52 protein-coding genes and 1 other annotated feature (1 of these 53 running past the window's edge) are annotated in these 57,671 nt (G+C 45.1%); of the genes, 30 read left to right on the top strand and 22 right to left on the bottom strand.

Annotation, left to right across the window (positions count from 1 at the left end):
• Positions 1 to 172: 172 nt before the first annotated feature.
• Positions 173 to 1,273 carry a hypothetical protein gene (locus tag RTR76_RS07810; protein ID WP_312518838.1) on the bottom strand — a complete coding sequence of 367 codons (1,101 nt, stop codon included), beginning with the start codon at positions 1,271 to 1,273 and terminating at the stop codon, positions 173 to 175.
• 74 nt (positions 1,274 to 1,347) lie between these two features.
• Here RTR76_RS07810 and RTR76_RS07815 point away from each other — a divergent pair, with 74 nt between their 5' ends.
• On the top strand, positions 1,348 to 2,478 hold the full coding sequence (locus tag RTR76_RS07815) for a hypothetical protein (RefSeq protein ID WP_312518841.1): 1,131 nt from the start codon (positions 1,348 to 1,350) through the stop codon (positions 2,476 to 2,478).
• Positions 2,479 to 2,654: 176 nt separating this feature from the next.
• Here the strand turns inward: RTR76_RS07815 and RTR76_RS07820 are convergent, their stop codons facing one another.
• Complete coding sequence (locus tag RTR76_RS07820) at positions 2,655 to 3,872, bottom strand: glycosyltransferase family 2 protein (protein ID WP_312518843.1); 1,218 nt, start codon at positions 3,870 to 3,872, stop codon at positions 2,655 to 2,657.
• The gene (locus RTR76_RS07825) at positions 3,869 to 4,681 is read right to left on the bottom strand and encodes a hypothetical protein (RefSeq protein WP_312518846.1); all 813 of its coding nucleotides are present in this window, start codon (positions 4,679 to 4,681) and stop codon (positions 3,869 to 3,871) included. The genes RTR76_RS07820 and RTR76_RS07825 overlap by 4 nt, the downstream gene beginning before the upstream one ends.
• Positions 4,682 to 4,880: 199 nt before the next feature.
• Positions 4,881 to 5,131: a binding site (T-box leader), on the top strand.
• A gap of 43 nt (positions 5,132 to 5,174) precedes the next feature.
• On the opposite strand from RTR76_RS07825, the gene RTR76_RS07830 reads away from it, so the two are divergent.
• Together RTR76_RS07830 and RTR76_RS07835 are read left to right on the top strand one after the other, a co-directional pair.
• Positions 5,175 to 5,735 carry a shikimate kinase gene (locus RTR76_RS07830; RefSeq protein WP_312518848.1) on the top strand — a complete coding sequence of 187 codons (561 nt, stop codon included), beginning with the start codon at positions 5,175 to 5,177 and terminating at the stop codon, positions 5,733 to 5,735.
• A gap of 79 nt (positions 5,736 to 5,814) precedes the next feature.
• A complete protein-coding gene (locus tag RTR76_RS07835; protein WP_312518851.1) occupies positions 5,815 to 6,198 on the top strand; it encodes a hypothetical protein in 384 nt (127 codons plus the stop codon).
• Between the two features lie 80 nt (positions 6,199 to 6,278).
• Here RTR76_RS07835 and RTR76_RS07840 read toward each other — a convergent pair whose 3' ends face one another.
• On the bottom strand, positions 6,279 to 6,683 hold the full coding sequence (locus RTR76_RS07840) for a hypothetical protein (RefSeq protein ID WP_312518853.1): 405 nt from the start codon (positions 6,681 to 6,683) through the stop codon (positions 6,279 to 6,281).
• A 612-nt stretch (positions 6,684 to 7,295) separates the two neighbouring features.
• On the opposite strand from RTR76_RS07840, the gene RTR76_RS07845 reads away from it, so the two are divergent.
• From RTR76_RS07845 to RTR76_RS07870, 6 genes are all read left to right on the top strand, one after another.
• The gene (locus tag RTR76_RS07845) at positions 7,296 to 7,841 is read left to right on the top strand and encodes a cob(I)yrinic acid a,c-diamide adenosyltransferase (protein WP_312518855.1); all 546 of its coding nucleotides are present in this window, start codon (positions 7,296 to 7,298) and stop codon (positions 7,839 to 7,841) included.
• Between the two features lie 108 nt (positions 7,842 to 7,949).
• Positions 7,950 to 8,744 (top strand): PhzF family phenazine biosynthesis isomerase, encoded by a 795-nt coding sequence (locus RTR76_RS07850; RefSeq protein WP_312518857.1) that lies wholly within the window; start codon positions 7,950 to 7,952, stop codon positions 8,742 to 8,744.
• A gap of 70 nt (positions 8,745 to 8,814) precedes the next feature.
• Positions 8,815 to 11,475, top strand: a complete 2,661-nt coding sequence (locus tag RTR76_RS07855) for a calcium-translocating P-type ATPase, PMCA-type (RefSeq protein ID WP_312518860.1) — start codon at positions 8,815 to 8,817, stop codon at positions 11,473 to 11,475.
• Positions 11,476 to 11,632: 157 nt separating this feature from the next.
• Entirely contained in the window at positions 11,633 to 13,849 is a 2,217-nt protein-coding gene (locus RTR76_RS07860; protein WP_312518862.1) for a glycosyltransferase, read from the top strand.
• Between the two features lie 54 nt (positions 13,850 to 13,903).
• Positions 13,904 to 15,958 carry a glycosyltransferase gene (locus tag RTR76_RS07865; RefSeq protein ID WP_312518864.1) on the top strand — a complete coding sequence of 685 codons (2,055 nt, stop codon included), beginning with the start codon at positions 13,904 to 13,906 and terminating at the stop codon, positions 15,956 to 15,958.
• Between the two features lie 146 nt (positions 15,959 to 16,104).
• Positions 16,105 to 17,010 carry a DMT family transporter gene (locus RTR76_RS07870; RefSeq protein WP_312518866.1) on the top strand — a complete coding sequence of 302 codons (906 nt, stop codon included), beginning with the start codon at positions 16,105 to 16,107 and terminating at the stop codon, positions 17,008 to 17,010.
• Positions 17,011 to 17,020: 10 nt separating this feature from the next.
• Here the strand turns inward: RTR76_RS07870 and RTR76_RS07875 are convergent, their stop codons facing one another.
• Positions 17,021 to 17,926, bottom strand: a complete 906-nt coding sequence (locus RTR76_RS07875) for a sensor domain-containing diguanylate cyclase (RefSeq protein WP_312518869.1) — start codon at positions 17,924 to 17,926, stop codon at positions 17,021 to 17,023.
• A gap of 177 nt (positions 17,927 to 18,103) precedes the next feature.
• On the bottom strand, positions 18,104 to 18,940 hold the full coding sequence (locus tag RTR76_RS07880; protein WP_312518872.1) for a MerR family DNA-binding transcriptional regulator: 837 nt from the start codon (positions 18,938 to 18,940) through the stop codon (positions 18,104 to 18,106).
• A 137-nt stretch (positions 18,941 to 19,077) separates the two neighbouring features.
• Between RTR76_RS07880 and RTR76_RS07885 the strand changes: the two genes are divergently transcribed.
• Genes RTR76_RS07885 through RTR76_RS07895 form a run of 3 tightly spaced genes read left to right on the top strand, consistent with a single transcriptional unit; the run spans position 19,078 to position 23,794 of the window.
• Entirely contained in the window at positions 19,078 to 20,241 is a 1,164-nt protein-coding gene (locus RTR76_RS07885) for an efflux RND transporter periplasmic adaptor subunit (protein ID WP_312518875.1), read from the top strand.
• 13 nt (positions 20,242 to 20,254) lie between these two features.
• Positions 20,255 to 23,407, top strand: a complete 3,153-nt coding sequence (locus RTR76_RS07890; protein WP_312518878.1) for a multidrug efflux RND transporter permease subunit — start codon at positions 20,255 to 20,257, stop codon at positions 23,405 to 23,407.
• Positions 23,408 to 23,467: 60 nt separating this feature from the next.
• Positions 23,468 to 23,794 (top strand): multidrug efflux SMR transporter, encoded by a 327-nt coding sequence (locus RTR76_RS07895; protein WP_312518881.1) that lies wholly within the window; start codon positions 23,468 to 23,470, stop codon positions 23,792 to 23,794.
• 303 nt (positions 23,795 to 24,097) lie between these two features.
• Here RTR76_RS07895 and hcp read toward each other — a convergent pair whose 3' ends face one another.
• Both hcp and RTR76_RS07905 read right to left on the bottom strand, forming a co-directional pair.
• Positions 24,098 to 25,669 (bottom strand): hydroxylamine reductase, encoded by a 1,572-nt coding sequence (gene hcp, locus RTR76_RS07900; protein ID WP_312518884.1) that lies wholly within the window; start codon positions 25,667 to 25,669, stop codon positions 24,098 to 24,100.
• Between the two features lie 47 nt (positions 25,670 to 25,716).
• The gene (locus tag RTR76_RS07905; RefSeq protein WP_312518886.1) at positions 25,717 to 26,436 is read right to left on the bottom strand and encodes a 4Fe-4S binding protein; all 720 of its coding nucleotides are present in this window, start codon (positions 26,434 to 26,436) and stop codon (positions 25,717 to 25,719) included.
• A 191-nt stretch (positions 26,437 to 26,627) separates the two neighbouring features.
• Here RTR76_RS07905 and RTR76_RS07910 point away from each other — a divergent pair, with 191 nt between their 5' ends.
• Complete coding sequence (locus tag RTR76_RS07910) at positions 26,628 to 27,317, top strand: Crp/Fnr family transcriptional regulator (RefSeq protein WP_312518889.1); 690 nt, start codon at positions 26,628 to 26,630, stop codon at positions 27,315 to 27,317.
• Between the two features lie 44 nt (positions 27,318 to 27,361).
• Here RTR76_RS07910 and RTR76_RS07915 read toward each other — a convergent pair whose 3' ends face one another.
• The 3 genes from RTR76_RS07915 to RTR76_RS07925 form a co-directional block, all read right to left on the bottom strand.
• A complete protein-coding gene (locus RTR76_RS07915; RefSeq protein ID WP_312518890.1) occupies positions 27,362 to 28,663 on the bottom strand; it encodes a sensor histidine kinase in 1,302 nt (433 codons plus the stop codon).
• Positions 28,664 to 28,796: 133 nt separating this feature from the next.
• Positions 28,797 to 30,023 (bottom strand): sodium/glutamate symporter, encoded by a 1,227-nt coding sequence (gene gltS, locus RTR76_RS07920; protein ID WP_312518892.1) that lies wholly within the window; start codon positions 30,021 to 30,023, stop codon positions 28,797 to 28,799.
• A gap of 252 nt (positions 30,024 to 30,275) precedes the next feature.
• Complete coding sequence (locus RTR76_RS07925) at positions 30,276 to 31,148, bottom strand: response regulator (RefSeq protein WP_312518894.1); 873 nt, start codon at positions 31,146 to 31,148, stop codon at positions 30,276 to 30,278.
• Between the two features lie 170 nt (positions 31,149 to 31,318).
• Between RTR76_RS07925 and RTR76_RS07930 the strand changes: the two genes are divergently transcribed.
• The 3 genes from RTR76_RS07930 to RTR76_RS07940 all read left to right on the top strand — a co-directional run bounded on the left by RTR76_RS07930 (position 31,319) and on the right by RTR76_RS07940 (position 33,514).
• On the top strand, positions 31,319 to 31,765 hold the full coding sequence (locus RTR76_RS07930; RefSeq protein ID WP_312518899.1) for a MarR family transcriptional regulator: 447 nt from the start codon (positions 31,319 to 31,321) through the stop codon (positions 31,763 to 31,765).
• A 64-nt stretch (positions 31,766 to 31,829) separates the two neighbouring features.
• Positions 31,830 to 32,405 carry a hypothetical protein gene (locus RTR76_RS07935; protein ID WP_312518902.1) on the top strand — a complete coding sequence of 192 codons (576 nt, stop codon included), beginning with the start codon at positions 31,830 to 31,832 and terminating at the stop codon, positions 32,403 to 32,405.
• The gene (locus tag RTR76_RS07940) at positions 32,405 to 33,514 is read left to right on the top strand and encodes an Acg family FMN-binding oxidoreductase (RefSeq protein WP_312519228.1); all 1,110 of its coding nucleotides are present in this window, start codon (positions 32,405 to 32,407) and stop codon (positions 33,512 to 33,514) included. Before RTR76_RS07935 ends, RTR76_RS07940 begins: the two co-directional genes overlap by 1 nt.
• Positions 33,515 to 33,537: 23 nt before the next feature.
• On the opposite strand, the gene RTR76_RS07945 is transcribed toward RTR76_RS07940, so the two are convergent.
• The gene (locus tag RTR76_RS07945; RefSeq protein ID WP_312518905.1) at positions 33,538 to 34,506 is read right to left on the bottom strand and encodes a LysR family transcriptional regulator; all 969 of its coding nucleotides are present in this window, start codon (positions 34,504 to 34,506) and stop codon (positions 33,538 to 33,540) included.
• Positions 34,507 to 34,692: 186 nt separating this feature from the next.
• Between RTR76_RS07945 and RTR76_RS07950 the strand changes: the two genes are divergently transcribed.
• Together RTR76_RS07950 and RTR76_RS07955 are read left to right on the top strand one after the other, a co-directional pair.
• Positions 34,693 to 36,981: a hydratase gene (locus tag RTR76_RS07950; RefSeq protein WP_312518908.1), complete on the top strand. Its 2,289-nt coding sequence runs from the start codon at positions 34,693 to 34,695 to the stop codon at positions 36,979 to 36,981.
• A 19-nt stretch (positions 36,982 to 37,000) separates the two neighbouring features.
• Entirely contained in the window at positions 37,001 to 38,320 is a 1,320-nt protein-coding gene (locus tag RTR76_RS07955; protein ID WP_312518911.1) for a citrate:proton symporter, read from the top strand.
• A gap of 59 nt (positions 38,321 to 38,379) precedes the next feature.
• Here RTR76_RS07955 and RTR76_RS07960 read toward each other — a convergent pair whose 3' ends face one another.
• The 5 genes from RTR76_RS07960 to RTR76_RS07980 form a co-directional block, all read right to left on the bottom strand.
• Positions 38,380 to 38,949: a carbonic anhydrase gene (locus tag RTR76_RS07960; protein ID WP_312518913.1), complete on the bottom strand. Its 570-nt coding sequence runs from the start codon at positions 38,947 to 38,949 to the stop codon at positions 38,380 to 38,382.
• A 177-nt stretch (positions 38,950 to 39,126) separates the two neighbouring features.
• Positions 39,127 to 42,225, bottom strand: coding sequence for an efflux RND transporter permease subunit (locus tag RTR76_RS07965; RefSeq protein ID WP_312518916.1), 3,099 nt, complete (start codon positions 42,223 to 42,225; stop codon positions 39,127 to 39,129).
• A complete protein-coding gene (locus RTR76_RS07970) occupies positions 42,222 to 43,343 on the bottom strand; it encodes an efflux RND transporter periplasmic adaptor subunit (RefSeq protein ID WP_312518919.1) in 1,122 nt (373 codons plus the stop codon). The genes RTR76_RS07965 and RTR76_RS07970 overlap by 4 nt, the downstream gene beginning before the upstream one ends.
• Positions 43,344 to 43,374: 31 nt before the next feature.
• Entirely contained in the window at positions 43,375 to 43,581 is a 207-nt protein-coding gene (locus tag RTR76_RS07975; RefSeq protein ID WP_312518922.1) for a hypothetical protein, read from the bottom strand.
• Between the two features lie 116 nt (positions 43,582 to 43,697).
• Entirely contained in the window at positions 43,698 to 44,315 is a 618-nt protein-coding gene (locus tag RTR76_RS07980; RefSeq protein ID WP_312518924.1) for a TetR/AcrR family transcriptional regulator, read from the bottom strand.
• A gap of 158 nt (positions 44,316 to 44,473) precedes the next feature.
• Here RTR76_RS07980 and RTR76_RS07985 point away from each other — a divergent pair, with 158 nt between their 5' ends.
• Both RTR76_RS07985 and RTR76_RS07990 read left to right on the top strand, forming a co-directional pair.
• Positions 44,474 to 45,097, top strand: coding sequence for a hypothetical protein (locus RTR76_RS07985; protein WP_312518926.1), 624 nt, complete (start codon positions 44,474 to 44,476; stop codon positions 45,095 to 45,097).
• Between the two features lie 30 nt (positions 45,098 to 45,127).
• On the top strand, positions 45,128 to 45,745 hold the full coding sequence (locus RTR76_RS07990) for a GyrI-like domain-containing protein (protein ID WP_312518929.1): 618 nt from the start codon (positions 45,128 to 45,130) through the stop codon (positions 45,743 to 45,745).
• Between the two features lie 25 nt (positions 45,746 to 45,770).
• Here the strand turns inward: RTR76_RS07990 and RTR76_RS07995 are convergent, their stop codons facing one another.
• Positions 45,771 to 46,409 carry an NAD(P)H-binding protein gene (locus RTR76_RS07995; protein ID WP_312518932.1) on the bottom strand — a complete coding sequence of 213 codons (639 nt, stop codon included), beginning with the start codon at positions 46,407 to 46,409 and terminating at the stop codon, positions 45,771 to 45,773.
• Between the two features lie 155 nt (positions 46,410 to 46,564).
• Here RTR76_RS07995 and RTR76_RS08000 point away from each other — a divergent pair, with 155 nt between their 5' ends.
• Positions 46,565 to 46,822: a hypothetical protein gene (locus RTR76_RS08000; protein ID WP_312423210.1), complete on the top strand. Its 258-nt coding sequence runs from the start codon at positions 46,565 to 46,567 to the stop codon at positions 46,820 to 46,822.
• A gap of 67 nt (positions 46,823 to 46,889) precedes the next feature.
• Here RTR76_RS08000 and RTR76_RS08005 read toward each other — a convergent pair whose 3' ends face one another.
• On the bottom strand, positions 46,890 to 47,558 hold the full coding sequence (locus tag RTR76_RS08005) for a flavodoxin family protein (RefSeq protein WP_312518935.1): 669 nt from the start codon (positions 47,556 to 47,558) through the stop codon (positions 46,890 to 46,892).
• A gap of 127 nt (positions 47,559 to 47,685) precedes the next feature.
• Between RTR76_RS08005 and RTR76_RS08010 the strand changes: the two genes are divergently transcribed.
• A complete protein-coding gene (locus RTR76_RS08010) occupies positions 47,686 to 48,018 on the top strand; it encodes a helix-turn-helix domain-containing protein (protein WP_312518938.1) in 333 nt (110 codons plus the stop codon).
• Between the two features lie 79 nt (positions 48,019 to 48,097).
• On the opposite strand, the gene RTR76_RS08015 is transcribed toward RTR76_RS08010, so the two are convergent.
• On the bottom strand, positions 48,098 to 48,253 hold the full coding sequence (locus RTR76_RS08015; protein WP_312518941.1) for a small acid-soluble spore protein P: 156 nt from the start codon (positions 48,251 to 48,253) through the stop codon (positions 48,098 to 48,100).
• Positions 48,254 to 48,460: 207 nt separating this feature from the next.
• Here RTR76_RS08015 and RTR76_RS08020 point away from each other — a divergent pair, with 207 nt between their 5' ends.
• The 3 genes from RTR76_RS08020 to RTR76_RS08030 are packed head-to-tail and all read left to right on the top strand — an operon-like array spanning position 48,461 to position 49,581.
• Positions 48,461 to 48,739, top strand: coding sequence for a hypothetical protein (locus RTR76_RS08020; RefSeq protein ID WP_312518944.1), 279 nt, complete (start codon positions 48,461 to 48,463; stop codon positions 48,737 to 48,739).
• Entirely contained in the window at positions 48,732 to 48,893 is a 162-nt protein-coding gene (locus RTR76_RS08025) for a hypothetical protein (protein ID WP_312518947.1), read from the top strand. Before RTR76_RS08020 ends, RTR76_RS08025 begins: the two co-directional genes overlap by 8 nt.
• A gap of 19 nt (positions 48,894 to 48,912) precedes the next feature.
• Complete coding sequence (locus RTR76_RS08030) at positions 48,913 to 49,581, top strand: flavodoxin family protein (RefSeq protein ID WP_312518949.1); 669 nt, start codon at positions 48,913 to 48,915, stop codon at positions 49,579 to 49,581.
• Between the two features lie 52 nt (positions 49,582 to 49,633).
• Here RTR76_RS08030 and RTR76_RS08035 read toward each other — a convergent pair whose 3' ends face one another.
• Positions 49,634 to 50,272: a M23 family metallopeptidase gene (locus RTR76_RS08035; RefSeq protein WP_312518952.1), complete on the bottom strand. Its 639-nt coding sequence runs from the start codon at positions 50,270 to 50,272 to the stop codon at positions 49,634 to 49,636.
• A gap of 170 nt (positions 50,273 to 50,442) precedes the next feature.
• Here RTR76_RS08035 and RTR76_RS08040 point away from each other — a divergent pair, with 170 nt between their 5' ends.
• From RTR76_RS08040 to RTR76_RS08055, 4 genes are all read left to right on the top strand, one after another.
• Positions 50,443 to 51,534 carry an efflux RND transporter periplasmic adaptor subunit gene (locus RTR76_RS08040; RefSeq protein ID WP_312518955.1) on the top strand — a complete coding sequence of 364 codons (1,092 nt, stop codon included), beginning with the start codon at positions 50,443 to 50,445 and terminating at the stop codon, positions 51,532 to 51,534.
• Between the two features lie 58 nt (positions 51,535 to 51,592).
• Positions 51,593 to 52,297, top strand: coding sequence for a YjjG family noncanonical pyrimidine nucleotidase (locus RTR76_RS08045; RefSeq protein WP_312518958.1), 705 nt, complete (start codon positions 51,593 to 51,595; stop codon positions 52,295 to 52,297).
• A 160-nt stretch (positions 52,298 to 52,457) separates the two neighbouring features.
• Positions 52,458 to 54,152, top strand: coding sequence for a LytS/YhcK type 5TM receptor domain-containing protein (locus RTR76_RS08050; protein ID WP_312518960.1), 1,695 nt, complete (start codon positions 52,458 to 52,460; stop codon positions 54,150 to 54,152).
• Positions 54,142 to 54,870: a LytTR family DNA-binding domain-containing protein gene (locus RTR76_RS08055; protein WP_312518963.1), complete on the top strand. Its 729-nt coding sequence runs from the start codon at positions 54,142 to 54,144 to the stop codon at positions 54,868 to 54,870. The genes RTR76_RS08050 and RTR76_RS08055 overlap by 11 nt, the downstream gene beginning before the upstream one ends.
• 46 nt (positions 54,871 to 54,916) lie before the next feature.
• Here the strand turns inward: RTR76_RS08055 and RTR76_RS08060 are convergent, their stop codons facing one another.
• Positions 54,917 to 56,404 (bottom strand): DASS family sodium-coupled anion symporter, encoded by a 1,488-nt coding sequence (locus tag RTR76_RS08060; protein WP_312518966.1) that lies wholly within the window; start codon positions 56,402 to 56,404, stop codon positions 54,917 to 54,919.
• 463 nt (positions 56,405 to 56,867) lie between these two features.
• On the opposite strand from RTR76_RS08060, the gene phnD reads away from it, so the two are divergent.
• Positions 56,868 to 57,671, top strand: the 5' portion of a protein-coding gene (gene phnD / locus RTR76_RS08065; protein WP_312518968.1) for a phosphate/phosphite/phosphonate ABC transporter substrate-binding protein. The gene runs 141 nt beyond the window's last position; only the first 804 of its 945 coding nucleotides appear in the window; it begins with the start codon at positions 56,868 to 56,870; its stop codon lies beyond the right edge, outside the window.

The following is a 57,671-nucleotide window of genomic DNA, read 5'->3' on the forward strand; positions in this document are numbered from 1 at the left end:
CAGGACGATGTAAGTAAATTCCGGATATAAGATCGCCACGCTACGCTCGCGATGACACCCGACTTTACTGTCATTGCGAGGAGTAAAACGACGCGGCAATCTCTTTTTAGGTATATGTCTATACACAGAGTGAGCACTGTTTTGTCTAAGGACAAAACAGTGCTCATTGTATTTATTTTATGAAGTTTTTTTGTTGCAAAACGGTTTCGGCAATAAGTGGCAGCAGATTATCGAAAATATGGGTATTGTCTCCGGCCATATAGCCACCCCGGTTTTCGCCGTCAGAGACTCGGAAGCAAATCATTCGCCGGTAAATATCCAGGGCAAAAGCAGGATCACCTTGCTGAGCTGCATAGAGAATAATCACAGCATACAAGGCAGGCGATTCATAAGGGGACACGGCGGCATGGCTGACTCTGTCGTAATCGGTCATAAGTTTGCCATTGCGATAAAACTCCGTTTTAATAAATTGTATGAGTTCGGGAGATTCGATACTCAGACTCTGTCTGTTAAGGGCAATCAGCATTTGATCAAGCATGTTTACTTTATCGGTGAATGTGAATATCCCAGTAGTAACATCATATGTTTTGGGATAAAACGCAGTAGCGGTAGGCAGCGTTCGGAGCAGCTCAAGACTGCGATTGGCAACAACCGGATAGAAATAAGTTAAGGCGGCTGCCTTTTGTATAGGTGGAGGATACAGATAAGTCAGTGTCAGCGTCCCGGAAGCAGTTTGCGAGCGGTGGTCATAAAAATCTACCAGCTGGCCTTGCCGCATAAGATGTTCATCTACGGCAAGACTGATTTCTTTGGCTGTATCCTGCCACTTTGGATTAGGCCAGAGTTCATTTGCCTGAAATAAAGTATCGAGGATGCGAAGATCATCGACCAAAGCATTGGCAGCAACGTTTTTTTGTCCCTCAGCTGTTACCTGCCAGGCAACAAGATTGCCAGGCAGCAGGTAGTAATGAATAAGTGACTGGTAACATTGCTCAAACAGAACAGCATCGTTTTTAAGAATCGCATATTGCATCCAAAACCCAAGTGATTCAGATAGAGAATCGCGGCCCGCAACAATATCCGGGTTAGGATTCGCTGTACCAGCAGGCAATAAATAAGTGGCTAAGATGCCATTTGGATTAATAAGTTTGGTTTTAATGAAAGCTTCCGTGTCGGAAGCGGTATTTTTGGCCGGCATTGCAAATAATAAGCTAGTAGGAAATATAATAGCACAAAGCAGGATGCAGATCATAAGGTTATGCCTGGATGTCATAGAGTGCCCCCGTGAATATGTTGATTTGTAATGCTATAGTACCATAAAATGTGTCAGGAGAGAGCTGTTAAATTATGAGAGTAACGAGTAAATCGGTTTTTAAAATTGTATTGCTGTTATGTGTAGCGGCAGGAATCGGTACATATCTGTTTTTTTATTATCAGCCGCGCTACACACAAACAGAGCGCTTTATTAAAAAGCATATGCTTAATCCAAATGGAACATTGGCGACCTATCTTGTGGAAACTCCGGTAATTTCCCCTGATCTTGCTCATGGACGGGAAGCTTTATCAGAGTCGCTGGGGTTATGGCTGGAATATGCGGTAGAAAATAAGGATAAAGCATTGTTTCAGCAAAACTATGCAATATTACGGCAGTATTTTTTTGCTCCTGAGGGATTTGTATACTGGAAGATATCACCGGAAGGTCAGTCTGGTGTGACTACCAACGCTCTGGTCGATGATCTGCGGCTGGTCGGTGCCTTATTGGCGGCGTATCAGCTCTGGGGGCAGGCGGAATGGGCCGATACCGCCGGTTCTATTGGCAAAGCAGTCTCACTGTATTTGGCTAAAGATAATACCTTTGTTGATTTTTATGATCGTAAATACAATAAGTCAGCTGATGTACTTACTCTTTCCTACCTGGACCCGCGCCCATTGAAACGCCTGGGACAATTGAATGCTGCTGAGCAGCCTCTTTATGAAAGAGGGGTAGCCGTTATTCAAGCGATACCGAATGACGGGACCTTTTTTCCGAAATCCTATCACTTGCCCTCCAGACAATATGCTTATGACCCGGTAGTTAATCTGATTGACCAGCTGCTAATCGCTTTACATCGAGCGTCTCAAGGGATTCCGTCTCCGGAGCTGACAGCTTTTTTGAAAAATGAATTTCAAATGCAGGGGCTGATCTATGGGGGCTATGACAGAATGACGCACGAAGCGCCTGTAAAGTTTGAATCTCCGTCGGTTTACGCATTGGCCATTTTATATTCGTTGGAACAAAATGATACGGAATGGGCACTTGCTCTTTATAAGAGGATGCTGCAACTGCAGCACCGGAGCGGTGAGTATCAGGGCGGTTATGTGTCGGATAATCAGACTCACATCTTTGATAATGTATTTCCTCTGCTCGCGGAAGTAAGGCTGTATAAGACGAAGATGCTGCCGGTGATGTATATCTGGATGACAGAAGAAAAAAGATAAAGGCCGTTGATAAAGCCCCATCTGCGTTGTCAGGCCTGCGGGAGCTCGCTTGCCGTACCGCCGCTGTACTGTCTTCGCTCGCTTCCTCGGCCTTTCTAGCATCTGGGACTTTCTGAACGGCCTGGGAACGAGGATTCTTAACAAACTAATAAATGGGATTTATCAACGGTATGCACTTAGAAACGGTCCGTCTTATCCCACACCGGGCCGGAACTAGAACCGTGCTGCCTTAGAAAATAGCTGTACGTGCCGCGAATGAGCAGCACAAGGAACAGCTGGGCATAGGTGCAGTACATGATAATTGCAACGAACATATTGGCTGGTGACAAGCGGTTGTCGACAGTCTGGGCACTAATGAGCTGCAGCAGATAAACTGCATAGGAGTAGAACCAGAGCAGCAGCAGGGGAGCGGTGTATTGCTCGTGAATGGCACCGGTCAGTCCCATGATAAGCCACACATCGGAGGCTATCAGCAGTCCGGCAAAGCCCACATAAACAATGAATTGCTGCAGAATATGGACAAGTACCCGACCCCGCAGCCAGCTGCTCTCGTGGAGTGATTTGGCCAATATGTAGATATTGCCCTGACTCCAGCGGGTTCGCTGCCGGAGCCAGACGGCAAATGTCTCCGGCTCCTGTTCCCAGGTAACTGCTTCGGGAACAATTGGCAGCAGACCACCTGCAGCGGTAAGGGTCAGTGTCAGATCGGCGTCCTCTGCCAGAGCATGGGGATCATAGCCACCGACTGCTTCAATCGCTGATCGTGATACAAGCATGTTGGTGCCCGTAAGCGACCCCGTTTTAAATAACTTCCAGCGTCCGGCCTGCATGAGCAGCTGAAATACCTGAAATTCCAGTGAGATCATGCGAGTCAGAATATTACGCTCTTCATTGATTGTTTTTACATATCCGACGGCACCTACTGCATGAGGAGTGGTCATGGCTGTTTCAACAAGCAGTCTGAGCGCGGCAGGCTCGGGCTGATTATCGGCGTCATAAACGGCAAAATAGTCAGACTGAGAAATGGACAGACCATGATTTAGCACACGCGATTTTCCCTTTGGTGTCCCTGGGGGAACGAGAATATGACGGATTTTCGGAAATAAGTCGGCGTAAAACTGGGCAATTTCTGCAGAGTTATCCTGGGAGTTATCATTTAAGACATAAACTGTCAATTCACCCGGATATTCAAGCTTAATCATGGCATCCAGAGTCGAAGCCAGCACAATCCCTTCATTATAAGCAGGAATGAAAATGCTGACACTGGGATAAGAGGGCAGTGTGGGACTGGATCGTTTTTCCACCCGGTACAGAATTCCGGCCACTGTTAAGATTGAATAGTAGCCTAGCAGCAGCCAAAAAAAGAGGCACACAATGAGAAAAAATGTGCTCATAAGCGAATTCCTCGGCTTTTTTGTTGAATAGGCAGCAAGGGAGCGCCAATGATTGTGAATTTTGCATACTCCCAGCTCATAGGAAGTGATTCTATTTGTACCTCGTAGAGTTCAACTGGTACAGGAGCGGCTGCGTGAAGTTTTTCTTTAAAGCGGGATAAAACGAGCGAGCATCCCTCGCGGTTTGTATTCTGCAATAGCAGAAGAAGCTCTGTGGGGGAGCGTTTGCCAACAAGATCATATTGCTCGCGGACTGCCTGCAGGGCTGCGCGGCTAAAATATTCATGGAGGGTTTTTAAAGCAAATTCTTTGCCTTTGGGGCAGATGGTAATTGTAATTAGAAATCCTTCTTCGTGGCGTCGTTTCATAGCCATATGGATATCTTCGGCGCGATATAAGAATTCATTTAACGTTAATAAACCGGCGTCATCTTCGTATTTTTTATACTGGTGCAGTGCTTTTTCTGCTCTTTTTAGATCGAGGGAGAAATTTTTAAAGAAAAGAACGGTCAACCAGAATAGTCCGGTAGTGAGCATGAATAAAAACAGTTTACCAATTACGGCTGTTTGCAGGGGCTTATCCCACTGGTCATAAAAAGCCATGCCCGTATAACCAAATCCAATAGCAAGAAACTCGGCGACCATGACGGCAAAACCGGCGATAGGCCGCAGCCACAATAGCAGCAAATAAGTTATCACTTGCAGTAACCCCGCAACAGTCAGCTCTTGGAACGGTAGCATCAGCGCCTGCGCGATATTGGCTACGGCAAATAAATAGAAAACAGCAAAAAAAGAGGAGTCACGATTCAACTGCAGCACACCTCACCTATCGGACTATCTTTGACAGTGTTGCGATTGTTTACACAATTGTATTCTTGGCTTATTTATAGAGTTTCATTCAGATAGGGAGAGTTTAATACATTTCGAGATTTAGAGTGAGTTGTTAATCTTTTGCCTCAAATATTGACATACTTCCTTGACTGTGTGATAATTTGTGTAACAACATACACTAAAAACGATAAAAAGGATAAGTAACTGTAAATATCGTACAGAGAGCCGGTGGTTGGTGTAAACCGGACGAATGTTTGCTGTGAAATTCACCTTGGAGTTGCAAGTTGAAACTGTAGATTGCTCTGCAGCAAGTAGACTGTGCCGGCAGCCACCGTTACCAGGATAGGATATCGGAAATTTAGTTTCTCGTATCTGAAGCGGTAGTGATACAAGTCGGGTGGTAACGCGAGAGATAATCTCGTCCCTATAGAGGGACGGGATTTTTATTTTATAAAATAAAGGAGCTGATCCTATGGCAGGCAAGCTTGAGACAAGAAATAACATCGTGTTGATTGGTTTTATGGGAACAGGTAAAACAACGGCAGGGCGCCTGTTAGCAGAGCGGACTGGCAGAACATTTGTTGATCTCGATGAAGAGATTGAACGCTTACTGGGTATGCCGGTTAGCGCGATATTTGCTCAATATGGTGAAAGCTTTTTTCGTGAGCAGGAGCAGCAAATCATCAGACAGATAATCTGTAGAAGCAATATTGTCTTTGCAACTGGCGGCGGTGCTGTGCTCTTGGAGGAAAACATCCGTAATCTGCAGCAGTGCGGCCTGATCATTACCTTGAAATGTCAGCCTGAAGTCATCATAAAACGCATTGTAGGCGACACTGCCGTACGCCCTTTACTAAATCGCGAAAACCGGCTGCAGGTGATTACCGAGCTTTTACAGGAACGCTGCAGCCGGTATGATACAGCTAACTTTTGCATCGATACAAGCCTGATCAGTACCGATGAAGTTGTAAAGAAAATGGAAGACCTGATTACAATATGGAAAGACTCTATACTGCTTGCTAAGTCGATTTGACATTAATTTGTCAAAGTACTATCATAATTCCAGTAGATTTATTTGGTTATGTGGTACTATAACAAAGAGGTGACTGCAAGTGAAATATAATGGAGAAAAATCGTTTGTTGGTAAAAGCGGCGTATTTAAAATTCTGCAAGAGAAGTATGGCGAAGCTGAAATTAAGATATTTCTCAAATCAACACCAAGTTATGACGATGAGGTAGATGAGGAAAACCAGGATGTGGAACTGCTTGACCGGACCAACGCTGACATTGTCATTGGAATTGCTTATGATGACATTGATGAAGTTTGGGAAACAAGCAATCTGAAAGTGGAAACATTGGGCTTGGCAGGCGTTAATGAATTTGTATTAGCGTTGTTCGAGCAGCAGGATCAACTCAGCACAGCGGAAGATGTCGTTGAAGTGCTGAAGGAACTGTTAGGGCAAAGTGAAGTTGTCTGGGGCGTCGATTATCTCTAAAAAGTAGGATAACGGAAACAACAAAGGATGGGAACTAAGCTGCAGCCTAGTTCCCATCCTTTTCTCTGTTGCTCAGTACGCTATTTCTTATTATATAAGGCTATTTCGTCAATTGCATAGGCATCCATATTCCAGGAGCCGCCTCTGGGCGGAGAGGAGACAGTGACTCTTTGGCCTACAAAGCTGATCAGATTGCCTGTTGCTAAGGCCGTCTCCAGCAAGCTTTGCAGCCGGTCGTCGGCGAGACGGACTACAACTGTTTTTCCCGGTGTATCACGAAGTTCAATAACGGCATAACAGCCGGAAGACAACGAATAAACATCAATCATTGTCACATGTCCATACAACTGCACGGTTGGTGGTAGTAATACAACATCAGAAACTGGTGGAGCAGGTACCACGGCAGCGAAACCAGGCTGGGAGAGAGGGAGATGTAACAATGCAGCCAACATAGATAGCACGATCACACGCAATAGAATACTCATGATTGTAATCCTCCTAAGACTCGAGGGGACGGTTCTTTTGAGTCAGTTGCTATATATGTTACATGAATTGAATCGGCGGCTAAGCTATAAAATTTGACCTATACTTAAAAGTGTAGCAGTGGAAATAGTATTACCATATATCCAATCAAATTCTGATAAAAGTTGGAATATAAGTGCGAAGCTATACAAAAGCATCTCGGGCGAAACTGCAATAAGCAAAGATAAGTAAGCAAAATGATCTGGTAGAGTAAACAGTACAGGATGTAAGTACTCGGCAAATAGTAAGTATTACAGGGATGTGAGAAAGCTTACCTTTGACTCATTAGAACCGTCCCTGTGAGTCAAAAGCTTATGCCTTGTTCACTGAGTGGGACATGGGACCTGTCCCCTTGTCCCACTGATGGATTTTAATCTAGTTGCAGCTAAAATTTTATTAGGATATGATTGAGATTAAAATTTTGTAAAAAGACAAGTTTTATACATCACAAAAGGAGGAGTTATAAAAAGTGAGCAGAAATATATATATTAAACAATAATGATAATTAATATCGTTTAATAAAAAATATCTTTATTCTTAGATACTATAATATAAAAATAAATGAGGTGTTTCGTATGATGATATATACTCGAGGCGGTGACAAAGGGAAAACCAGCTTGCTGGATGGTACCCGTGTTCCTAAGAACAGTCCCCGAGTGGACAGTTACGGCACTATTGATGAACTGAACTCTACGCTGGGATTTGCAAAAAACTTCATGGAAGAACCTGTAATGCGGGAGAGAATTCATATTGTGCAGCGCGAATTATTTGGCGTAGCTGCAGAGCTAGCTGATCCGTCGGGCCGGGAGTTTTCTTCCAAATTAACAGACGAGTATATTACCCGTTTCGAGGGCTGGATTGATGAATATGTTGCCAAACTTAGCCCTGCTACGAAATTTATTGTTCCAGGCAGCAATAAGGAATCCGGCATTTTGCATATGGCCCGCACGGTTTGCCGCCGGGCGGAACGCCTAATCATTAGCCTGGACGAGCACGAACCGGTCAATCCACTTCTGCTCAAGTATGTTAACCGCCTGTCGGATGTCTTGTACATTATGGCCCGTACCGTAGAGGAGCGGCAGGAACTAGTGACGGAATATAGCGATCACCCGATGCAGTAGGTTCTCTGCAATCTTGTCCTGCCAGATTATGAACAATTTGGCAGGACTTTTTCTCTTTGATTGGGAACTTAATGGAGTATTATAGCGTTACAGGAGGAGAGAGGAAAAATGGGACTAACTATGTATCAGGTTGATGCCTTTACGAGCGAGCTCTTTAAAGGTAACCCGGCGGCGGTTTGTTTGCTGGACCAGCCCAGAGAAGATAGCTGGATGCAAGCGGTAGCTTATGAAATGAATTTATCAGAGACAGCCTTTCTTTTACCTGAAGCGGATGGTTACCGTCTGCGCTGGTTTACTCCAAAGACGGAAGTGAAGTTATGCGGCCATGCAACATTAGCAAGTGCTCATGTCTTATATACAGAAAAGCTGCTGCCTGCCGACCATGAAGCCCGGTTTTATACCTTAAGTGGCTTACTGACAGCTAAATACGAGGTAAACAATGGCTTGATCGAACTCAATTTCCCGGCAGCTTTGCCGTTTGCTTGCGAACCGCCGCCAGGACTGCTGGAAGCGCTGCCGGTCAAACCGCTCTATATTGGCCGCGTAAATGACGACTACCTGCTCGAAGTTGCGACAGAAGAAGAGGTAAGGGCAGTCATTCCTGATTTTCCACGATTGGCCGAGGTCGTCCGAGGGGCAATTGTGACGGCAGCCTCTGCGGCAAAAGAATACGACTTTATATCCCGCTTTTTTGCACCGTTAGAAGGTATCAATGAAGATCCCGTTACCGGTTCAGCCCATTGTAAGCTGGCGCCCTATTGGCAGGAGAAATTGAAAAGAGATACCTTTACCGCTTATCAGGCGTCGGAGAGAGGCGGTTTCCTGCAGTTGACTATGACAGGAAATCGTGTGCAGATTGGTGGCAGGGCTGTGACTGTACTTAAGGGGCATTTGCTGGTGTGATGCCATATACATATCCTTCGACTTCGAGGGTTAAACTGAAATAATTAGCGGAAAGGAATGTGACTGCGATATGTGGTTCTCCAAATCACAGGAAGAAGCGCTTACTGAATTTGATGTCAATCCAGCTACAGGCCTGACTAGTCAAGAAGCCCAGGCCAGACTTACGAAGTACGGAGAAAACAAACTGAAGGGCAAGCCCAAGAAAGGGCTGATTGCCTTATTCTTTGCCCAGCTGCAGGATATGCTAATTTACGTTTTGCTGGGAGCGGCGGTCATTACCGTTTATATTGGTGAATATGTGGATGCCATTATTATCCTGCTGGTTGTTGTCTTAAATGCAGTTATCGGGGTTGTTCAGGAATACAAGGCAGAAAAGGCCATCGAAGCGCTTCAGGAAATGACCACTCCCCGGTCGTTGGTCCGGCGGGACGGAGAAGTACAGGAGATCAACTCAGAAGAATTGGTGCCTGGCGATATTGTTGTTCTTGATGCCGGCAGATTTGTACCTGCTGATCTTCGACTCATTGAAAGTGCTAACCTTAAAATAGAAGAATCCTCCCTTACGGGAGAGTCAGTACCCTCGGAAAAAAACGCGGCTGATTTACATGAGGACCCGAAAACTCCTATTGGGGACAAGACAAACATGGCCTTCATGTCAACCTTGGCTACCTATGGCCGGGGGGAGGGCATTGTTGTTGCAACTGCAATGGATACGGAGATTGGCAGAATTGCTACTATTCTAGATGAAGATATCGAGGAAATGACTCCGTTGCAGAAAAGGCTGGACGAACTGGGGAAAGCCTTAGGTTTTATCGCTATTGGCATTTGTGCCTTGATTTTTGTTATTGCTTTATTTCAAAAGCGCGATCTGTTTGAAATGTTCATTACGGCTATCAGTTTGGCTGTAGCCGCTATACCGGAAGGTCTGCCGGCGATTGTTGCGATCGTTCTTGCTCTCGGAGTTACCCGCATGTCCAAGATTAATGCGATAGTGAAAAAGCTGCCTGCGGTTGAGTCGCTTGGCTCGGTGAATATTATTTGTTCCGATAAGACGGGCACGCTTACTCAAAACAAGATGACGGTGGTAAAGCTCTATACCTACGGAAATGAAAAGGATGTCCCAGCCGAAGGGGTAGCACTGGAGGCAGCGGCAGACGAGCAGGAATTGATCAAATCCTTTGTCCTGTGCTCAGATGCAACCTATGAGAATGGACAAAGCACAGGCGATCCCACGGAGGTTGCGTTAGTTGTGTTAGGTGATAAATACAACCTTGCCAGAAAAACGCTGCATGCCGAATACAAGCGGGTGGGCGAGAATCCCTTTGATTCTGACCGGAAGCTCATGTCCACTCTTAATAAGGAAGAGAATGCTTATCGGGTTCATACTAAAGGAGCCATTGATAATATTCTGATGCTGGCAAAGTATGCCTTGGTAAATGGACAAGCTGTTCCGCTAACGGAGCAAATGAAAGCTACTTACCTACAGGTTGCCGAAAAAATGTCTGATAGCGCGCTCAGGGTGTTGGGAACAGCATTTAAAAATACGGATACTGCCATTAGTTCTGGAGAGATGGAACAAGACTTGACGGTCATTGGGCTGGTGGGGATGATTGATCCGCCTAGACTTGAGGTTAAGGACTCCATAACGGAAGCCAAAAATGCCGGTATTACACCGGTAATGATTACAGGCGATCACAAGAATACAGCCGTTGCTATTGCCAAGGAGCTGGGAATTGCCTCTTCGCTGGAACAGAGTATTACCGGCGCAGAACTGGATGAATTATCAGAGGAAGAATTCGTAAGCCGCATCGACCAGTACCGGGTTTTCGCCAGAGTATCGCCGGAGCATAAGGTGAAGATTGTGAAAGCTTACCAGGCTCATGGCAACGTTGTGTCGATGACCGGTGATGGTGTGAATGATGCTCCCTCCTTAAAAAATGCCGATATTGGAGTTGCCATGGGAATCACAGGTACAGACGTTTCTAAAGGCGCCAGCGATATGATTCTTACCGATGATAACTTTACGACTATCGTTCATGCAATCGAAGAGGGCCGGAATATCTACAATAATATTAAGAAGTCGGTAATCTTCCTGCTTTCCTGCAACTTAGGTGAAGTAATTGCTATCTTCTTTTCCGTCCTGTTTTACTGGCCGGTACCGCTGATGGCCACGCAGTTATTGTGGATCAACTTAATCACCGATACCTTGCCTGCTATTGCGCTGGGGGTAGATCCCGGCGATAAAGATGTCATGAAGAAGAAGCCCCGTAATCCGAAGGAAGGCTTCTTTGCTAAAGGTGCTGGTTTTCGAGCCGTGCTTGGTGGTACGCTGATAGGAGCATTGACACTGGCAGCTTTCTATTTTGGCTTACGTGAATATGGCTATAGCTTAAATTCAAAGACGATACCGGAAGAAGTGTTAACCTATGCCAGAACAATGGCCTTTGTAGTACTAGCCGGTTCGCAGCTGTTTTTCTCTCTAGCGATGCGTCATCCCACTAAATCGATATTCCAAATTGGCTTATTCTCGAATAAGTTTCTGATTGTAGCAATTATAATCGGATTTATGCTGCAGCTAATGGTTATTTCTGTACCCTTTCTTGCAAGTGCCTTTAAAGTGCAGATGCTTTCAGCAGCTGACTGGGGGCTGGTGGTTCTGTTCAGCCTGGTGCCGCTTATCCTCAAAGAGCTGTCCAAGCTGTTTATGAGAGAAGAGAATGAAGCTAGTTGAATAGTACTGAATACAATAACGCGGCGCATAACCGAAAACAAGGCACCTTACAAATTTGTAAGGTGCCTTGCTTTTGGGTGCGATAAAATTTAGTGGCAATTAAGAGAACTCAATCATATAATACATTATTGGAATTCGCTGGAAAGAGGTGCAATTCGTGATCAGTATTATTGTCATAACCTACAATAAACTGGAATATAGCAAGCTTTGCATTGACAGCATTCGCAAATATACGAAGCAGGGAACTTATAAAATTATTGTTATTGATAATTGTTCGACCGATGGAACAATAGCGTGGCTGCAAGAGCAGTCTGATCTTCGCGTAATACTAAATTCCGTAAATGTCGGTTTTCCCACAGCCTGTAATCAGGGAATTATTGCTGCCGGCGGAAATGACATCATGCTGTTAAATAATGATACGATTGTTACGCCAGGGTGGCTGGATAATCTGGAGAAGTGCCTCCTGAGCGCTGATGATATTGGTGCCGCCGGAGCCGTTACCAACAATTGCTCTAATTTCCAGACTATCCCCTGTAAGTACGACAGTATTAATCAAATGCTTAATTTTGCCCGCGAGTTTAACCGCTCTGATCCCACTCTTTGGGAGAATAGGAAGCGGCTGGTCGCCTATTGTATGTTGATTAAGGCAGAGGTAATTAAGAAAATTGGATTACTGGATGAAATTTTTACACCTGGAAACTATGAGGATGACGATTACAGCGTTCGCATACGCAATGCCGGTTATCGCCTGCTATTATGCCGCGATACCTTTGTTCATCATTTTGGCAGCATCTCTTTTGGTGCTCAATCGGCTCAGTTTACCTTACTTTTACAAACAAATAAGCAGAAATTCATTGATAAATGGGGATTTGGGCCTCACAGTACTCCATCATCCAACCGGATCGAAGACGAGGAATTAAAGCAGTGGTTTGCGTATGAACACAACTTTAACTATTACCGCCAATATATAGACAATGAGCGTTGTAAATTCAACGAACTGCTAGACCAGGCGGAATATGCTTTTTTAACTGGAGACTGCGAAAAAGCAATGACAATGATCATGAATTCAGCCAATACTGCTCACCATTCGCATCCTGGCTTTTTGACTTCACCGCGACTGGAGCGTCTTCTGCGGAGAATTGCTGCGACCAGTGAGGTTCAGCCTGCTTTTCCTATGATAGTAGTACCCAAAGCTGCAGATAAACGAAATGTTTTACATATTCTTAGTCAGGGATATTCCGGAGGTGGACACACCAAAACGGTAAAAAATTGGATTCAAATGGATACTTGCTCGGCACACTCGATCCTCATCACATTAAATAGTGACACTACTCCTCCAGAACTATCCGCTGCTGCGATGGAGTCCGGAGGCTGGTATATTGCACTCGATAAGGTCGGCCTTTCTCTGGTTCAGCGAGCAAAACTGGTCCGGGACATGGCAAACTCAGCGGCGGATATTGTTGTACTTCATATTCATCCCCATGATCCGGTTGGGGCGGTGGCATTTGCTGTCAGCAGTAATTCACCGGTTATATTTGTCAATCATGCTTATCACGCTTTTTCAATCGGTATGACTTGTGCTGATATCGTGGTCGATCATGGAACTCCGGCCCAGCTGATTACGCAGACCATCAGAGGGATTGGCAAATCCAGCCGCTTGCCCTTGCCGATGGAAGCGCCGCCGGAGCTTGAAGAGAAAGGAATTGCTAAGGAAAAACTCGGGATTGATGAAAAAGAGATCGTATTCTTAACCACAGCAAAAGCATTCCGGTTAGCGCTCTGCGGCGATTATAATTTTAAAAACTTGCTTAAGGATTTATGCGGTAAATATCCCAATGCCACATTTTTTGTTGCAGGTATAGCAGAATCAGGCGAGTGGGCGCAATTAAAGAGTGAATCCAATAATCGGATTAAAGCATTAGGGACAGTTGGTGATCTAAGGATCTACCAGAGCGCGGCTGATATTTACCTTGATTCTCTTCCGTTAGGGTCACCTGAAGATGCGCTGACGTCGGCGATTTTAGGAATCCCTGTAATCGGACTGAACGGAGTTATTGCCGGTCAGTTTGACAGCGAAATCGCATCCGCAAATTGCAAAACTCACTTTACTAACAGGGATGAGTTCTATACGGCTTTGGACCGGCTGGTAGCGGATGCCGATTATCGCCGCGAAACAGGGAGGAGATTACAAGTGGAAATCCTCCAAAATCATCATTTGGATTGGGCTAAGAGTCTGGAACAGCTATACTCTTCGCTTCCCAGCTCACATACGCTGTCAGATATACCGGTATTGGAAGAGAAGCCTGGTCAGAGCGACATTATCTGGTCCTATTTTCAGCATCAATCCGGATTAATCCACTCCCGGTTTGGTTGAAAATCTGGACTTACAGGCTGAGTATGGCGATAAGGCATAAAGTGAGAGGGAAATATGAAAACAAGCATAATTATCTGGACCTATAATCAGTTATATTATTTACAGCAGTGTATTGCAAGTATTCGCCTATACACTGCTTCCAGCACTGTTGAAATTATTGTTATTGATGACCATTCGACTGATGGCACGAACGAATGGCTTGGTAAGCAGCCGGATATCCTCCGAATTTGTAATGAAGAGCCCAAGGGATATCCCGCAGGCTGTAATCAGGGGTTGCAGCTGGCCTCCGGTGACAATCTGCTGTTATTGGATAATGATGTTGTTGTAACGCAAGGTTGGCTTGATAATTTGCTCCATTGTCTGTACAGTAACGAACAAATAGGGGCAGTGGCACCGGTTACAAACAACAGTGCCTATTACCAGTCTGTTGCGGTTACTTATCAAAATTTGCAGGAAATGCAGGCGTTTGCCCGCAACTATAACCGGCCTAATTCGCAGCTTTGGGAAGAGCGGATCAAGCTGGTTGGCTGTTGTATGCTCATAAAGCGAGCTGCAGTTGAGGCAGCAGGTGAGTTTGATGAAAACATGGAACCGGGATATCTTGCGGAAGAGGATTATTCCTTTCGTATCCGGTTTTGTGGATATAAGCTTTTGTTTTGCCGGGATACCTTTATCCACCATGCAGGAGCCGAGCATTTTACTAACAGGCCGGGCGGACATTATGAATTGCTAAATCAAAATTTAGAAAAGTTTGGTGCTAAATGGGGGTTTAATCTCACCTATTCCACCTGGATTCGGCAGGATATCACGGGGATGATGGAAAACCCAAAAACACAAGCCATTACAGTTTTGGAAATTGGCTGCGCTTGTGGAGCAACGCTGCTGAAAATTAAGAGTGATTATCCCCAGGCAAAGCTTTATGGAATTGAGCTGAATGAGCAAGCGGCGTTAAGCGCAAAGTTATTTGCCGATGTCATTGCAGCTGATATTGAAAAAACAACATTGCCCTACGAGGAAGAATATTTCGATTATGTAATTCTGGCAGATATTCTAGAACATTTGACTGATCCGTGGAAAGCACTGGAGAATATTCGCCCTCATTTAAAGGCAGGGGGGCAGATTTTGGCCAGTATTCCCAATGTTATGCATTTTAGCGTACTGCGGAATCTGCTGCAGGGTAACTGGACTTATGAAGAAGCTGGAATTTTAGATAAAACCCATCTTCGTTTTTTTACCCTCAATGAAATAAAGAAGCTGTTTACCAGTACCGGCTATCATGTTGGCAGCTACCGCCCGAATGTGATTTATGAATCACCTGGCGATCAGGAATTTATCCGCAATCTGGCTACCATTTCCGGCAATAGCCTGCTGCAGGAGCAGTGCCGGGCTTATCAATATATTATTAAAGCCCGCAGGCCGGTTGGTGCTTGCCCCACTTTCTCCGCGCAGCGGATCTTGGATGACAGAAAAATATGTTTTGTTATCTGCGAAGGAGACGCAGCAAATTTCCGGCAATGTCTTTCACATATAGAGGGACTCGAAATCCCCTCCGGCTACGAAGTGGAAGTAATGAATGTCACGAATTGCGTTTCGATGGCTTCTGCCTACAACCGGGCAATCAGCCAATCAAACGCCAAATATAAAGTATACCTTCATCCGGATGTAAGCATCATTCATAAGACGCTGATACAAGATATGATCACAATTTTTGCTAACCCGAAAATTGGCATGCTGGGTGTTGTCGGCTGCTCCCAGCTTCCGGCTAATGGCATTTGGTGGGAAGCTGCCAATAAGTACGGTAAGGTCTATGACAGTCACTCAGGAGCAATGGGACTGGTTGCTTTTCAGGAGATTGAGCAGCCTTATCAGGAGGTTCAATGCGTTGACGGGCTGCTGATGATAACCCAGTATGATTTTCCTTGGCAGCAAGAGATTTTTGCCGGATGGCATTTTTATGACCTGGCTCAGTGCCTGGAATGTATTCATGCCGGCTACAGTGTGGTAATTCCCAGGCAGCAGCAGCCGTGGTGTATACACAACTGCGGAGTTGTGAATGTAAGCAACGGTTATGAAGATGACCGCAAGAGTTTTGTTGCAGCCTATTTATAGGTTATGCAGCGAATAAGCAGCAAAAACCAGGCACCTGTAAAATCCTCCAAGGCGGATTCACAGGTGCCTTTATATTTATATAGTTCACATTTCCATTCAATATGCTATTATAGATAATAGGATTATTATGTTTGGAGTGCTGAGTTTTGGATGAAACAGAGGAACGTCACCGCGCATTGAGTGCTTTAGTTTTAGTTGTTTTTCTTTGGGGAGTCAATTCTATATCCATTAAATATTTGACGCAGTTTTTTCCGCCGCTGGCGCTGGCACCAATCCGTCTTTCGCTAGCTGCTGTCTTTTTATTGCTCATTGCCTTCTTCCGGCATGGCTGTCACAAAGTAACCCGCAAGGCCTGGCTCTCGATAACCGGAATTGCCGTATTGTCAATTTTCCTGCATCAAATTGCGCTTACCTTTGGGATTAAGGCTACCAGCGCAACTCACTCAGTTATCATACTTGGTTCAAGTCCTTTATTTACAATTTTGCTCGCTAATGTGTTTTTTAAAGAAGCCTTTACGTTAGAAAAGTGTATGGGGATAGTGTTGGGAATGGGAGGCCTTTTTGCTATTGTTTGCGGAAGGACTCAAGGCGGCGCAACTTTTGAAGGTGACTTGCTGGTTTTTGTTGCCATGATCACGTTTGTCTGTGGGTCTTTTTTTGTGAAACAGGCCACAATAACGGTTCCTCCGCTGGTTGTAACGGCATATAGCCATTGTCTGGGGGCTGCAGGGCTTATGCTGCTAGGACTCACTGTAAATCCGGTCTGGACGTATTCTCCGGAAAGTCTCTCAGTCAAGACATTAGCAGTTTTACTGTTCTCCAGCTTTATCAGTACGGCAATAGGGGCGGTATTGTGGAATATGGGGATACAAAAAGTAGGCGCAACCACGGCATCCCTGTTCCAAAATGCCTCGCCTATTATCGGCGTATTTGCATCGGCATTTTTTCTGGGGGAACAAATAAGCTGGCAGCACCTTGCCGCTCTGTCCCTGGTTCTGCTGGGAGTGGTTTTCGGCGCAGGGATGCTGAAACTGCCGGTACGTTCTGCATAATACAGCAGTATTATCCTACGGTAACACGATTACGTCCGGTACGTTTACTTTGATACATAAGTGTATCAGCACGACTTACTAAGGTTTCGAGAGTATCTACGGAGGTAGTAAGCGTTGCCCCTATTGATATTGTTACTTCGATGACATATCCGGTGGCTGAAATCTGAGTCTGCTGCACAAGCATTCTTAATTTGTTTGCTACCCGCGCCAGTACCGCAGTATTAAAAGTACCGGTTAATACAATCAACAGTTCTTCACCGCCCCAGCGTATGACATAGTCGCCTTCACGAATTGCACTTGCTAGTGTTTTGGATATGGTTTTAAGAACAACATCTCCAATATGATGTCCGTACACATCATTGACTGTTTTAAATTTATCAATATCTGCAAAGAGCACTGCCATGCTGCGGCCGCCTAACTGGTGCTCGGCAAGTTTAGCGTTAAGAATAATTTCGCCGTAGCGGCGCGTAAACAGCCCGGTGAGCTGATCAATGTTCGCTTTATCTTTTAACTGCTCCAGTTCGCGAAACAAGGTTTCATGGGGGGAATTATCGACAAAAGCTTCTACAACTCCCGAAATAGAGCCATCTTCTGCCCAAAGCGGAAAAATGCGAATTGACACAGGTACACGATAGCCCTTTTTGTGGCGGAAAAACACGTTGAGTTCTCGTGTTAAGCCGTCCGAGAGAGTAAGTGAAACCGGACACTGGTTTTCACATAAATTCTCACCATTTTGATCAGTATGAGCGAGCATGTTTGTACAGTGCATATTTGCAATTGCTTCGTCCCTGGTATAGCCGGTGATGATCTCTGCACTACGATTCCAGAAAGTCACTCGTTTGTTTATATCAAGGCAATAGACTCCATCAAAAAGGTTGTCTAATATATGTTTACAACTGCTGCTAGGTGAATACATGCTGCCACCCCTCTAAATCAAAATATCTCATTTCAACCATTTAATTTCTAATTAAGTAATACTCCTATATTATGGCAGATTACCAAAAATTTGAAAAGTTTACTTTGGTAGTTTGGAAAATAAAAATGCTATAGTTAACAAAAAAGCATTGGTCAAATGAATTGACTAATGCTTTCTTTATAAATATTCCAATAAGACAGAAATTCGGGCTTCACAATAGTAGGGATCTTCGGCCACTGCAGTAGTGTCATCCAGGGTACTTTCCACATAAGCGTGGTTACTGAAGGTAAGGGAATGTTCTTTTGCATACTGCACAAGCTGTTGAAAACGTTGATCGATTTCCGTCCAGTTCCCCTTGTAATAACCGACAAGGTAATGCCCGGCCGGTTTATAACCCAAGCTCATCGAAGTATTGCTCTTTTCATCAATACGGTAAAAACAGTTGGTAAATTGACCGAAGTCTTTTTGCTGCAGCTTCTTTGCATCAAGCATATACCCGCAGGGATAGCCGCTGTAGGTGCGACTGTGGTAGCAGTCCTGCATAAAAGATAAAATAACCTTCATAGCCTGTTCAAATGGGATTTCGCACAGCGAGCTGCTGATTAATATTGGCTGCTCCTGTACCTCTACAACTTCAAGTTTTGTATAATCAATTGCGGGATTGGTATTTAGATTATTAATCTTAGTCTGCACGACCTTTTTCAGCCAGGTAAGCTCAGCAATTTGCTGTTCCAGTAATTGATGCTGATTAGTGAGTAGTTTTTGAGAGGTCTCAGGAGTACAGTAAGCCAGATGTTGTTTGATTTCCTCAAGTGGAACCTGTAGTTTGCGCAGCAGCTGGATGGCATCAAAGAGGCCGCTTTGGCCGAACGTATAATACCGGTAGCCGTTTTCTTTTACAACGGCCGGTTTAAATAGGTCAATACTGTCATAATACATGAGCGTCCGTTTGCTGACCCCATATAGGGCAGCAAATTGGCCGGTAGTAAAATGTTTCTGTAAGAAGTCATCCATTTTGATTTTCCTCTTGACTATAACGTTACTGTATAGTTTATGATACCTTAGCAACCCCAAATAGTCAAATTCAGGAAACGGCATGAAGCTGGGAAATGGACTGAACTTGACAGGGGAAATAAGGAGGTCGGACAGCCGTGTTTTCAGCAGCAAAGGCTAGCAAAAGTTACTGCATAGGATTGATTTTGATCCTAGTTGGGGTCCTTCTTGCCGGGTGTGGCAGTGTACCGGCGCAGGTGCCGCCCAAAGCAGTGCAAGTTAAAGCAGTGAAGGTTATCCAGCAGGATGTGGCAAAGGTTCATGAATATGCCGGACAGATACAAGGTAAAAATGATGTAAAAATTCAGGCTCGTGTATCGGGAAACATTGTTGAAAAAATGGTTTCCGGTGGCGATATGGTTAAGGCCGGTCAACCATTGTTTCGCATAGACAGCATTCAATATGAGAGCACCTTGCTTTCGGCACAGGCGCAACTGGTACAAGCCGAAGCAAATTGGGAAAATTCACGGCTTGATACGGAACGTTACCAAAGTTTGCTGAATGCGGCAGCTATTGCAGAGCAGCGGCTGACTACGCAGAAGGCGACCGAACGTCAGAATGAAGCGATTGTGGCTTCGTACCGGGCGCTGGTGAAAAAAGCACAGGATGATTTCAATAGTACTTTGGTTGTTTCACCAATAGACGGACGGATAGATGTAAATGATGTTGGCATTGGAACGTATGTACAGGCAGGGACTACTACCTTAGTAACGGTTGGTGCTCAGGATCCGGTATTTGTACAATTCAACATGAGTGAGAACGAATACCTTAACCTGCGTCAGGCTTCGCAGGACCAGGTTGTAAACAGCGGCTGGGGTGAAGATGTAAAGATTACCTTAAGCAATGGAGCAGTATATCCGCTAAAGGGAAAAGTTACGCAGGCGGATCGGAGTCTGGCCAATAATAGCGGCACGTTAACCTTAAAGGCATCCGTTTCCAATCCTGACGGGATTTTAATTCCCGGTATGTTCGCCAGAGTGAAAATTGCCGGGGTACCTGTAAAAAATGCGATGCTGGTTCCGCAGCGGGCAGTTCAGCAGGTATTGGATAAGGCTCTGGTTATGGTTGTCGGTGAAGGTAGTAAAGCAGAGCCCCGTCCGGTGATCCTTGGCGATAAGGTTGGCAGTTATTATCTGGTTAAAGAAGGGTTAACAGTGAACGACACAATCGTAGTGGAAGGCTTGACAAAGGCTCAGGAGGGGATGGCGCTTGACGTGACCATCGTTACTCCGGCGGAGTTGGAGCTGTCTGTTAACTCGTAGGAGGTGAAAAGTCATGGCGAAATTTTTTATCGAGCGTCCAATTTTTGCAATTGTTCTCTCTATCATGATAGTAGTAGCAGGAACAATTGCCGGACTGCGGCTTCCTATTGCCCAATATCCGCAAATTCAGCCGCCTACGGTCTCAGTATCGGCCTCCTATGTAGGAGCGAATGCGGAGGTTGTTAACCAAACGGTGGCGCAGGTAATTGAGGAGCAGATCAACGGTGTCCAGGGCATGAACTATATGAGCTCAAACTCTGATGATTCCGGTGCCTACAGCCTGGAAGTCGTTTTTGATCTTGGGGTTGATGGTGACATTGCTGCCGTTAAGGTACAGAACAGCGTTGCCCAGGCCAATGCCGCTTTGCCGGCGGAGGTAACCGCTGCCGGTATTACTACTAAGAAGGCATCCTCCGACATGGCGATGATGCTCAGTTTCTATTCTCCTAAAGGCATCTATGACAGTACGTTTTTAACAAACTACTTTAATGTCTATTTAAAAGATGCAATTAAGCGCGTTAATGGTGTCGGTGATGTCATGATTCTGGGAGCGGATTTTTCCCGGCGTATCTGGCTTAATCCTGACCGTATGGCTGAACTGGGTTTGACAATCGCTGATGTAATTGATGCTGTAAAAGAGCAGAATGTACAAGCTCCGGCAGGTACAATCGGTGCTATGCCTGTACCGCAAAAACAGGAATTTCAATATCCGGCAAAAGTAAAAGGGCGTTTGGCAAGTATCGCAGATTTTGAAAATATTATTGTTAAGGCTCAGCCTAACGGTGCCTTTGTCTATTTGAAGGATATTTCCAGGATCGAGAATGCCGGCAAGGATTTAAACTTTTCTTCCAAACAGGATGGTGCTAATGCGGTAGCAGTCGGTATACAGCTTACCAGTGATGCCAATGCAATGAATACCATTGCAGGCGTAAAAAAGGCAGTAGCGGCGGCAGCAGAAAACTTTCCACCTGATTTGAAATATAGATCCGTCTTTGATAATACGAACTACATTTCCGAATCCATATATGAGGTAGTGAAAACCTTCCTTGAAGCAATGGCACTTGTAATGCTGATCGTGTTTCTCTTCTTGCAAAGCTGGCGGGCGACGTTAATTCCGATGCTGGCAGTTCCCGTATCGCTCATTGGTACATTCGGTGCCTTTGTGCTGCTTGGCTTTTCGATTAATACGCTGACGCTGTTTGCCATGGTTTTGGCAATCGGTCTGGTAGTCGATGATGCCATTGTGGTCATTGAAGCAGTTGAGCATCACCTTCGCTATAATAAACTATCACCGGTAGAGGCTACAAAACGGGCTATGGCGGAAGTGTCGGGACCGGTAATTGCCATTGCCTTTGTACTGGCAGCCGTTTTTGTTCCGGTTGCTTTTATCGGCGGCATGGTAGGTATCCTATACCGTCAGTTTGCTTTGACGATTGCAGTATCAATGGCGTTGTCGGCGGTAGTGGCCTTGTCGCTGACTCCGGCTTTGTGTGCGTTACTGCTAAAGCCTTACGAAGAACAGGCAAAAGGCAGTACTCTTGGCCGTTTTTTTGGCCGGTTTAATGAGTGGTTTGACCGGACAACTGAGGCATATAGTGAGAGGGTGAAATCACTAATTGCCAAAGCGAAATACTGCTGCATCTTCTTACTGATTGTGATGGCAGGAACAGTATTCCTGTACAAAGTTGTACCAACGACATTTGTCCCAGATGAAGATCAGGGATTCTTTGCCATAGCAGTCAACCTGCCGGAAGGCGCCAGTATGAACAGAACTCAGCTGGTCCTTGACCGGCTGACTCAGGAAATCAAGACACAGGCAGGTGTTGAGCAGGTTATTGCGGTTGCCGGTTTTGATATTTTATCTAATGCAGCCAAAGCGAACACAGCCGTTCTGTTTGTCGGACTTGATCCGTGGAGCAGCCGCAAGGATGCCGCAACGCAGCTTGACTCTATTATCGGCGGGGTGCAAGGCAAAGCGGATTTATTCCCGGAAGCGACAGTTATGGCCTTTAATATGCCGTCCCTGCCCGGTTTGGGGATGATCGGCGGTTTTAGTATGGTACTACAGGATTTAACCGGCCACAGTAAGGAAGAGGTCGATGCGGTGACCAAGCAATTTGTAGGTGCTGCCAATCAGCTTCCCCAAGTGAGTGCGGTCTATTCAACCTATAAAAGTGATTCTCCGGGCTATGAATTTGAAATTGACCGGGAAAAAGTAAAAAATTTAGGCGTTGCTTTGAGCGATGTATTCACGGCACTGCAGGTCAACTTCGGTGGTATGCAGGTCAATGACTTCAACATGTTCAACCGCACATATAAAGTTGTGATGCAGGCTGATACACTGTTCCGTAATGAAGCGGATATGACTCGCTTTATCTTCGTCCGATCTTCGAATGGCTCCATGATTCCCTTGGATACCTTGCTAAAACCAAAGCTGACAACGGGAACCTCCATCATTTCCCGCTTCAATGCCGCCCGGAGTATTCCGGTTAACGGCTCGGTAGGCGAAGGGTACAGCTCAGGTCAGGCAATTGCTGCTATGGAAAAGCTGGCAAAAGAAACGCTGCCTACCGGTTTTAGTGTTGAATGGTCGGGACAAAGCAGGGAGGAGAAAAAGGCTGGCAGCACAACCATGCAGATTCTGGCGTTGTCTCTGGTATTTGTCTTTTTATGCCTGGCGGCCTTATATGAAAGCTGGAGCGTGCCCTATGCCGTTATGCTGTCTGTACCGACAGGAATTTTTGGAGCCTTATTGTCTCAGCTTGTGATGAATCTGCAAAACAGTGTCTATATGCAGATAGGTGTAATCATGCTGATCGGGCTAGCCGCTAAAAATGCCATTCTGATTGTCGAGTTTGCCAAAGTCCGTGTTGACAATGGCATGGACCCGGTCAAAGCTGCTGTCGAAGCGGCGGCGCTGAGGTTGAGGCCTATTCTCATGACTTCCTTTGCCTTTATTATTGGCTGCTTGCCGCTGGCTATTGCAAGTGGTGCCGGTGCTGCTGCCAGAAAGGCGATGGGAACTGCAGTGGTTGGCGGAATGACGGTTGCCACAGCTTTCGGTATATTCCTGATTCCGGTGTTATTTGTAGTTATCGAATGGGCGTCAGCTAAACTGAGCTGGAAGAAAAAAAGAAAAGAAGCTTCTTCGGTACAACTGTCATAGGGATAGAAAAAAAGTATAATACTATAGAATAATGATTTTGTTAATACGGAGTATAGGTATATGAATGCATATGTGTTATTGGGCATTGCTATCGTCCTGGAAATCATCGGCACTTCGACGATGAAAGCTTCGGCAGGTTTTACGAAGCTCGTGCCCAGCCTATTATTTGTTGTCATCATGGGTGCCTCTTTTTATTCCGTTTCACAGGCATTGACAGAAATTCCATTAGGAATAGCCTATGCTATATGGTCCGGGCTGGGAACCGCATTAACCGCGCTAGTAGCGGTCGTGATTTGGAAAGAGACCATGAACCTCTATACCATAACCGGTATCGTCCTGATCATTGGCGGGGTGGTATTGTTGAATTTAAAAGGGGCAGGACATTAAGTCAGGCCGTTGATAAAGCCCCACCTGCGTTGCACCCGCAAGGGGTAAGCCGAAGTTCTAAGGCACTAAAGTGCCAAGGACTCCGCATTCAGGCCTGCGGGAGCTCGCTTGCCGTACCCATCCTTGTACTGTCTTCGCTCGCTTCCTCGGAATTCCCCGCGCCCACAGCTCTTTGATACACAAAAGCAAACATTTGAGATGGAGATCGTGCATCTGAGACTTTCTAAACGACCTGGGAACGAGGGTTCTCGACAAACTAATAAAAGAGTGCGTCCAATGGACGCACTCTTTTATTAGTTTGTCTTAGCCCAGAATGGCTTTAAGATCCTGTTCCGGGGTGGTGATGGGGTGGAGGTTGAATTTCTCAACAAGCACGCCCAATACAGTGGGGGACAAGAAGGCGGGCAGGGATGGCCCGATATAAATGTCTTTAATGCCAAGTGATAAGAGGGTCAGCAGGATGCAGACCGCTTTTTGCTCATACCAGGAAAGAACCAAAGTTAATGGCAAGTCGTTAACGCCGCATTCAAAAGCACCCGCCAGAGCGACAGCAACTTGAATGGCAGAATACGCGTCGTTACATTGGCCCATATCCAGGATGCGCGGCAGGCCGCCGATTTCACCCAGATTGAGGTCGTTGAAGCGGAACTTGCCGCAAGCCAGAGTCAACACGACTGTATCCTGAGGAGTTTGTTTAACGAACTCGGTGTAGTAGTTACGGCCAGGCTTAGCACCGTCGCAGCCGCCTACCAGGAAGAAATGCTTGATTGCACCGGCCTTTACGGCGTCAATCACTGTTCCGGCAACACTCATCACTGTATTGTGGCCAAAGCCGGTAATGAGCTCTGAACCACCGTTAATACCGGTAAATTCTTTATCTGTGTCCCAGCCACCAAGCTCCAGTGCTTTTTCAATTACCGGAGTGAAGTCTTTTACGCCGCCGATTTCGACATCAGGAATGTGTTTCAGCTCAGGATAAGCCACGACTGAAGTGGTGAAAATCCGGTCTGAATAGCTTGCGCGAGGCGGCATGAGACAGTTGGTAGTAAAGAGAATAGGAGCGGGAAGATTGTTGAATTCTTTTTGCTGACTCTGCCAGGCTGTACCAAAGTTGCCTTTCAAGTGAGCATATTTTTTCAGTTCCGGATAACCATGGGCAGGCAGCATTTCGCCGTGGGTGTAGATATTGATGCCTTTACCTTCGGTTTGTTCGAGGAGCTGCTTAAGATCAAGCAGGTCATGACCGGTAATGACGATAAACGGTCCTTTGGCAACGTTAGTGGTTACTTTTGCTGGAACGGGATGACCGTATGCAGATGTATTGGCTTCGTCGAGCAGCCCCATACATTTCAGGTTAACACCACCGAACTCCATGAGTAAGCCCAGCCAGTCATTAACGGAATGCTCTTCGGACAGCGCTTTCAGCCCTTTGAAAAACCAGTCGGAAACGGCAGCGTCTTCTTTGCCAAGAACATAAGCATGCCAGGCATATGCTGCCATGCCGCGCATACCGAGCAGCAAAGTCGAGCGCAGGGAGACGACATCAGGATCGCCCGCCCAAAGATCTTTAGCAGGATAAGTTGTTCCACCATTACATTTAGCAGTTTCTTTTTTGACTGCTGCAGTCCATTCGGCTACTTTTGCGGGATCAAAATTGACATTGGTTATAGTCGTGAACAGCCCTTGAATAACAAGCTCAGTTGCTGTTTTACTGGGAGATTTACCACCTGCGGCCCGTGCCAGATCGATAAGAGCTGCTGTTAACTCATCCTGATTATTGGCTGTTTCGGGATTTTTTCCACAGACACCGGCAGTAACGCACCCTTTTCCTCCTGCAGTTTGTTCACATTGAAAGCAAAACATGTTGTTGGACATAAGAACGCCTCCCTATTTTTTTTTTATATGATCCACATCAGACACGGCTAATCTTCGAGGATTCGGCCGTCTGTGCTGATGGTGACTACCCGCCAGGGAATCATTTGGGCACTGTTGATGAGAGCCTGCTTAGCCGCATGTTCCAGGCCGCCGCAGCAAGGAACCTCCATGCGAAGCACAGTTAGGCTTTTGATAGTATGAGAAGACAGAATTTGAGTCAGCTTCTCGGTATAATCGGCATCATCCAGCTTCGGACAGCCGATCAGGGTAATCTTGTTTTTAATAAAATCCTGATGGATATTAGCGTAGGCGAAGGCACTACAATCCGCAGCGATTAGCAGATGGGCGTTGTCGAAATAAGGAGCATGTGCCGGTACCAGGCGCAGCTGGCAAGGCCATTGCCGTAATTCGGATTGTGCAGCAATTTGAGGAGATGACTGGGCAGCTTGCGGTTTATTTGCAAAAACCCGTGCCTGCATTCCAGGGCAGCCTTGAGGCGGTGCCGCCGGCTGAGTCAGGGGAGCAGCATGGTGTTTCATACGCTCGGCCACAGCCTCTTCATCAAAAGCAGCCGCTTCCCGTTCTTCTATTTGCATGGCTCCCGTGGGGCAGGCAGGCAGACAGGCCCCCAAACCGTCACAGTAAATATCGGAAACCAGGCGGGCTTTACCATCTATGAGCTGAAGGGCGCCTTCGTGGCAGGTGGAGATACACAGCCCACAGCCATTGCATTTATCTTCATCAATGAGAATCATGTTTCTTTTCATAGCGCACCTCTTTTTTGTCAAATTTTCTCTTCTAATCTCAGTATAAAGAGAAGTTACAAAAAAATCGGTAGCTGTAGCTACCAATTCAGAAAAGTTTTTTGTTTTTTTCGCAAATGTGTTACGATAAAATAAAGCAGAATTTGCAACAAAATAAAAACGATTCTGTGCAATCGATAAAAGATGGGGATTGTATGAAAGAGATGCTACCGGCACTGAAAAAAACATTGTTGTTTGCAGGAATTAAAGAAGACGACCTGCTCAATATGCTGGCCTGTCTGCAGCCTAAGGTGTGCCACTATGACAAAAATGAAACCATTGCCTTGGCAGGGGATGGGTTTGAATGCATTGGCATTCTTATAAAAGGCGAAGCAGTTGTAATGAAAGAAAGTGCAGCCGGCGCACGCCATGTGATGACCATGCTGAAGCCGGGAGACTTGTTTGGCGAAATGGTTGTGTATGCTGCCAACTCAGCATGGCCAGCTACTGTACAGGCCCGTGAAGCCTCAACCGTCTTATTCCTGGATAGGGAAAAAATCATTGGCGAGCGTTGTCAGTCGTGCAGTTGGCATCGGACGTTGATTCATAATTTGCTAAAAATCATTTCTGAAAGAGCGATGATGCTCAATAAGAAAGTGGAGTATCTGACGATACGGGGGCTGCGCGGCAAGCTAAGCGCTTTTTTGCTGGATCAATATAAAAAACAAGGCAAGATAGAGTTGCAATTGCCGCTTAATCGGAATGAGTTAGCCGACTTCTTGCATGTCTCACGACCATCTATGTCCCGGGAAATGGCACGTATGCAGGAAGAAGGCCTGATTGTATTCCAGCGTCAGACGGTGCGCATTTTGAATCTAAAAGCGTTAAGCGATATCGTTATATAAAAAAACTCCTGCAAATCCGCGTGGATGGCAGGAGTTTTTTCATTTCACCCTTCACGGAACATGATTTCCTCTTGTGGAATTCTTATTGTAAATCGGGCACCTTTCCCTACGTTAGAGGAGACCGTTACCGTCCCTTTCAAGGATTCTGTGAGGTTTTTAACATGGGCAAGTCCTAGCCCTGTCGATACTTTACCTGTCTGCAGTGAGAACTTAGTGGAAAAGCCGGGTTTAAAAACCAGGGCCAATTCATGGGGATTAATGCCGCAGCCGTTATCTTCCACCTCAAAAACAACATCGGTGCCTGCAGTTGCTTGTAGAACTCGAATATGTCCTGACTGGCCGCAGGCATCAATAGCATTCATAATCAAATTGTCCAGCAAGGATACAATGGTATAATGCCGGCCTGTTTTGAAGTCCTCCCGATAATGAAAGGTGATAGAAATTGATTTCCCTGATGCAGCCAGGAAACGGAGAATATTCTGTTCAATGATATACAAAATCTCTGACAAGCTCATAAATTGCTCAAGACTTGACGGTTTTAAAATATTTGCAATGCCGGTGATTACCCGCGCATAATCTTTCTTGACTTCATGAATCTCCCTTGCCACCTCAAGCGCACTAGCTGCATTGGATTCACGGCATTCGGTCTCGCTTTCGCTATGATTCAGCTGATTATATAGCCAGTAGCTGCGTTCCATTACGTTTTCTATATCCTGAGATGATTTTTGCAAATAAAAGAGCTCGGTCTTTAATTTTGCAGTCATCATCGTCAGTTCGGCATAGTGCTTTAATTGATTCTGTTCGAGAACAAAAGCATGATAATGCTTCAGCAGCACATACCCGTACACGGTAATAATGGAGCGCACCAAGCCAGCTGAAACAATACTCGCCAGAATCAAATCAAAAGAAACAGCTTGCAAAGTAGGCCGAAAAACTAACTCGGCAAGGTTACTCAAAGCATCCGTTACAGTCAAGAGCAGAACGGCTACCGGGAGATTATCAATAAATGTACGAATAGCTAACAGCTTAAATAATATGCCAAAGACGACATAGTAGAGGAGAGCCGGGACATGCCTGAACAACGTGTCGTCCAGTTCCTCAGGGCCAATGAAAAAATAGATGATAGTCCGTAATGCGACAATGCAGACTCCACAGACAAAAGTGAGCTGAACCGATGGAAGTTTGGGAAAGTACAGCAATAATGTCGATAGTACCGCTATCCCAAGCGTAAACCGGAAGTGGTTATTAAAGGGATAGATGAATACCATACTAGTGAGTGTAACGAGCATAATGGTATTAAGTTCAAGCCGATGGTTGCGCACAAAATGATGTAAGGTTTTCGTCATGTATAATCACCTGCCTGGTTGGTCTACTGACAATATAGCATTTCTTTGTGACCAGGGAAATAGGTTTGAGGTTGACAGTTTTGTGCAATTACCAAGTAAAATGCAGAGCCGTTAGCACACGGCTCTGCATTTTTTATCGGTATAGGCTGCTCATTCCGGTGATGATGAGTGCATTGACAAAGTCAACGAGGAAGGCACCGACAAGCGGTACAATCAGGTAGGCTTTAGGGGCAGGGCCGTATTTCCGGCTGATTACCTGCATGTTTGCAAGTGCATTTGGAGTTGCGCCCATGCCGAATCCAACCATACCGACTGATAACATCATAGCCTCGTAGTCGCGTCCCATGATCAGATATACACATAGCCAGCAGAAGAGGATCATAAGCACGCATTGGCCAATTAAGATAACGAGCAGCGGTCCTGCCAGGTTTAACAGTTCCCATAGTTTTAAGCCGTTGATGGCCATAGTCAGGTATACTCCAAGCGAAATGTCCGAGATGACTTCCAAAGCATTCGTATCAATCGAAAACTGCTTGGATAAATCCCCGATGTTGCGTATGAGGGCCGCCACTAGCATTGCTCCGATATAGGGGGGAAGTGTAGCGCCTTGCTGGGTAAAGTAATAGCTGACAATGGCTCCCAGCCCCATTGCAGTCAATACGAATGCGAGTGTACTCATTAGAGAGGCACCGGTCACTTTCGTCTCTTCCTCTTGAAAGGTAACATCAGCCATAGCATAGGTCACACCTTGAGAAGCGGGCGTTTTAATCCGATAGTGTTTAATCAGTTTTTCGCCGAAGGGACCACCCATGAGGCTGCCTGCCACCATTCCGAAAGTGGCGGCGGCGACTGCGGCAGTAGTTGCTCCTGATAAACCCCAGCTTTCAAACAAAGGGCCGAAAGCTCCGCCTGTGCCTAAACCACCCATTAGCGTAACGGCTCCTGCTATGATGCCGAACAAGGGATGTATGCCAGTTGCTTCGGCGAGCAGTATCCCTATTGCGTTCTGGAGTACTGCTAACATACAGGCTAAACCAAAAAAGATAACCAGCGGTAGACCTCCGTGCTTTATCAGCAGAACGCTGGCACCCATGCCAATGGTTGTAAAGAACATGATCATCAGGTTATTTTGCATGATGCTGTCCAATTCAAAGCCAACAATACCCTGGGTGCGCAGAAAGGTGGATAAAGAGGCGAATAGGAGTCCGCCCACTACCGGTGCAGGGATGCTGTGCTTAATAAGAAAGGGAATGCGCTTGCGGATTGCTATTCCAAAATAGTAGACAATGATAGCTAAGGCAACGGTTTGGATCATGCTTAGTTTTACAATCATTAAGCCATTTAACATTTTAAATTCCATAGTTACCCTCCCGTTTTATATAGTTTGCAGCAACATGCTGACAAACATGTCTGTAGTTCAACTTTACATATTGCTCTATAAAAAACTACAGAAAAAGACTAAAAAATATAGAAAAAATTTATATGGGTATTAATTAAACCCTTACGTGTGTGCTGGTGTGCCACATGTATGTAACAAATCAGAAAGTAAAGAAGCGCCTTAGCCATTAGTGGCTAAGACGCTTAGGGGAGTAACAAAGAAGCCGTTCCATTGTCAATTAGTGTGCTTGGCAGCAAATATAATGCCTTCGATAAATTTTTTTACGTTTATTTTTCCGTGATAATTGCTTTTCCCATTAATAAAACTCATTTCCTGGCGCACCTCCTTGAAATCAAACAAAGAGGTGCTATAATTTTGGAATTTTTCATTATAGTAATCTTCTGCACCCAGATTGGCTAAGTTCTGCAGAGCCTTAGCAATTGCTCTGCGAATTCGCTGCTCTATCGTTTTTGCATCCAGACTTTGCTTTTGCGAAAGCTGTCCGTAGAGTTCGTTCAGCTGATAAGAAGTTTCACTGGTATGCCGCTGATTCATGCCGATTAGCTCGGTCATGAGGAAGATGTCATTGGCGCCGGTTTCCCCAATTATTCCTAAATCAGAAAATGTCCGGTAGATCGCTGCTTTGTATTTTGCTTCGCTTGTTTGCCTGGGTTCAGTGGCTGGAGCGGAGTAATGGGAGGTAGCCTGATGGATAAGTGACATAAACTGGCGAAGCTTGCGGCTTTCTTTTACTCTGTTGATTACCGACACAACCTCTAAGGCATTGATCGGCTTGTGAATGAAAAACTCAATGCCGCTTTCATAGGCACGAGTGATCATAGGCTCATTTTTTACCTGAGATATCATAATAAACGAGGTATTCATACCTTGCGTTCTAAGTATCTTTATTAACTCAACGCCATCTTGTCCTGGCAGCAGCATATCAATCAAAGCAATGTCAACCTGACTATTCTGGAGAATTTTTTCTGCCTCCAGGCCGTCGCCGCACTCAACTGTAACTGTGCCTAACTCTGCTTCGGTAATAATCCTTGCAAGTATTTTTTGAATGGTAATATCATCATCTACGATTGCAAGTCGAAGTTCCATATTGGCCTCCCACAAAAAAAGTCCAGTAATAGTATTTGACAAAAAAAGAACAAAACCTCCAGTGTCTTTCATAGTCATACATGGTGGCTGCTTTCGCTTTTACTTGACAAAGCAAAACACTGGTATTATATTTAGTTGTATAAAACTAACTAAAAGTGAGGTAGCTCAGCATGCCCCAGGAAGAAGAGATTGTTAAAGCGATACATATCATATCAGAGTCCATGCGTGAGAGTATGCGCCGGTATAAAGAGGACACGCAGCACTCGAAGGAACTGTTCAATTTATCAATTACGCAGTTGCATTATCTGCATGTTATTAGGGAACGCTCTAACACTACTATTACCGAGCTTGCAGAAATATTTGGAGTACAAAAATCTACCGTTACGGTGACAGTCAATAAACTGTTTCAGTGTGGATTTATTGAAAAGCTTACGTCAAAGAGTGATTTACGTGTGGTGCATGTAAGTTTGACCGAAAAGGGAAAGGAAATCATTGAACTGGAAGACCAGGGCTATCGTCAGTTTGCGGCGTATATCTTAGCAATGCTGGACGAGAAAGAGCAAAATACATTTGCCTTTCTATTGAATAAGGTCACTCAGAATATTACCCGCCCGTAAGCGGGTTTATATAGATACATAGTTAGTTTAATAAAACTAATCAATGGGTAAGTATAAGGAGGAAATGATGAATATAGTAAAATATCCGATTGTTTTACTCATGCTGCTTGTGTTGATTACTGCTGGCATAACAGGCAGCTGCTCTGCGAATGGGCGTAAGGATACTAAATCGCAAGAGCTTTTGCTGATTGTTGCCGATCATTCAAACGAAACGTATGGTGAGGAGCTTAAGAAGGAAGTATTTACCCAACTGCAAAACAAGCTGCAGGTTTCAGTAAGTAAACATAGCAATGAGGCGAGAACAGCAACTTGGGTGGAAAAACCTGAGTTGCTGGAGCTGACCAATCAAACCGGAGTCAATCAAGTAGTAGTTGTTGAAATACTGCCGATTAAATCAGATTTTAGCGACATTTTATTTTACAAAGCAATTCGATCAGAAGCTACGCTCCGAATACGGTTGTATGATGCTGTAAAAAGCCGGTACATCGTAACACAGGAAGTACAAGGAACAGCAAGAAACATAACCTACATTCCTTATACCTCAGTAGGGAAAAAAGCGACGGTTTCGGAAGCTGTACGCAAAGCAACAGAAGCTGCTGCGCAAACAATCAATCAAAGTGAAGCAGACGTAGTAGAGTGATGAACAGACGACGGTTTCTTGCCTACAGTGCCAGTGCCGTAGCTATGGCGGGCGGTTTTTCATTGGTTAATTCGCTGGGACAGCTGCAGACAGTAGTAAGAGAGAACACTTCTTCTTTTATAGCCGGGCTGGAACAGGAGCTTGCTGATATTATCCGTCTTGCTGCATTAGCTCCCAGTGGGCATAATGCACAACCCTGGACCGTAAAGCTGCTTACCAGCCATCATTGGATAATTGGAACAGACGATACCAGGTGGCTGCCTGCTGTCGATCCGCAAAACCGGGAAATGATGATCTCCATAGGAGCATTTTTAGAAAACCTGCAAATGGCCGCAAACAGCAAAGGCTATGAAGTGGAGATTCACATTATAGCGGAAAGTGCAAAATCGAACGAGATTGCGTCTGTAAAATTGCAGAAGAAAGAAGCTGTTAGTGATTTTTCTGTCAAGCAAATTACAGCTCGCCGTACGATAAGAAGTAATATTCTCTCCGAAGATCTATTGAATGAAGACGTTATGCTGCTTACCCAGGGAGAGAGCGAAGGCTGTCTATATTATGCCAGAGATTCAAAGGAAGGGAAGGTTTTGGCGGAAGGGACAATACTGGCGAATCAAATACAAGGTCATCGCGAAGCTGCGCAGAAGGAATTAGCGGATTGGATACGCTGGTCCAATCAGGATAGCAGACTGTACGGCAATGGACTAACTCCGGAGACCATGGAAATTGAAGGCGTTTCGCGCTGGTATGTAAAAAACTTTTACACGCGTCAATCTGTACTGCAGGAAGAATTTAGGCAAGCTGCAATGCAAAAGAGCAAGGAGCAAGCAACAGCGGGCAGTGGTTGGCTGCTGCTTACCGGGAAAGCTGCAACTGTTACCGAATTGATTCAAACGGGACGCAAGCTGCAACAAATCTGGCTCAAGGTAAGGGAGCGAAACATTGCACTTCATCCTATGACACAAGTACTAGAGGAGGCCGCTACTGCCAAAGAGCTTCCTTCAACGCTAGGCACTAGCAATGATATACAAATGGTGCTGCGTGTAGGCTATGTCCACCATTATTCCCGCCCGGTAAGCCTGCGGATGCCTTTGCAGCGTATAATCATATAAATCAGTTGTCTAGTAGAGAGCAGCTACAATTCTTCTTTGGCCCGGTTTAACTCAATGCTTGTTGAACCAAATTTGTCATTTACCATGTGGATAAACAATTGGGCTGCTTTTGAGACATAAGCATTTTTTTGAACGGCTACGCACATTGTCCAGTAAGGAGAGTGTTTTTCATCAATGAAGTAATAATCGGGATAGAAGCTTCCGGGGAATATATTTAAATATTGGCGAGGCACTAATGTAATGCCAATTCCCTCACAGGCCAGCCGCCTTGCAGTCTCATAACTTTTGGTCGTCAGAGCAATGACCGGTCTGATATTGGCTTTATTTAAAATCAGATCAGTTATCTGTCGGATCTTTTGCTCAGGATGCAACATAATAAAAGGTTCATCCTCACATAATGAAAGATCAAGCTGCGGATATTCCCGGCCATCCTGAGTCAAGGCAAATTGACGTAAGGGGTGGTCTTTTTTTGTTACCAGAACAAGCGGATCTCTATGTAAAGGATAGATATCTGTAGTTAGGTTATGGACATGCTCGTGAAATGGAAGGGTATGCATGATGGCAAAGTCAATCTCGCCGGAGGACAGTGAACGGTCTAATTCCGTTGAATTTTTCTCAATGATAAGTACCTCTATATTAGGACAACGTTTTTTAAAGGCCGGCAAAATAACCGGCAGGATGTGAGTGGCCAAATAAACCGTGATACCAAGAGTAATACGACCTTTTTTTAGATTGTTGATATCGCTTACTTCAATTTCAAAATCACTGTAAATCTTTAAGATGTCGGTGGCAATCTGATAATACCGCTCGCCTGCAAAGGTCAATATGAGGCCGTTACTCGTGCGTTTAAACAACTTGATACCAAGATTAGATTCTATTTTTTGAATACATACGCTCATAGACGGCTGTGTCAAGAATAGCTTTTGGGCTGCTTTTGATAAGCTTTTTTCATCAGCTACCGTTTTTACATATAACAGCTCCCGTTCTGTCATGTGATATGAGCCTCCTTTAAAAAAATATAGAAAAAAACTATAGAGGTTATTAAACATTAAGTATTTGTTTATAATGCTACCCTCATTATATAATCAAATTGAGACAATAACAAGAATATTCGCAATCTGCAACAATGGATGCTGTCCTTCGAAGCGGCAACAAATTTCTCATGAAAGGATGACAAAATGGTCAATTTATATGACACCGGAGTCTATCTACTCAACGGCAAAGACATCATTCGCGCTGACCAATACGCTTCTACCCTTATTAAACAGAAAACGGGCAAAGAAGTGACTAAAGAAGAGGCCCGGAAAGGAACCATTTCCTACGCTATTCTTAACTCTCATAATACGTCAAACAATGAGAACACACTGCAATTAAAGTTTGATACCTTAACCTCTCATGACATTACCTATGTTGGCATTATTCAAACAGCCAGAGCCAGTGGTCTCGAGGAATTTCCCGTACCATATGTGCTGACGAATTGTCATAATAGCTTATGTGCTGTGGGCGGTACGATTAACGAAGATGATCATATGTTTGCCCTGTCGGCTGCTCAAAAATACGGCGGTATTTATGTACCCACGAATATTGCCGTTATTCACTCATACAACCGGGAAATGATGAGCAAATGTGGTCGGATGATCCTTGGCTCTGACAGCCATACCCGCTATGGCGCTCTTGGTACAATGGGTGTCGGTGAAGGCGGCGGTGAACTTGCCAAACAACTGCTGAAAAAAACGTACGACGTAGCAGCACCGGAGGTCATTGGCATCTATCTGACAGGTAAACCTCAGGCTGGTGTCGGCCCGCAGGATGTGGCACTCAGTATCATTGGTAAGGTATATGCAAGTGGTTATGTTAAAAATAAAGTCATGGAATTCATCGGTGACGGTGTAGCTCACTTACCTATTGAATACCGTAATGGTATCGATGTCATGACAACGGAAACTACCTGTTGGAGCTCGATCTGGTGTACTGACGAGAAGGTGAAAGAGTACTACAGCATACATGGCAGGCCGGAAGATTATGCCACACTAGAGCCAGGTGCTATTGCTTATTATGACGGCTTAGTGTATGTAGACCTTGCTGCTGTTAAGCCTACTATTGCTATGCCATTTCACCCCAGCAACATTTATACGATTGAAGAATTGAAAGCCAATCCTTTAGATATTATGCACAAAGTACAAACAGAAGCTCGTGAGCAGTTTGATAATCCCAATCTGACCTTTGACCTTACGAGCAAAGTACGCAATGGTGAGATTTATGTGGATCAGGGCATAGTTGCCGGCTGTTCGGGCGGAACCTATGACAATGTCGTTGCTGCTGCCAACATCCTGGAAGGTCAAAGCATCGGAAATGGAGCCTTTACGATGAGTGTTTATCCCGGCAGCCAGCCGGCGTATATAGAACTGGTGAAAAACGGTACTATTGCTATGCTAATGGATGCAGGTGTCATTGTACGTGAAGCCTTCTGCGGTCCATGCTTTGGTGCTGGCGACACTCCTGCTAATCAGGAATTCTCCATTAGACATACAACCCGCAACTTCCCCAACCGGGAAGGATCGAAACCTAACGAAGGTCAGATTTCCTATGTGGCACTGATGGATTCCCGTTCCATTGCCGCAACCGCCAGAAATGGCGGCAGACTGACTGCTGCTACCGACATGGACATTGCGTATCACACACCGGTATACTCCTTTAGCAAAAGTGTCTACGACAAGCGCGTGTATAACGGCGTAGGCCGAGCAGAACCGGAAACAAATCTCCAATTCGGTCCCAATATCAAAGACTGGCCGGCTATTCCTGGTCTGACCGAGAATCTCTTACTCAAGGTCGTCAGCTATATCACCGACCCGGTAACAACGACCGATGAATTGATTCCTTCCGGTGAAACATCATCTTTCCGCTCCAATCCACTGTTGCTGGCAGAGTTCACCTTAAGCCGTAAGGACCCATCGTATGTTAAAAAAGCCAAAGAGGTTCAGCACTATGAGCGGCAAAGAACAGCGCAAAGCTCAGAGTTATTGGCGGCTGAGTTAAAAGACGTTTACGCCAAGATCAAGACAATCAATGGCTGCGAAATGCTAGATCCCTTCGAAGTGGGAATTGGCAGTACCATTTTTGCCAACAAGCCAGGTGATGGCTCCGCTAGAGAGCAGGCGGCCTCTTGTCAGCGCGTATTGGGTGCCTGGGCAAACCTGGCAAAGGAGTATGCAACAAAGCGCTATCGTTCCAACCTGATTAACTGGGGGATGATCCCTTTTCTGGTGACGAATGAAACTGTATTTGCCAAAGACAGCTTTATTTTCATTCCCCATTTGCGACAGGCGATCGCAGCAGGTGCTGCTGAAATCAAAGCTTATGTGATAGGAGATGATCAGATTACGGAGTTTGTCCTTTCTGTTGGTAATCTAACTAGCGATGAAAAAGATATTATCCTAGCTGGCTGCCTGATTAATTATTACAAATAAAAAAAAGGGGAATTGATTTATGATAACAGTTATGGCGTATGCACTCATTGCCGTTTTTATGGTTCTAATCATGAAAAAGAAACTGACTCCCTTTGTGGCTCTTGCTGTTGTACCGATCGTTTTTGCCATAGCAGGCTCTGCTATGGGATATTGGTCTAATGATATCGGCAAATTTGCACTTGATGGATTAAAGACAACGTCTGTGACCGCAATTATGTTGTTATTTGCAGTACTGTTCTTTACGACGATGATTGACGCTGGACTCTTTGATCCATTATCCAATGCAATGATTCGCTTTGCAAAAGGCGATCCTCTGAAAGTAATGGTGGCTACTGTATTATTATCGGCAGGCGTATCCTTCAATGGTGATGGAACTTCAACCATGATTATTGTCTGTTCGGCATTGGTCCCCATTTATAAAAAACTTAACATGAAAATGCTTGATCTCGCAGTTTTAACTATTCTTGCTCATTCGGTTATGAATCTCCTGCCCTGGGGCGGCCCTACAGCCCGCGTGATTGTGGCGCTAGGCTTGAATGAGGCTGAGGTGCTGCGCGGCTTGGTTCCAATAATGGTTGCCGCCGAGATTTATATACTGGTTGTTGCTGTATTCATGGGTCTAAGCGAAAGAAAACGGTTAGGAATTACGCAGCTGAGCGAGGTACAGCTTAATGAAATGCTGACAATAGCTGACCCTGAGATCCAAAGTATTCGCCGCCCTAAGATGATCTGGGTGAACCTGCTTATTGTGGTAGTGGCTATTGCAATGTTAGTTGAAGGTTCTATTAAATCGGCAATTATTTTTCTTGTAGGCACAACACTGGCACTGCTCGTTAATTATCCAAATATCAAAGAACAAAGGGCCCGTATTGAAGCTAATGCGCCAGATGCCCTGCAAGTGAGCCTGGTCATCATCAGTGCAGGCATATTTATGGGAATTCTCAATGGTACCGGTATGGCAGATGCCATTTCAAAAAGCATGGCAACTATTATTCCCCCAAGTCTCGGGCAATACTGGGGCTTGTTCACAGGCGTAATTTCCTGTTTTGGAACAGTTTTTTTAAGTAATGACGCCTTCTATTATGGTGTGTTACCCGTTTTGGCGAAAGCCGGATACAATTACGGCTTCACACCAATGCAGCTGGGCTTTGCGTCTTTGTACGGCCAAGCCTTCCATCTATTGAGTCCGCTCGTACCCTTCATTTATGTTTTGCTGCGTATGACGGATGTTGATATGTGGGAATGGCAAAAAAAGAGCGCTCTAATCGGTGGTATTGGCATTTTTATCATTTATGTGGTTGTAGGCAGTATCGTTGGATTATGCCCAATCTCCTTATAAGTTGTAAGTTTTGAAGCAAAAATACCTGGAGCTTTATAGCCCAGGTATTTTTTGCTTTCCTATAAGAAAAATACTCTTCCACTTTTCATGCAATACATGGCGCCGATAATTTGTAGTTCTCCGGTTGCCAGCTTTTGCTGTAAAAGCTGGCTGGAGGTGAGCCTGTCAATGCCGAGATAGACGTTATTAACAAGTGAATTTGTTAGCAGATTACCGCACTGTCTTTTCGCTGCCCGTACGGCAGGCTGTATAGCGTCAACGACTGCCTGTATTTGACCGGGCTGTGGATAGCCGGCGATTGCTGCTTCCACTGCCCCGCAATCCTGATGGCCCAGAACCACAACAAGCCGCACTCCGAGATATTTAACTGCGTATTCCAGACTGCCGAGAGCGATGCTGTCTACTACCTGACCGGCAGTTCTTACAACAAAAATGTCTCCCAGCCCTTGGTCGAATATGATTTCTGGCGGCACTCGCGAATCGGAGCAACTCATTATTGCGGCGAAAGGAAAGTGGCCTCTCGTTAACTCCTGTCTTCTTACGGCGCCTGTATCACCATAGGCGTATCTTTCGGTTACATAACGCCTATTGCCGCGAATCAGTTCATTTAATGCCTGATAAGCATGCATTACCTATTCTCCTTATCAAAAATATTATTTCCGGAGCAATCTTCCAAGAGCTTATTACATAATATGTTGATGTTTGGTGATTTGCTCCTGACAGTGAACTGTGAGATAAAGAAAGAAATTAAAATCTCCCGGCAGATCCATTACGGATTTGCCGGGAGATTTTATTATTAAAGAGTACTAGCAGCTAGTACCGCTAGTATTGGCTTTAGCAGAATCATCTACAGTTGCAGCGGGCTGAGCTTTATACCAGGCGGCATACATAACCGGTAATACCAGCAGGGTAAGCACGGTTGCACCAGATAAGCCTGCGGCGATAGCGACAGCCATGGGGCCCCAGAACGTACTGGAGATCAAGGGGATCATTGCCAGAATTGCTGCTGCTGCCGTTAGCAGGATGGGACGGCAGCGGATGACGGTGGCAGAAATGATCGCATCCCATAACGATTCACCAGCTGCAAGCAGCTGATCAATCTGATCCATCAAAATGATGGTATTACGCATAATAATCCCCGCTAAGGCCAATATCCCTAATTGCACAACAAAGCCCATAGGACTGTTGGTTAAGAAGAGACCGATTGCTACACCAATGATGCCAAGCGGTGCAGTAAGCAAGGTCAGCACCATTTTAGGGATGTTCTGCAACTGAATCATGAGCAGAATCATAATGGTAAGAATCATCACGGGTACGGGCTCTGTGATGAATTTGACTGCTTTCATACTATCCGCTTTCGAGCCATCGTACTCAATACTGTAGCCTGGCGGCAGATTAGCCCGCAGCTCAGCGAGACTATTATAAACTTGTTCGGCAACATCATCACCCATCGCGCCGGGAACCAGTTCTGCCTGGACAATAATCATCGGTTTTAAGTCACGGCGGTAAATCAAACCATCTTCAGCCTCAAAACTGATTTTGGCAATTTGGTCAAGCGGTACATATTTACCATTACCGATATGAATATTAAGGTCCTTTATACGGGAAGGATCGTTTCTGTCCTGAGAAGCATAGCGAAGAACCATACTGACGGTTTTATCATTTTCCCGGAATTCGGCAATAGGTGCACCGGATAATTGGGTTTGAAGAGCGGTAGCCAGGCCTTGAGAGGTAATACCTAGCTGGCGGGCTTTATCCTGGTCAATTTCCAGATGCATAATCTTGCTTTGTTCATGCCAATTGAGATTGACGTTTTTGGCACTAGGATGGGCAGCCATAATAGTGCGCATTTTTTCAGCAATTTCACGAACTTTATCAATGTCATAGCCTTTTACCCGCAGCATAACCGGATAGTCGGAAGACGGGCCATTGAGGATTACCTTGGAGTGTACCTGCACACTGGGGAACTCTTTGTTTAAGAGCTGATTCACTTCTGTACGCAGCTCGTCACGTGCTTTGGCATCTTTGGCAACAATAATGAATTCGGCGAAGTTTGATTTGTTGAAAGTAGGTTCAAAGCTTAACACAAAGCGGGGAGCACCTTCACCTACGTGATACGTGTAGTAAGCAATTTGCGGGTTGCCATCCAGCTTTTGGGCAACCTGGTTAGCGATCTCTTCCGTGTTTTTGAGCGAAGCCCCCTCCTGCAGGTGCAGCTGGACAATGAGCTCCGGACGGGTGGAGGCCGGGAAAAACTCGTTTTTGACGAGTCCTAATAAGGCAATTGCCGCAATAAAGGCAGCTATGGTAGCGCTTAAAACTGCTTTGCGATGAGTCAGGCACCAGATAAGAACCTGTTTAAACATGCGGTAGAACTTTGTATCATGAACATTGTGTTCATGAGCATCAGCTGTTTTTGGTTTAATCTTAATGAACAGATACCCTAACAAGGGGGTGGCTGTGCTGGCAACAATCCAGGAGGTAAGCAGGGAGATGGCAACAACCGAGAAGATGGTGGAAGTGAATTCAGAGGCAGAGCCTTTGGAGAACCCGACAGGGATAAAGCCTGCGCAAGTAATCAATTCACCGGTTAAGCGGGGATAGGCTGTTGATGTGTAGGCAAAGCAAGCTGCATGGAAGCGGTCCCAGCCTTGTTCCATCTTAACAATCATCGTCTCAATGGTAATAATAGCGTCATCAACTAACAGCCCTAATGCAATGATGAGGGCTCCGAGTGATATTCGCTGCAATTCAATACCTATTATGTGCATAAAGGTAAACACTGCGGCAATGACCAGGGGAATGCATAAAGCTACAATGATACCGGAGCGTACGCCCAGACTAACAAAACTAACAAGTAAAACAATGACAATCGCTTCTGCCAGTGACTTAATAAACTCATCAATCGAGGTTTTTACTACCTTAGGCTGGTTGACTGTCTGATGAATTTCCAGACCGGCAGGCAATTCTTGTTGTATTTGAGCAATTGTTTGCTCTAAATCTTCGCCCAGGGTAAGAATATTGCCGCCAGGCTCCATGGCAAGGGAAATACCTAAGGCTGGCTGGCCATTATAAAAGAATTTAGGATCAGTTGGTTCAGCATAAGCCCTGGTTACTCCAGCAATATCGCCTAGACGGAAGGTGCGCCCGTTAGCCTGAAGGGGAATGTTACGGATATCTTCGACTTGTCCAAACATCCCGGTAACCCGTAAATAAATATTATCAGTGGCCGTCTCCAGCATGCCGGAGGCACTCAGGGTATTTTGCGATTGGAGGGTAGAGATGATTGAGGCCGGATCAATTCCCAGCTGGGCTAATTTGCTATTTTCCATCTCAATGTAAATCTTTTCTGTTTGTACACCTAAGAGCTGTACTTTTTTGACGCTGGGAACACTCAGCAAAATGCGGCGGATTTTTTCCGCTTTTTCGCGCATCTCTTCATACGTATAGCCGTCGCTGGTGAGTGCATACACAACACCATATACTTCATCAAACCGGTCATTAAACATGGGGTCGGTAACGCCAGCCGGTAAAGTGCTTTTCATGTCATTGACCATGTTGCGGGCTTCCAACCAGCTGGACCGGACATCTTTTTGCAGAACTGTGTCCTTCAGATTGATGTAAATAACAGTAACTCCCGGACTGGAATAACTCTTCAAATAATCAAGCCCCGGTAAATCTTGCAGCTTTTTTTCGACTTTGTCAGTGACCTGTTCTTCCATTTCACGGGCAGTGGCTCCTGGCCAGGCAACAGTGACTACCATCTGTTTGATCGTGAAATTCGGGTCTTCCATGCGGCCCAGCTTGTTATACGAAACGAGGCCGGCAAGGAAGAAAAGCCCAATAAAGAAATAGATAAATTGCTTATGGTTCATTGACCATTCGGTTAAATTGAACTTACTCACAATGACTCACCACCGACTTTTACCTTTTGTCCCTCGCTGAGCTTGTGTACTCCTGCTGTTACGATGCGGTCACCTTGCTGCAGGCCGCTGAGCACTTGAATAGTTCCATTGCCCCAATTACCTGTTTGAATGGGACGTAAGGACAGTGTATCAGCTGTTACTACCCAGACCGCCGGTGTATTGCCGGTTTGGTAAACAGCAGTCAGTGGGATATAGACAGCTTGCTGCACATTGCTGCCTACGCTTACTGCGGCAGTCATACCCAGTTTTATTTCAGGCGGCGGGTTCAGCAAGCTGATGCGTACTTTGAAGGTGCGCGTAGCCGAATCAGCCATAGGGGCAATTTCTCTTACTTTACCATCCAGTATTTTATTAGCTAATGCCCAAAAGGTCACTTTGATGGTTTGTGCCTGGCGCAGCTCGTCAATGCGATTCTCAGGAACGCTGATCTCTATTTCCCGTTCGCCGTCTTGCACTACGGTAATGATGGTTTGTCCTGCGGTGACTACCTGGCCGATTTCAGCAGCTATGCCGGATACAATGCCCGGCTTGTCGACCTTAAGCAGACTGTAATCCAGCTGATTAGTGCCTTGTTCATATTGGGCGGAAGCTTGCTGTACACCAGCTGCTGCTACGGTATAAGCGGTTATGTATTGATCGTAAACCATGCGCCCCACAGCACCTTGTTCATAGAGCTGACGATAGCGGTTTAAATTGCTCTCTGCCAGCTCAAGCTGTGCTTGGGCAGAGTAGATCTGAGCAGAATTGCTGTTTACGGTTTGCTGAATATCTTTGGCATCGATTTGCATCAAAACATCACCGGCAGTAACTGTACTGCCTAATTGGACATTTCTTTTGATAATTTTTCCGCTGACCTGGAAAGCTAATTGACTTTCATAACGTCCACGAACATCGCCGGAATACGTATAGCCCTGCGTATTGTTAGCAGCGTCAATGATGGTAGTACGTACAATGGTGACTTCCTGCACTGCAGCAGCAGGTTTGTTGTGGGCTTTCCAGGTAATACCTCCAAGGATACCGACGCCGATAATAGCTGTGACTAAAGCGTAAGTTACTTTCTTTTTTGGTATTTTACTGAGAAATTGTAATGGCTGCATGGTTTTTTTCTCTCCTTTATCTAACAAAAATTTAACCTTCTAAGGGAATGAGCTTAACAGATGGTTTCTCATATGAGCAAATATGTAGTAATTGTCCATCGCTAAGCAACTCAATTTTTTCCAGACTGCGGCCTTCCCAGGCCCATTCCTGGATGATTTCAGCTACAATTGTATTGATTTGCTTCCAGGATAGTGAGGGATCAACCATAACAGGGATACCTTGAATAGTAGTGTGCATTAGCAAAGCCTCCTTTGAAATAATTATTTGAATATGTTCAATTAATAAGCTTAAAAAAACCGCCCAGCCAGTATTGTGGTTGGCAGGCGAGTTTTTAGTTCAACTATGTTTTAAGATTACAGCGAGATGGTGATTGTTCCGCTCTGTGCTCCCAGCGTTTTTTCGATAAGCGTCCCAGCCATTTTTAAGCGTAGGGCCAAAAGTTCAGCAGGCATTTTCTCAGGCAGGGAAACAATTAAAAAGTCCAGCATGAGCAGAATGAAATCAAGAGCTGTTTGAGGATGAGATACATGAAAATAGCCTTTTTCAATTCCTTGATCAATAATGTTCAGCAGCCAGGGGGTAAGCGCGAGGTTGCATTGACGGGATATTCGATATTTGATATGCAGCTGCTGTTCATCATGCAATAAGTCAAGGAATAGTCCGCCTTTGTATTGAACACCCTGGAGCACAGTATGTACGACTAATTCTATTTTAGTGGATGGTGCTATAGTTTCCGAGTAGGCAATATTTTTGGCTTCCGATAGTATGGAAGTGGACTGGCGGTTGATCAGCGCCTCCAATATTTCTTCTTTGGACTTAAAGTAGTAATAGAGCATTCCCTGAGCTGTGCCCATAGTTTTAGCAATATCACTAATCGTAGTGCCACGATAGCCTTTATCAGAAAATAATTGTTCGGCAGTATCTAAGATTTCCGTAATTCTAATTTGGGGGTCCTGAGGAGTTCTAGCCATTGTAATACCTCTAAATTTGAAGATGTTCAAATTATAAACAGCCAGGAAGTAGTTGTCAAGATTTTTCTATTCTGTGCTGCTACGGCAGGAGTTTTATTAATTTGGGGTAATTGTGTAAGAAGATAGAAGGCGAGCACGTATTGATAGGAGAGGTACATGTGAATCAAGTAAGGCTCAAAGAAGCGGAAGAAAGATTCTTTATGAGGTATCCAGGCGGTTTTGCTAATCAGGAAATCCTCCAAATCGTTAAGAAGCACAAGGTTGAGAAAATGAAGAAACTAGCGCAGGATTGCTTTTCTCCTGAACAATTTGCAAGTGCCGAAAAGATTGTTGAATCTATGCAGAAAGTAATTAGCCAGTCTTCTCTCATTTCCATATTTGAAAAGCCAAAATTCAGAGATGTGGTAAAGAGTATAAATGCCAATGAGAAAGAACATTTAGCTCATGGCCTGAAGGAATTCTTGCATGGTGATCAGGCTTTTGGCTTTCGGCTGATCACAGGCCTGCTCCAGGAGTACAAGCTGGCAAAATGGCCCCTTGTAACGGTCTGCTCCGTCTATTATCATCCAGATAAAGAGATTTTCATCAAACCTACCACCACGAAAGGCATTATTGCGCACTTCGAATTAACCGGACTTACATACCATCCTACGCCAACTTTTGAATTTTATCAGGCTTACCGGGAGCAGATCATGCAGATGAAGCAAGCGGTTGATGCTTCTCTGCAGGTTGATAATGCGGCCTTCTGCGGTTTTCTCATGATGGCGATGGAGAATTTATAGATAAAAACTAAGATGGACGGAGTGCGGAGCATGAAACATGAATGGAGAAAAGTAGAAAAGGAATTATACCTTCCTAAAGCAGTTCCGGAATTAGTTACTATCCCAAAACAAAAATTCTTTATGGTAGAGGGAAAGGGCAATCCCAATAGTGATTCATTTGCGGAAAAAATCGGTGTCCTGTATTCGCTGGCTTATGCCGTAAGAATGATGCCGAAGCAAGGTTTCACCCCGGAGGGCTACTTCGAGTATACAGTGTACCCGCTAGAAGGGGTATGGGACGTGACCGAAAAGGGAAGAAACTCTGAAACATTAAACAAAAATGAGCTATTATATACCATTATGATTAGGCAGCCTGAGTTTGTTACAACAGATGTTGTAGTAAAAGCATTTGAAACAGTGCGCAAAAAAAAGCCTCATCCAATATTAGATGAGGTAACATTCGGCATGCTGGAAGATGGATTATCGGTACAAATGCTTCATGTTGGCGCCTACGATAATGAACCGGAAAGCTTCAAGCTAATGAATGAATTTATCGTAAATCATAACCTGGAAAAAAGATCACCCGTTCATAGAGAGATTTATCTCTCAGATGTGAGTAAAGTTCAGCCGGATAAACTTAAAACTGTGTTGCGATATATGGTTAAGTGAATAGAGGCAAGGAGACATTTTTAGTTTAATATCCGACAGTAAAACGCTTGCGGATAAATTGAGGCTTCTCAATCTCATCCAGGATAGCAACTGCTAAGTCGCCAACAGAGATACTACTCTCGCCGTTAGTATTGGTGACCGGATTATCTGTACCAATCCGGAAATGGCCAGTCTTATCAGATGCGGTCAAATTAGGTGCAGGACTGATAAAAGACCAGTTCAATTCGGATTCGCTGCGCAGTTCTTCTAAAAGCTCCATAGGACCTTGAACAGCAGTTTTGAAGTTCTCCGGGATATTCTCGTCATATACCCGTTTGCCGGAAGGCAGGATCAAGCTTGCCGCACCGCCAACAATTAGTATCCTTTTGCTATGTGCCTTTTTAGCAGCGGCGAGAATAGAGGCGTAGCCCCGCTTGTAATCGGCATAGAGATTGGGATTTTGCCAGCCCGAGTTGAAGGCACTAATAACAACATCCTGATTTTCTAATACAGTCGCCAGAGCGTTGGTATCATATACATCCAGTTCTGTCGGGATTAGTCCTGCTCCTTGTACAAGTTTAGCAGTATCGCGGCTGATGGCTGTTACCTCATGGCCTCTAGAGAGCGCTTCCGTAAGCACTTTGGAGCCCACAAAGCCTGTGGCACCAATTAAAACAATTTTCATTATAACAGCTCCTTTTTCTATGTAATGAGTTTACCATCTGTCCATTTACAATAGGGTTTAATTGAATATAATACTAACAGGATGCTTAAAAACAAACAAGTACTAATTATTTTATTACATACTAATTAAAAACTTACTTAGGAGAGATTGTTATTTTGATTCCACTAAAAAAAGTAGCTGCTTTTCTTATGAGTATGAATCAGGAAAAAGGCCAAAAAATCATTGCCTTGATGGATAACGCAGAAATTCGTGCTGTTATTTCAGAAATGAAACGCCTGCCGGAGTTTTCGGAGGAAGAGAAAGATGGCATCCGGGCTGAGTTTAAAGGGTTAGGGTATACAGAGCAGATGAATCCTTCGGAAATACTGATGATTATGCGGTTGTTATTCGATGGCAGTAAAATTAGTAAGTAAGGAGACGTAAAGAAACAGCACCGCTCGTATTGCGGTGCTGTTTCTTGATACCTGGCAGGACACAATTTTATTGCTGGCTTAATTCGGCAACGCTCTTAGTCGTAAATTTGACGCCCATATCGAAGGCTTTTTTACAGTCCTCAGGAAATACTTCCTGACGGCGTTTTGCCTTGGCGGCGGCATCAAATGCCGTAACGACATATCTATCGTAATCGCTGAACTGATAGGTGTCCGTAACATACAAGGATTCGGTGGCACCGAAAGTCCGTTTGAAAGCGTTTTCTGTTGCGGAAAGAGTCTTGTCATAGCCCCATTCGGGGACCATTTCAGCGGTAATGTTCATGGTGTAAATGAAGCCTACCGGCTTTTTCTTTTCAAGCAGTGAAGAGTAGTTTTTATCATAGACCAGATACTGAAAGGCCATACGCTCGATCAGTGATCTCATTTCACCGGTGACATTACCAAAGTAAATCGGTGATCCCAGGAAAATGGCATCAGCAGCCGCTATTTTGTCAAGAACAGGTGTCAGCTCATCTTGATAAGCACATTTGCCATAACTTTTTCCGCCCTTCAATTTACAGGCGAAACAGCTGATACATCCCTTGTAATTGAGGTCATAGAGATGAATGAGTTCAGTGGCAGCTCCCTTAGAGGCTGCTCCTTCGAGCGCATTGCTCAAGAGTGTTGCTGTGTTCCAGTTCTTTCTGGGACTGCCGTTGATTGCTAATACATTCATTGAAAATATCCTCCTTTACTACTTGACCTTGATCTCTGATATGTATTATATATTGTTATGGGAGAATCGTTAAGTATGCACATATTTGTTATATACTAACCTTGAGGTAAGTAAAAGGAGTTTTTTTATGAATGGTTTTGAAAAGGAATATGGAAAATGTTCTATGTACTATACATTATCAATTCTGGAAGGCAAATGGAAATGGATTATCTTATGGGAAATATTCAATGCTGAGATTATCCGCTACAATCAGTTAAAAGAGCAGTTGCAGCCAATCGCTCATAAAACCTTAAGTCATCAGCTAAAAGAACTGGAAAACAGCAAACTTATTCATCGGAAACAATATAATCAGATTCCCCCCAAGGTTGAATATTCGCTAACGGAAAAAGGGAAAACCCTCATTCCTATATTAGAGCTAATGTATCAATGGGGTGAACAGAACCGGGATAGTGAGGAATAAGCGAGTTTAAAATTTACATAGTACAAAAAAGGAGGGTATCGCATTTGCTTTTAAAGCATATTGCGATACCCTTTTTGCTTTAGGAGCCTTCACCGTGGCGCTGGCCGGTGTGGTTTTTGTTTTTAACCTTTTTTGATCCCGAAAGAGGCTCAGTCATGCTGGTGACATGGTCCATGTCCTCGGTATGCTTGGCCGCCCCAGGCTGTTCCACAGGGTAAGTCTCAGGTTTTGTCATAGTTATCGCCTCCGGCTTTCGATTTTGGATATCATTTCGTCGGAACAGATACTTGATTGGTCTGATTCTTATTATATAGCTTACGGTAACTTGCTTTGCTTTATCCGTGGAAGATTTCAGTTGACTTGTGCTTTCCTGCCAACATGAGAATAACAAAATATGCTAATACTAAAATAATGGAATGAGTTCCGGGAGGTATCAATTATCATGAGCAATCAGGCGGCATTGTGGTCTATGCTGGTTCTACCATGGTTAACTCTCGCCTTTATGAAAAGGGAGGAGATTAAACAATGGATGCCGGCAGCTTTATTTGTAATGATAACATCGACTCTTATTATTGAAGCAGGCATTACCTTTAAACTATGGGAGACACATGAAACCACGGTTCCTCTGAACGAGATGATAAGCTATGTGTATGGTACATTACCGGTAGGCGCAATGTGGATTCTGAAATATACGTACGGGCGGTTTTGGTTGTATGCTTAACAGTAGTTTACTGCTAGGCTATTTTGCTTTTTGTGGACTCTACGGTTCGTTTATTGATCATTATTTCACTATATTCTATACTAAATTTGCAGGCAGTGTTGGTGAATTGGAAAAAAAGCAAAGAAAAATAAGAGAAGAGGCATTAATTTTATAATAGATAAGAGGGATAAACGATGAAGATAACGGCATTTAACGGCAGTCCTCAAGCTGAAAAAAGCGCCACGCATGTCATAGTGCAAAAGTTCTTAGAGGGTGCTGAAGCAGTAGGAGCGGCGGTTGATAATGTATTTTTAATCAATCAAAATATCAATCACTGTACCGGATGCTTTTCTTGCTGGTTCAAAACACCAGGGCGCTGTATTTTTAGAGATGACATGGAAGCGCTTCTGGAAAAGTATATGGCATCCGATATCATTTGCCTTGCTACGCCTGTTTACACTTGGAATATGACGGCTGCTCTAAAAAACTTCGTAGATCGCCTGGTGCCTTTACGATGTCCGGTGACTACTCATGCTGAAGGGCAATATGATATGAGTGTGAGAACGAAGTTTCCCGAGGCTGTTGTTATTTCCAATTGTGGTTTTCCTGGTGAGAATAACTTCGCGACCATAAAAGAAGTCTTCAAATCCGCTAATCCTGTGTTGGAAATATACAGAAATTGCGGTAAACTTCTTAAATCCAGCAATCCGGAACTGAAAGCTGTTGTCGAGGCATATTTAGGCTATGTGAAACAAGCGGGCTTTGAGCTTGCGAGTGGACAAAGTGTAACTGACACTACGAAAGAAAAATTGCAAATGGAGCTAGTTCGCCCTGACGAGTATATAAAAATGATGAATATATAAAAGCCAGCCTTGCATCTCAAGTTTGAGGCGCAAGGCTGGCTTTTTACTCATTCTAATACTGTACGAGGTACTTCATGGGATCAACCGGGTTATTATTTACGCGTACTTCATAGTGAACATGGGGACCTGTACTTTTGCCGGTACTGCCCGCATAGGCAATGATCTGACCTTTTTTGACTGTCTGACCGACTTTGACGATCAACTGCGAATTATGGCCATACAGGGTGCTGATACCATTTCCGTGGTTAAGCTGCACAAGATTGCCATAGCCGCCTGACGATCCGCTCATTACGACTTCACCGTCGGCGGTGGCTACTACCGGAGCTCCCATGGTATAGGCAATGTCAATACCGGCATGAAGCTCATTACCGTCACCGAAAGGCGAAACACGCCAGCCGAAAACGGAAGTAAGCGTTCCCCGGGCAGGCCAGATGGACGGTGTTGTTGTCAATGCGGCAATAGGCTGGGCAACTGTGGGGCGGGGGAGAGCAGTCGGCAAATTGCCAACAGCAGGGGGGATAGCTGCAGCTGTTGGCAGCACTTGAGCGCTGCTAACCGGCGGCTTAGGGAATTGGCCTAAAAAGATAATTGCTGCCAACAGCAGCACACCTAACAATAAAACGTGCCTTGGCACGGATTGGTTCAGCTTTTGAATAAGGCTGGCTTTTTTCGTTTCTGTAGATTGTAACATAACCGGGGTACCTCCTTAGAAGCAGCATAAGAAGCTGCCTTTACTATTATAAATCAAAATGCTGCTGCTGTCCAAAAGGATAAGCTGCTGCATCATAACGAGACTTGACGATACAGGGCAAACATGAGACTATAAAGACGGCCAAGGCGTCAGATTGGAGATGAATGAATATGCGCGTATCGAAGCAGCAATTTCGTAAACTGATGATTGGAATCATAGTAGTGGTAGTTGCAGGCTGTTTGGTCAGTGCAGTTTCATTTTGGCAGCAGCGGATGAACCAGCGTATGCCAGTGAATGTTACTGTCGCACCAATCAGCATCGTTAATAAACCGCTGCGCGTTGAGCGGACCGGAACAGCAGTATATGCAGAGAGAGTTCCTGTTTATAGTGAAGGTGCAGGCCAGGTCACCGATGTCTATGTAACGGCAGGCCAGTCGGTAAAAGCAGGTCAGCCGCTTGTTAAGCTGGAGATCACTGGTGGTGAAGCTGCAGCAGCCCCAGGTGGTACAACAGATGGTACAGAGGCCAAAGCCATATATGAAAATGCGTTAAAAGAATATAACCGGTATCAAAAACTCTATGAAATAGGTGGGATTGCCCGCAAGCAGCTGGATGCCTCTGCAGCGCGACTGCAGGAGGCCCAGGCAGGACTGGAGCAGGGAACTCAAGCGCCAGGCGCAGTTGTGAACGGCCCGGTTACTATCCAGGCGCCAATTGACGGGACTATCACTGGCAGCGTGATAGCTGCGGGAAGTGCAATTTCGTCAGGGCAGGAGCTTTTGGCACTTGGCAGCGGTCAAGAGGTCGAGGTTGTCCTGCCGCTCAAGCAAAGTGAATTATATTTTGTCCAGCTTGGCTCACCGGGGGTCATAAAAGTAGGAAGTGAGCAGTTGGCTGGTCAGGTTGCCAGCATTTATCCGGAAGTAAAAGACAAGCAAGTTGCCGCCTTTATGGCGCAGATTAAACTGCTGCAGCCGCCGGGGAATGGCCTGACGCCAGGAGCAGCAGCTACCGTAAGTATTGCTACCGGCCAAGAGACTGCGGTGGCAGCTGTGCCTGCTCAGGCGTTGCTCCGCGATGCAGAAGGGAACTATAGTGTATTTCTGGCAGTAGAAGGTAAAGCCGTTAGCCAGCAAGTTACGCTTGGTGAAGTTATTGGGGAATTGGTCGAAATCACAACCGCGCTGCCGCTGGAGAGCAAGGTGATCATAAGCAATGTTGACCACCTTAAAAATGGGGACAGTATTGCGTCAGCAGAATAGAAGCTTAGAGCGATAGCAGAAAGACGTTGTTTTTTATGATGTTTGGGGAGGATGGGCCATGAGTTATAAGATACTTTTATTCGATTTAGATGATACCTTGTTAGATTTCGGTGCTAATGAAACGGATTCGTTAACGAAATTGTTTCAGCAGCATGGCTATACTTTTTCAGACGAGTTGTTTCAGGTATATAATTCCGTTAACAAACAACTATGGGCTGAATATGAGAATGGCAAGATTGTATTAGAAGATGTGCTGAACTCAAGATTTTCACAAACCATGTTACGGCTGGGACAAGTGGTAGATGGCATTGAATGGGAGAATGAGTACCGGGAACTTTTGGGTAATGGCTGTCAGCATATGGAGGGCGCTTTAGAAGTTTGTCAAAGCTTATCTGTATCTCATAGGCTGTTTGTTGTTACCAACGGTATAACCCGGACTCAGATAAAACGCTTGCAGCAGTCAGGCTTATATGACTTCTTTGAAGATATCTTTGATTCGCAAAGCATTGGCTATCAAAAGCCTTCAAAAGAATTTTTTGATTATGTGATGAGTCATATTAAAGATTTTAATAAAAAGGAAGCACTGATTATCGGAGATTCGCTAAACACTGACATTAAAGGCGGACTTCTGGCAGGCATTGATACTTGCTGGATGAACAGAGCGGCAAAAACAGGCTCAGCAGACATGCAAAGTACGTACACGATCACAAGCTTAGTGGAGTTATATGACATTTGTACGCCGAAAAATGAGCATAATGGATGAGAAAACGGAGGTTGCGTCTAGCTGGGCACAACCTCCGTTTTTTTGTATTTTGAGATTTTTGACAATGCCTAGTTTACCTGCAGGGAATGAACGCAGTCAGCGAGAACTGTTTTTCTGATCATTTATTGTACGAACATGTCTGGGAACTGGGTGGTGTAGTATGAGGTTTGATTTAATTCAGGATTTATCAGGGGATATGGCGCTGCTTGCTTTGGCGGCCTATTTGATTGGGCGAAGCGGGTTGATTGCCAAATGTGTCAATCAGCCGTTGAACCTTCGTAACTGGTTTATACTTACCGGGATATTCTCAGCTCTATCTATGTTTGGCACGTATAACGGCATTCCTATTGAAGGAGCTTTAGCGAATACCCGATTGATTGGCACTCTGATGAGTGGCATTCTCGGCGGGCCGTTGGTGGGCTTCAGTGTGGGGGCAGTTTCCGGTGTGCACCGTTATCTGATTGGCGGTTTTACAGCCGAGGCTTGCGGGATAGCGAGTGCTTTGGGAGGCTTATTGGCGGGAGTAGTCAGAGACCGGGTGGGACTTGCCAATATGACCTGGAAAACAGCCGGAGCCATCGCGATTATGGCGGAGCTGGTACAAAAAGGAATGGTGTTGATTTTTTCTAAGCCCTTTGATGCTGCCTGGGCTCTGGAGGGCGTGATTGCGGTGCCGACGACAATGGTTTCTGTGCTGGGGACAGTCGTTTTTATGTTCATTCTTAAGGATATCCAGGTGCAGCAGGAGGTCCACGGGGCAAAAGCGGCTGATTTAGCCCTGGCAATCGCCAGCCGGACTTTACCGTATCTCAGGCATGGGCTAAGTCTTAAGTCAGCAGAGGAAACTGCCAACATTATTTTTCAGTTAACCAAAGTGGACGCAGTTTCGCTTTCTGATAAAGAGCAAGTATTGGCCTTTGTTGGGATAGGAGCTGACCACCACAAAGCAGGCGAGCCAATTGTAACGCAATCAACGAAACGAACAATTGCCAATGCCAGTTTGTCTATTATCCGTACGCCCGAAGACCGGGGGTGCCCCAATCCGGACTGTCCATTGCGGTCAGGCGTAGTAGCACCGTTGATTGCACATGGCTTGGTTGTGGGAACAATTAAGCTTTCCCGCTCAAAGGAAGCAGGGGTTGGCGAAATGGACGTGCAACTGGTACGGGGGATCGCCCAGTTATTATCTGTACAAATCGAACTGGCTGAAATTGATGAACAACGAAAAATGAGGGAACGAGCCGAGCTAAAAGCGTTAAGCGCCCAGATAAACCCGCATTTCTTGTTTAATACCCTCAATATTATCATGTCCTTTTGCCGGACTAATCCGGAGCTTGCCCGCGAGCTGCTGGGGCATCTGGGGACTACATTAAAGTACAGTTTCGCCAGACACGGCGATTTTGTAACAGTTGCTGAAGAAATGGAAGAAATCAAGGCATATTTAGAGATTGTCAAATCGCGGTTTGGTTCCCGACTGACCATTGCCATAGATATAGCTGAAGATGTCCTGCCTACCGCTATACCAGTCTTGGCAATACAGCCCTTAGTTGAAAATGCCGTTCAGCATGGGCTTTTCCCTAAGCTGTCTGAATGCCATTTGACCATTACAGCTCTAAAAGAAGACGATACAGTCTGTATTTCTGTTTTTGACAATGGAATGGGAATTGAACAGGAAAAATTGCAGCAATTGTTTTCAGAAAGTGCCGATGGAATTGGGGTACAGAATGTACACAAACGGTTAAAAGCAATTTATGGCAGGGACTACGGTTTGCAGCTCGACAGCCGGCCAGGCTGCGGAACGTGGGCGACCATCCGGATACCTTACTCAAGAGAGGCGGCAGCTTATGAAAATTAGAACAATGATCGTGGATGATGAAGCGCCGATTTGCGATGAACTGGAATATTTGTTAAAGGGAGAAGACGATATAGCGATAGTCGGGAAATTTTCTAATTCGCTGGAAGCGCTGGAGACGATTCGGCAAAAACCGTGTGATTTGGTATTGCTCGACATAAAGATGCCGGGCCTTACTGGTCTAGAATTTGCCCGGATGCTGTCGTATCAGCCCCAGCCGCCGCTGATTATTTTTATCACAGCCTTTGCAGAACATGCTCTGGAAGCGTTTTCCACTCCTGCGATTGGCTATATTACCAAACCTGTTACCTATGCTAATCTGGCACAGGCATTAGAGAAGATTCGCGCCATTGCAAAACGTAGTGCTGCTGTGGAAAAACCGGCCCTAACCAAAATCTGCGTGCTGCAGGGAAGCAAGATCATTCCACTTGATAAACAGGATATTGTCCTGGTGTATGTCAAAGATAAGGATGTGTATGTCCGGACACAAGCAGGCGAATATGCTATAGCGCTTACGATGCAGGAAATAGAAAAAATCTTAAGTGAACAGAATTTCCTGCGTGTTCATCGGCAGTATCTGGTCAACCTAGACAAGGTAAGTGAGATTATTCCCTGGTTCCATGGTTCTTATTTGCTGAGAATGACTGACAGCCGTTCGGAGGAAGTACCGGTCAGCAGGAATAAAATCAAGGAATTGAAGAGCATAATGGGACTGAAATAACAAACCCGCCTGCATAAAAAAGCAGGCGGGTTTGTTCATGAATCAATTAGACGAGTCCGAGCCATTTCCAGTAGGTTGCTCCTAAAAGCAGGATGAGACCATAGGCGATAATTGTCAACGGAATACCGGTACGAATGAAATCTTTAACCTCAAAGGTCTCCGTTCCATAGGCAATCATATTCTGCGGGGCGTTAACCGGTAAAATGAAGCCAAAGCTGACTACATATTGCAGAATCATGGTAAGTCCGACAATGTTGATGCCTGGTGTTTTTACGCTTTGCAGAATAGAGATAATAATGGGAATCATCGCAGCTGCCAAGGCGGTGGCGCTGGCAAAACCCATGTGAATGATAATCAGGAAAGCAGCAAGGATAGCCAAAATGATGAGAGCAGGCATCGTTTGAATGCCGAAGGCGCTTACAATGATTTTGGCCAGCCAGGCGGCAGCTTTCGTGGAGAGCAGCGCAGAGCCCAGACTGATACCGACACCGAATAGGATAATGGTACCCCAGTTGATTTTGGGGGATGCCTGCTTCCAGTTCATTACGCCGATACCGGGAAGAAACATGAGCGCGATGGCAACGATGGTAGTGGTAGAGGTGTCAAAATCATGCAGAATTTTTTCCGTTGCCCAGAGAAAAAGGAGCGTACAGGATATAAAGAGCAGTTTCTTTTCATTGAAGCTCATAGGGCCCATTTCGGTGAGCAAGCGATGCACTGCTTCCTTGCCACCGGCAATTTCGTCTTTTTCCGGAGGCATTAGCTTCATCAAAACATAATATAAGACGACGGACATAATCGCGGAAAACGGAGCAGCTGCGATAAACCAGTCCATCCAGGTAACGTCTATGCCGAGCTGCGATTTAATAAAACCAACGGCAATCATATTCTGAGCGGCTGCCGTCTTAATACCGACGTTCCAGAGGCTGTCGGCCTGGGCGGTTGCAATCATCATAACAGCAGCAAAACGGCTTTTGAGTTCCACGCCGAAAGCCATGATGATACCCATGACAATTGGAACCATACACGATACACGGGCGGTGGTGCTGGGAACAAAAAAGCTGAGGATAAAGCCGACAAGAATAACGCCGATTAATACCCGGTTGGTCTTAGCTCCGATTTTAGAGAGAACGAATAGGGCAATACGTTTGTCAAGACCAGTCTGAGTCATGGCCGCTGCCAGGAACAGCGCACCTGCCACCAGGGCAAATGCCGTATTGCTGAAGCCTCCCAGTGCGATGCCTAACGCTTTGCTGGTACCCAGCAGTACTTTGGGGTTAGCTACATCCGGTGATAGTCCGAGCAGGACAGCCATCAAGCTCATAATGACGGCGGCGCTTACCGGATAGGAAATCGAATCCGTCATCCAGACAATAACGGAAAAGATCAGGATGCCGATCATTCGCTGACCGGCGACAGGCAGGCCTTCCGGTGTTGGCAGGGCAATGATGCCTAGCAGGACAATAAAACCAAAGATAAGGCCGAAACGCTTAAACAGGGATTCCTGAACCGGGGGCTGTAATGCTGTTTGCATGCAAGGCACTCCTTTTCCTAATGATTTATATTTCAGTCGCGGCGCAGGTTCGGCAGCTAACGAAATACCAGGGAAAACCAAATGGTACACATTGAAACAGTATTGCAAAGATAGTATTAAATAAAAAACATGAAAATCCTTTACTAGCAAACTTCATGTTAAAAATATTGTAATACTTATTGGAATCAGAAGATTTTGTGTAATAATTTACAGCGCAAATCATGATTTCCATATGGTATTAGAGGTAGCTGCTGCCATTTAAAATCATAAGGGAAGCAAGGAGCGAAGGCGAGAAAATCTTACTCAACGGTAAAATTAATATACTGAAATGCTAAAAACACGCGCTGAATGGCAGGTGGATTGTGTGTACTATTCTGTAAATTTAAAAGGGATTAGCGGTTCAATAGAGAAGTGACAGTATAGAATTAAGGGATGGTATATTCAGTTGAGTTGAGGCGGTCGAATGATGAATCGAAAAGCTTGCCTGTGCGTTTGTTTGCTTTTAATTGTGCTGGTTACTGTCTGCGGATTTACGGGGCGCAGCTTTTTTTTAAGTAAGAGCAAATTTATCAATTTTGAGAAGCTGGAAGCGCCGCCAGCCATAGCTGCCGTCAACGCTGATTCTCAGGCATTGCGGGTGGCAATTTCCTCCGTGTTATTGCCGCAGGAGACGGTAGTACATTACCGCTCCATTGCTAATTTTTTAGGGTTGCAGGTGGACAGGCCGGTGATGCTGATTCAACGGAAAAGCTATGCCGAGATTGCACTGCTGCTCTTAAATGGAGGTGCAGATATTGCATTTTTTTCCTCAGGAGAATATGCCAACTATAGTGGCTTTGATGAGATTGAGATGCTGGCTGCTCAGCAGCGAATGGGTCTGCCTTATCATCAGGGATATATTATAGTGGCTAAAGATAGTGAGATAAACGGAATAGATGATCTGAAAGGCAAGACTGTTGCATTCACTGATCCCTTAAGCTACTCGGGCTATACATTTTTAGTGCATATGCTCAGGCAAAGAAACCAAACTCCGGAAACGTTCTTTGGCCGCTATATATACACGTATAGTCATGATAATTCTTTTCGTGCAGTTGTAAACAAGGTTGTAGATGCGGCACCTGTCACCAGCCTGGTATACGATCGGGCAAAGCAAAAACAGCCGGAATTGGCGGCAGAGGTTAGGATTATTGCTTTTTCACCGCCTGCCGGAACTGGCCCGGTAGTAACAGGCAAAAGCGTCAGTCAGGGGCAGCGGGAAACTTTGCGT

It is taken from the genome of Anaerospora sp., assembly GCF_032013335.1.
In the GTDB taxonomy this organism is placed as follows: domain Bacteria; phylum Bacillota; class Negativicutes; order Sporomusales; family DSM-15969; genus Anaerospora.

What these genes read in the sequence shown, in the direction of transcription:
- RTR76_RS07810 (WP_312518838.1), bottom strand. Translation starts at nt 1,273, where the DNA reads ATGACATCCAGGCATAACCTTATGATCTGCATCCTGCTTTGTGCTATT.
- RTR76_RS07815 (WP_312518841.1), top strand. Translation starts at nt 1,348, where the DNA reads ATGAGAGTAACGAGTAAATCGGTTTTTAAAATTGTATTGCTGTTATGT.
- RTR76_RS07820 (WP_312518843.1), bottom strand. Translation starts at nt 3,872, where the DNA reads ATGAGCACATTTTTTCTCATTGTGTGCCTCTTTTTTTGGCTGCTGCTA.
- RTR76_RS07830 (WP_312518848.1), top strand. Translation starts at nt 5,175, where the DNA reads ATGGCAGGCAAGCTTGAGACAAGAAATAACATCGTGTTGATTGGTTTT.
- RTR76_RS07840 (WP_312518853.1), bottom strand. Translation starts at nt 6,683, where the DNA reads ATGAGTATTCTATTGCGTGTGATCGTGCTATCTATGTTGGCTGCATTG.
- RTR76_RS07845 (WP_312518855.1), top strand. Translation starts at nt 7,296, where the DNA reads ATGATGATATATACTCGAGGCGGTGACAAAGGGAAAACCAGCTTGCTG.
- RTR76_RS07850 (WP_312518857.1), top strand. Translation starts at nt 7,950, where the DNA reads ATGGGACTAACTATGTATCAGGTTGATGCCTTTACGAGCGAGCTCTTT.
- RTR76_RS07855 (WP_312518860.1), top strand. Translation starts at nt 8,815, where the DNA reads ATGTGGTTCTCCAAATCACAGGAAGAAGCGCTTACTGAATTTGATGTC.
- RTR76_RS07865 (WP_312518864.1), top strand. Translation starts at nt 13,904, where the DNA reads ATGAAAACAAGCATAATTATCTGGACCTATAATCAGTTATATTATTTA.
- RTR76_RS07875 (WP_312518869.1), bottom strand. Translation starts at nt 17,926, where the DNA reads ATGTATTCACCTAGCAGCAGTTGTAAACATATATTAGACAACCTTTTT.
- RTR76_RS07880 (WP_312518872.1), bottom strand. Translation starts at nt 18,940, where the DNA reads ATGGATGACTTCTTACAGAAACATTTTACTACCGGCCAATTTGCTGCC.
- RTR76_RS07890 (WP_312518878.1), top strand. Translation starts at nt 20,255, where the DNA reads ATGGCGAAATTTTTTATCGAGCGTCCAATTTTTGCAATTGTTCTCTCT.
- RTR76_RS07895 (WP_312518881.1), top strand. Translation starts at nt 23,468, where the DNA reads ATGAATGCATATGTGTTATTGGGCATTGCTATCGTCCTGGAAATCATC.
- hcp (WP_312518884.1), bottom strand. Translation starts at nt 25,669, where the DNA reads ATGTCCAACAACATGTTTTGCTTTCAATGTGAACAAACTGCAGGAGGA.
- RTR76_RS07905 (WP_312518886.1), bottom strand. Translation starts at nt 26,436, where the DNA reads ATGAAAAGAAACATGATTCTCATTGATGAAGATAAATGCAATGGCTGT.
- RTR76_RS07910 (WP_312518889.1), top strand. Translation starts at nt 26,628, where the DNA reads ATGAAAGAGATGCTACCGGCACTGAAAAAAACATTGTTGTTTGCAGGA.
- RTR76_RS07915 (WP_312518890.1), bottom strand. Translation starts at nt 28,663, where the DNA reads ATGACGAAAACCTTACATCATTTTGTGCGCAACCATCGGCTTGAACTT.
- gltS (WP_312518892.1), bottom strand. Translation starts at nt 30,023, where the DNA reads ATGGAATTTAAAATGTTAAATGGCTTAATGATTGTAAAACTAAGCATG.
- RTR76_RS07925 (WP_312518894.1), bottom strand. Translation starts at nt 31,148, where the DNA reads ATGGAACTTCGACTTGCAATCGTAGATGATGATATTACCATTCAAAAA.
- RTR76_RS07930 (WP_312518899.1), top strand. Translation starts at nt 31,319, where the DNA reads ATGCCCCAGGAAGAAGAGATTGTTAAAGCGATACATATCATATCAGAG.
- RTR76_RS07935 (WP_312518902.1), top strand. Translation starts at nt 31,830, where the DNA reads ATGATGAATATAGTAAAATATCCGATTGTTTTACTCATGCTGCTTGTG.
- RTR76_RS07940 (WP_312519228.1), top strand. Translation starts at nt 32,405, where the DNA reads ATGAACAGACGACGGTTTCTTGCCTACAGTGCCAGTGCCGTAGCTATG.
- RTR76_RS07945 (WP_312518905.1), bottom strand. Translation starts at nt 34,506, where the DNA reads ATGACAGAACGGGAGCTGTTATATGTAAAAACGGTAGCTGATGAAAAA.
- RTR76_RS07950 (WP_312518908.1), top strand. Translation starts at nt 34,693, where the DNA reads ATGGTCAATTTATATGACACCGGAGTCTATCTACTCAACGGCAAAGAC.
- RTR76_RS07955 (WP_312518911.1), top strand. Translation starts at nt 37,001, where the DNA reads ATGATAACAGTTATGGCGTATGCACTCATTGCCGTTTTTATGGTTCTA.
- RTR76_RS07960 (WP_312518913.1), bottom strand. Translation starts at nt 38,949, where the DNA reads ATGCATGCTTATCAGGCATTAAATGAACTGATTCGCGGCAATAGGCGT.
- RTR76_RS07970 (WP_312518919.1), bottom strand. Translation starts at nt 43,343, where the DNA reads ATGCAGCCATTACAATTTCTCAGTAAAATACCAAAAAAGAAAGTAACT.
- RTR76_RS07975 (WP_312518922.1), bottom strand. Translation starts at nt 43,581, where the DNA reads ATGCACACTACTATTCAAGGTATCCCTGTTATGGTTGATCCCTCACTA.
- RTR76_RS07980 (WP_312518924.1), bottom strand. Translation starts at nt 44,315, where the DNA reads ATGGCTAGAACTCCTCAGGACCCCCAAATTAGAATTACGGAAATCTTA.
- RTR76_RS07990 (WP_312518929.1), top strand. Translation starts at nt 45,128, where the DNA reads ATGAAACATGAATGGAGAAAAGTAGAAAAGGAATTATACCTTCCTAAA.
- RTR76_RS07995 (WP_312518932.1), bottom strand. Translation starts at nt 46,409, where the DNA reads ATGAAAATTGTTTTAATTGGTGCCACAGGCTTTGTGGGCTCCAAAGTG.
- RTR76_RS08005 (WP_312518935.1), bottom strand. Translation starts at nt 47,558, where the DNA reads ATGAATGTATTAGCAATCAACGGCAGTCCCAGAAAGAACTGGAACACA.
- RTR76_RS08010 (WP_312518938.1), top strand. Translation starts at nt 47,686, where the DNA reads ATGAATGGTTTTGAAAAGGAATATGGAAAATGTTCTATGTACTATACA.
- RTR76_RS08015 (WP_312518941.1), bottom strand. Translation starts at nt 48,253, where the DNA reads ATGACAAAACCTGAGACTTACCCTGTGGAACAGCCTGGGGCGGCCAAG.
- RTR76_RS08020 (WP_312518944.1), top strand. Translation starts at nt 48,461, where the DNA reads ATGAGCAATCAGGCGGCATTGTGGTCTATGCTGGTTCTACCATGGTTA.
- RTR76_RS08025 (WP_312518947.1), top strand. Translation starts at nt 48,732, where the DNA reads ATGCTTAACAGTAGTTTACTGCTAGGCTATTTTGCTTTTTGTGGACTC.
- RTR76_RS08030 (WP_312518949.1), top strand. Translation starts at nt 48,913, where the DNA reads ATGAAGATAACGGCATTTAACGGCAGTCCTCAAGCTGAAAAAAGCGCC.
- RTR76_RS08035 (WP_312518952.1), bottom strand. Translation starts at nt 50,272, where the DNA reads ATGTTACAATCTACAGAAACGAAAAAAGCCAGCCTTATTCAAAAGCTG.
- RTR76_RS08040 (WP_312518955.1), top strand. Translation starts at nt 50,443, where the DNA reads ATGCGCGTATCGAAGCAGCAATTTCGTAAACTGATGATTGGAATCATA.
- RTR76_RS08045 (WP_312518958.1), top strand. Translation starts at nt 51,593, where the DNA reads ATGAGTTATAAGATACTTTTATTCGATTTAGATGATACCTTGTTAGAT.
- RTR76_RS08050 (WP_312518960.1), top strand. Translation starts at nt 52,458, where the DNA reads ATGAGGTTTGATTTAATTCAGGATTTATCAGGGGATATGGCGCTGCTT.
- RTR76_RS08055 (WP_312518963.1), top strand. Translation starts at nt 54,142, where the DNA reads ATGAAAATTAGAACAATGATCGTGGATGATGAAGCGCCGATTTGCGAT.
- RTR76_RS08060 (WP_312518966.1), bottom strand. Translation starts at nt 56,404, where the DNA reads ATGCAAACAGCATTACAGCCCCCGGTTCAGGAATCCCTGTTTAAGCGT.